A 56,511-nucleotide genomic window follows, 5' to 3' on the forward strand; every position below is an offset into this window, starting at 1 on the left:
GGGGAGAACCGTCCGCCGATCCTCCACAAGGAGGACCTCGTCTACAAGGACATCGAGCTCAAGCAGCGGAGTTACAAGTGAACATCAAGCTCAAGATCTGGCGCCAGAAGAACAAGGACTCGAAGGGCCACTTCGAGGAGTACGCCATGAGCGGGATCGAGGAGCACATGAGCTTCCTCGAGGTCCTCGACCTGCTCAACGAGCAGCTCTTCGCCGAGGGCAAGGAACCCGTCGCCTTCGACTCCGACTGCCGCGAGGGCATCTGCGGTCAGTGCGGTGTGGTCATCAACGGGCAGGCCCACGGGCCGATCCGCTCCACCACCTGCCAGCTGCACATGCGCCACCTGGCGGAGGACCCCTCCTTCAAGGATGGCTCCACCATCACGATCGAACCGTGGCGCTCCACCGGATTCCCGGTACTGCGCGACCTCATCGTGGACCGCTCTGCCCTGGACCGCATCGTCCAGGCCGGCGGCTACATCTCGGTCAACACCGGGGGCGCCCCCGAGGCCCACTCGGTGCCCGTGCAGAAGGAGAAGGCCGACGCCGCCTTCGAGGCCGCCGCCTGCATCGGCTGCGGTGCTTGCGTCGCCGCCTGCCCCAACGCCTCGGCCATGCTGTTCACAGGTGCGAAGATCTCGCACCTGGGCCTGCTGCCGCAGGGCCAGCCCGAGCGTCTCGCCCGCGTGGTGAGCATGCTCAACCAGCACGACGCCGAGGGCTTCGGCGGCTGCACGAACATCGGAGAGTGCGCGGCCGTGTGCCCCAAGTCGGTGCCGCTCGAGGTCATCTCGCGCCTCAACCGGGACCTGGGCCACGCCCTGTGGAAGGGCCAGCACGCCCACTGACCTCCTCCCATCTCCCATACGCCGAGCCGGGCATTTTTCGCGTAGTCCTACGCGAAAAATACCCGACTCGACGTGAGGGGCTAGTGGATGGTGAAGGTGACCCCGGTGAAGTCCGGGATCCGGAGAGTCCCTGGATCGGCCTCAGGAACGCCGTTGCCCACGAGGAGGACCTGGGCACCGGCCCGCCGGGCCGCGGTGTAGCCGGAGGCGGCATCCTCCAACACCAGGCAGGAGGCGATCGGTACCCCCAGGAGCTCGGCGGCCTTGAGGTACGCATCAGGATCGGGCTTGCCGCGCTCGACGTCGTCGGCGGAGACGACAATAGAGGGGATGGGCACCCCGGCCTCCTCCATACGCACCCGCATGAGCTCCATTGGGGCGGAGGTGACCAGGGCCAGCGGAACATCGGCCTCGAGCAGCGCGGTCACCAGAGCCGCGGCCCCGGGGATATCCGCCATACGCCCCGCCGTGCGCACGATCTCCTCGCGGGCGAAGCGCTCGTGGATCGCGTCGTGCTCCTCCGCCGTCAGGTCCGGCAGGAACCGGCGGATCGTGTCGATGCCGGTACGGCCTGGGGAATAGGCCATGATCTCGTCGAATCGCTCACTCATGCCGTGATCTCGGGCGAAGGAGCTCCACATCGACTCCACGACCGCCGAGGAGTCCACCAGGGTGCCGTCCATATCGCACAGGATCGCCTCGGCTCGGGCAAGGGGGACCAGCTCTTCGGCGGAGCCGTCCGACGACAGAAGCTGAACGGACATGGTGCCTCCTGGAAAGCTCGAGCCGAATAATGGTGCGAGTCTCAGTCTACTCCGACCGCGTTCGACAGGAGCAAGGGGAACCTACGACAGTTTCTTTGCGGCTTCATAGATCTCTCGAGTTTTTCCAGTGGAGTGCTCGCTGTCGGTGTCGAAGGAGCCGTTCTTCTTGGAGTAGACGATGCAATTGTCCATGGAAGAACCTTTCTTGGATGACGGGCACAGCCTTATCTTTGATATCTTTGGTTGTTTCATGGCGATAGCAAGGACCGGCGCGGCGGCATCGGTGTCCGGGCCGACGAGCGGGGCGCCGCCCAGACCTCCAACTGTGATTTCAGATTCAGAACTTTCTCCCTGATATCCTCCGAGTTGAAAGAAGATTAAAAGCTTGGAGCGATCACTCGGACCGGGCGTTTGGGTGATCTCCGTAAGCAGTTTCTTGGTTGCCGGCTCTGATACGGCAGTGGTCGAAGATGCAGTCACGGTAGTATCCCAGTCATTGAGTTTGAAAGAGTCCCATGATTCTGTTCCCACTTCTTTGTCCGGGCTGGGGGCTCGGGTGAATAGGTTGTCTGGAACTTTATCGACGTCTCCGCGGTTGATTTCCAGTCGACCTGAGGAGGTGCTGATCTTGTCCACCTCCTCTCCAGTATATTCGGCTGCGGTGTTCAGCATCTCACATTCTTGTGAGGGGTTCTTCTCCGTGCTGGCCGTGTTCGCGATGGGGGTTTCGTGGTCTTCAAGCGTCAGTTCTGTTCCGTGATACTGCCATGTGAAGGTAAGGGTGGCGCTGTAACTGTCAATGCGTTTCTTCTTGGGTAGCTCTTTATCCGCTTTCTGCGCCAGGGAGCATACGGCATCTGGGTTCGTGTTCGGAGAAAGGCTGATTGTGGCAACAGTGTTGCAGTCATCGTCTCCGTCAAGAAAAGTGCAATTCGAATGAGTTACATCGACCTTCTCAACACCGTCCTGCTTCAGGAGCCAAGAGCGGATGATACTGCCCCCGCCGTCGGAGCACGCCGAGAGCGGCAGGACCGCCAGGGTGACGGCGATGACGGCAATGAAGGATGCCGCCGGCCGTTTCTCGCGCCGGGTGTGGAGGCTGCGCCCGGGGCCGTCGAGGTGGCGGAGAGGAGCGTGCTGCCTGGGCCTGTTCATGGCAGGAGCGTAGGGGTGCGTGCGGGTAAGAGGTAGGGGTATTGATCCCCGCCGTGAGCCAGGCGACGTCGGGCTCGCGCACTGGCCTCGGAGCGCCCGGGATCCCTAGCTCCAGACCCCGGAGGAGCCACGGCGGTGGGAGCCGACCAGGTGGGTATCGATGATTCCGATCGCCTCCATGAGGGCGTACATCGTCGTCGGGCCGACGAAGCGGAAACCGCGGCGCTTGAGGTCACCGGCCAGGGCGACCGACTGCTCCGACTGCGTGGGGATGTCCGCGAACCGATGCGGTCGCGGAGTCGACTCTGGCCGGTAGGACCACACCAGGCCCGCCAGGCCGCCGTCGACGGTATCCCTGAGGTGCACCGTCGCGCGGGCGTTGGTGATGGTGGCCAGGACCTTGGCCCGGTTACGTACGATCCGAGCATCGGCCAGCAGTCGGTCCACGTCCGCCTCCCCGAAGCCGGCTACGGCGTCGGGGTCGAATCCGGCGAAGGCGTCGCGGAAGGCTGGGCGCTTGCGCAGGATCGTCGCCCAGGACAGGCCCGACTGGAAGGCCTCCAGGCTCACCCGCTCGAAGACTCCCCTCTCGTCGCGCACCGGCATGCCCCACTCGGTGTCGTAGTACTCGCGCAGCAAAGGATCGGTGGCGGCCCAGGCCGGCCGGGCCAGGCCGTCATCGCCCATCACCAGGTCCGGGTTGTCAGGCTCGGTCATCGCAGTACCTCCTCGTCTATTGCGCCCGTATCGCAGCTCGGTCGGCTCGCTTCAACGGTAGTCCGGGCTGAACCTGCTGGCCCGCCCCACAGGGGCCCGGTGAGGGGCTGTCCTCCGTTCGCGTCGGCAGGCGATAGGCTGAGGGCTTGTGAGCGACCCCCTCATCCTCGGCATCGAGTCCACCTGCGACGAGACCGGTGTGGCCCTCGTGCGCGGCCGCGAGCTCCTCGCCGACGTCACCGCCACCTCCATGGACCAGTACGCGCGCTTCGGTGGAATCATCCCCGAGATCGCCTCGCGAGCCCACCTGGAGTCCTTCCTGCCCACCCTCGATGCCGCGCTGGAGAGAGCGGGCGTCGAGCTGGGCGAGATCGACGCCGTCGCCGTGTGCGCCGGTCCCGGACTCATCGGCTCTCTGACCGTCGGCATCTCCGCCGCCAAGGCCCTGGCCGCGAGCCTGGGCAGGCCGATCTACGGTGTCAACCACGTCATCGGGCATTTGGCAGTTGACGAACTGGTCGACGGCCCACTGCCCGAGCAGTTCATCGGCCTCATCGTCTCCGGCGGACATTCCAACCTCCTGAGCATCCGCGACATCGCCACCGACGTCGTTGAGCTCGGCGGCACACTCGACGACGCCGCCGGAGAGGCCTTCGACAAGGTCGGCCGACTCCTGGGGCTTCCCTACCCCGGCGGTCCGCACGTGGATCGTCTCTCCCAGGAGGGCGACCGCAGTGCCATCCGTTTCCCCCGCGGTCTGGCCGCCGGCAAGGACAAGGAGCGTCACCGCTACGACTTCTCCTTCTCCGGGCTCAAGACAGCGGTGGCCCGTTACGTCGAGTCCCTGGAGGACGCCGGCCAGGAGGTGCCCAGTGCCGACGTGTGCGCCGCCTTCTCCGAGGCCGTCAACGACTCCCTGACGGCCAAGGCGGTCCAGGCTTGCCTGGATACCGGCTGCGATACGCTCGTCGTCGGAGGCGGCTACTCCGCCAACTCCCGTCTGCGCTCCCTGGCGGCCGAACGCTGCGAAGCCACAGGCATTACCCTGCGCCTGCCGCCGCTGCGCTTCTGCACCGACAACGGAGCCCAGATCGCCGCCCTGGGATCGGCCGCCACGCGCGCCGGCGTCGCCCCCAGCCCCATGGACTTCGCCCCGGACTCAGGGATGCCGCTGGACATCAGCGTCGCTCACTGACGTCCGCCGGCGTGCTGGACGGCGGCTTGTCCACCGCACCGTCGCCGCCGGCAGGGAGGCCGGCGGCAACGCCCCGGATGATGATCTCGATCTTGCGGTCCAATCCGCCCCGGTCCAACCAACTCTCGTTCGGGGTCAGTGCCTCGGGCAGATCTGGCGCCCGAGTTGCGGTGGCGAACCGGCTCGCCTCCTCCAGCCCCGTGGAGGCGCCCCGCCCGGCGCGGGCGACGGGCGAGCGCATGACCTCGATCTGCGCGTGCGTGGAAATGACGGTGTCGCCCACGAAGTCCAGGACCACGCCAGCCTCCTCCGCCCCCAGTCCGCCGTTGACCAGGCACTGGCAGGCCCTGACCACGGGGCCTGCGAAGAGCTGGTGTGCCCACGGCACACCCATGATGACTCCGGCCAGGCCCGGGTAGCGCTCCAGCATCCCCCAGACGGCCTCGACATGCGCCCTGACCGCATCGGGCCAACTCTCCCCAGCGGACGGGACATCGGCCTCGGCGGCGATCCTCTCCAGGCAGGCGGCCAGCAGATCCTCGCGCGAGGAGATCGTGCGATACAGCCCGGAGGCCGCCACCCCCATCCGCTTGGCCACTGCGGTGAGCGTGAAGTCCGCGATGCCGAGCTCAAGAGCGGCGTCGACGACGTCGTCGCGCGAGAAACCGGGTCTCGGTCCGGTCGGTCTGCCCAGTCGTGCTGGTGATGCCATGACAGTACCGTAGTGCGCTGCGACGGCGGTTGCCCCTGCTTCAGCGGTAAGAGTAAGGTGTGCCTTATCGAGTTCTGAAAGCCATTCAGAATTAGGGTCGACGGAAGGATGGAACCTGATGAGCACGCAGGTGCAGCGGTCGGCGCCAGGGGCGTTGTCGCAGTCGTCGTCACAGGTATCGCCACAGTCGCAGGTCTCGGAAGGCGCCGGTGGGGCGGAGGACCCCGGCAAGCAGGCCCGTCGGAGCAATACCCAACGCTCCCGCCAGGGGCAGGCCGCCATCGCCCGCCTCGGATCCCCCGTGCGCACCCGCCTGCGGATCGGCCAGGTTCTTGTCCTGCTCTCCGCGGTCCTGGCGGTGGCGCCCTATATCGCACTGGTCCAGCTCGGCGATATCCTCCTGCGCGCCTACCGGGCGGGCGTGAGTCCGGACCCGCAGCAGGTGCGCTCGGCCGTCATGATGCTCGTGAGCGCCTACTCCGCCCGCCTGTTCCTGTACTTCCTGGCGCTGCTCATCACCCACCTGGCCGACCTGTCCCTGCGAGACCGTCTGCGCCGCGACATCGTCGAGCGCATCTCCCAGGCTCCACTGGCCTGGTTCACCGCCTCCACCTCCGGGCGCATCCGCAAGGCGGTCCAGGACGACACGACCCTCGTTCACACCGTCATCGCCCACGGCCCCGTCGAGCGCCTCAACGCCGTCGTCACTCCGCTGGCGCTGCTGGTGTGCGCCATCTGGATCGACTGGCGCCTGGCTCTGCTGGCGGTCTCCACGCTCGTCCTCTACGTACTCACCTACTCGGTGTCCATGCGCGGTATGAACGAGAAGACCGTCGAGATGGACCGCAAGCTGGCGGCCATCTCCTCCACTATGGTCGAGTTCGTCTCCGGTATCGGCGTGGTCAAGGCCTTCGGGCGTGTGGGGCGCGCCCACTCGGCCTACCTCGCCGCAGCCGACGAGTTCTCCGCCTTCTACCGCGCCTGGGCGATGCCCCTGGTGACCGTCACCTGCCTGTCCTTCACCTGGGTCTCGATCCCCGTGCTACTCCTGGTCAACCTCGGTGGCGGGGCGCTGCTCATCCACGCCGGCGCCGTCACCCTGCCCCAGGTCCTGGCCACGACTCTCATCGCCCTGGTCCTGCCCGCTGCGCTCATCACCATCGCCTCGATCTCCTGGTCCTACCAGCTGGCCGGCGCCGCGGCCCTGCGCCTGTGCGAGGTCCTCGACACCCCCGTTCTGCCCGCCGCCGAGCGGCCCGAGCGGCCCCGCACGGCGCTCGTCGAGATCAGTCGTGTCTCCTTCTCCTACGGGGACACCCTCGCGGTCGATAACGCCTCCCTCACTCTGGAGCCCGGCACCGTCACCGCTCTGCTGGGCCCCTCCGGCTCGGGCAAGTCGACACTGGCCACTCTCATCGCCCGCTTCGCCGACCCCGACGCCGGCGCCGTTCGCATCGGCGGCGTGGACCTGCGGGACATGGACGAGGCCACCCTGTACTCCACCGTCTCCTTCGTCCTCCAGGACGCCCAGCTGCTCGGCACCACCGTGCGGGAGAACATCGCGCTCGGGCGTCCCGACGCCGATCTGGACCAGGTGCGCGCCGCCGCCCGCGTGGCCCGCATCGACGAGGAGATCATGGCCCTGCCGGGTGGCTATGACACCGTTCTGGGGCAGGACACGGCTCTGTCCGGCGGCCAGGAGCAGCGCATCGCCATTGCCCGTGCCATCCTGCTGAACACCCCCGTCATCCTGCTCGACGAGGCCACCGCCATGGCCGACCCCGAGTCCGAGGCCGAGATCCAGGAAGCGCTCAGTGCCCTGGTCAAGGACCGAACCGTTCTGGTCATCGCCCATCGCCCGGCGGCCGTGCGCGGCGCCGACCGCATCGCCGTCATGGAGCACGGGCGCATCGTCGCCTCCGGCAGCCACGACGACCTCGTGGACGAGCCCCACTACCGCGCCCTTCTGCGCCAGACCGGCGAGCTCTACGAGGCCACCGCTCCTTCCGGCCAGGAACCCGTCGCCGTGCCGAACGGACTCACCCGAGCAGATATCGGGGCAGAGAAGGAGACTCCCACCGCTGTCAGTCCGAAAGCCGTCGACGAAGCCGATCGTCCACGGCCTGTTCCTTCGGTTCCGACGCCGGCTGCCGACGCCCCCCGGGCCGTGAGCTCCCTGCTGTCCCGCTTCCGCAGGCTCATGCTGGACTCCTCCTGGCATCAGACGCGCAGCTGTCTCATTCTGGCAGCGGCCAACGGCATCGCCTCTGGGGCCGCACTGGTTTCACTCCTGCCCGCCTCGGTTGCCCTTGGCGCCGGTGCGCCCCGATGGGGGCTGTCCTTCGGCGGCTGGCTCATCGTCTTCGTCATCTGCGGCGTCGTCGCCGCCGTCACGGAGTTCCAGGGGCAGCGCCGAGGAATGTCCGGAGCCCTCGGCTTCATGCACGATGTTCATCATGCGGTCGGTGACCGGATTGCGCGCCTGCCTCTGCGCTGGTTCGACGCCGATTCCGCCGGAATCCTGTCGCGGGCCGTCAGCCAGGAGATGGTGGCCCTGGGGGAGTCCGCCGCCCATTTCATGTACATGCTCACCTCCACGACCGCTGCCTGTGTGATCGTCTGGGCCGGAGCCTGGGCCTGGGACTGGCGCCTGGGCCTGCTACTGACCGTGGCTGCGCCCCTGTTCGCGGGTCTGGTACGTGCCGCGCGCCGCCTCCTGGACCGCGGCAAGTCCATCTCCGAGCCCGCCGAGCGCGAGCTGGCCACCCGCGTCGTCGAGATCGCCCGCTGCCAGGGCGCTCTGCGCTCGTGCAGGGCCGCCACCGGCTACAGCCGCCTGACCTCCGCTTTCGATGACGGGAACCGCGCCTCGAGGCGCGCCCTGTGGTGGGAGACCGCCGGCAACCTCGTCAACGGGGCACTGAGCCAGGTCATCGTCGTCACCATGATCGCCCTGACCGCCTCCTTCGCGGTATCCGGCACCATGGAGCCCCTCGTGGCCGTCGCCATCATCGGCATGTGCCTGCGCTTCACCACCATGCTCGACGACATTGGCGCATCCGTCATGGGCTTGGAGGAACGGCGTCAGATGATGAACCACCTCGACGCCGTCATGGACGCCGAGCTCATGGCCGAGCCACAGGCCCGTGCCGAGCTACCCGACCCGGGCGCCGTCGAGCTCGACGACGTCGTCTTCGGTTACCGCGCCGACGAACCCGTCCTAGACGGAGTATCGATGAGCGTGCCCGCACGCGCCATGTGCGCCATCGTGGGCCCCTCCGGCAGTGGTAAGACGACCATCGCCCGCCTCATCGCCCGCTTCTGGGACACCGGCTCCGGCAGCGTACGCGTGGGCGGCACCGACGTGCGCGACATGCCGACCGCCCAGCTCATGGAGCAGCTCTCGATGGTCTTCCAGGACGTCTACCTCTTCGACGACACCCTGAACGCCAACATCCGCATCGGCAACCCCGCGGCCGACGACGAGCAGGTGCGCTGGGCAGCGAACCTCGCCGGTGTCACCGAGATCGTCAACCGTCTGCCCCACGGTTGGGACACGCGTGTAGGCGAGGGAGGACGGGCACTGTCCGGCGGCGAGCGCCAGCGCGTCTCCATCGCCCGAGCTCTGCTCAAGCGCGCACCGATCGTGCTGCTCGACGAGGCCACCAGCGCCCTGGACGCGGAGAACGAGGCCAATATCGTCGCCGCGATGCAGGAGCTGCGGCGCACCTCGACACTCATCGTCATCGCCCACAAGCTCGAGACGATCGCAGCGGCCGACCAGGTGATCGTCCTCGACGACGCCGGGCACGTCGCCCAGTGCGGGTGCCACGAGGACCTCGTGAAGGTCGACGGTCCCTACCGGGGCTTCTGGGAGCAGCGCACCCGGGCCCGCGGATGGGCGCTCGTGTAGGACACAAGACATGTGCGGCGAGCCGCGCGTCGCGGGCCGGACGGCGGCTACTACCCGAACGAGTGGTATCCGGGGTACCCGTTGTAGATGACGGTCGCTTGGGGCGCCTGAGGCGCGAAAGCATTCGTGGACTCCATGAGAGGCTCGCGCTGCCCCCAGGGGTCGTAGGCCAGAATCCGCATCGCAGTGGTGTACGACTGCTGGACCGCGCTGCTCGAACCGTTTGCGGTCACAACGGTTCCGGGAAGCACCAGCTCCTCCTGATCCAACTTGAGGCACACGAGACTCATCGTTGTGGGCCCGGGGGATCCGGGGGTGTACTGATTGACCGTCTTGATGGTGACTCGCCCGCTGGCGTTATCCCAGGGGATGAAACGGCCCGAGGATTTCATCTGTTGAAGCCACAGGCCGCGCCCGTCGACGACGGTTCGCACTGCCGTGACATTGCGATACCTCCAGATCACGAACCAGGTGAGGAATCCGAGCGTGGCGAGAAGGAGCAGGCCGACAACTGTGTACGGCCCAGGAAAAAGGAGAAACGGCAGGGAGATGGGAAGAGCAACCAAAGCCAGCATAATGATGGCGATGGCGGCAGGAATGAACTGCCTGTCGATATTGCGGGAGCGAACCTCGAGAGGCTGTGGTGGGAGAAGAGGCGAGACGTAGGGGGAGGACATATCTCGAGTGTAGGGAGATCCCCAAGGCCCCGCAAAGGGGTGTGCTCCCCAATGAGACTACGGGTTGAGAGGAAATGAGTGACGGACCAAAGGGGTGAGCGCGTTCTCCGTCTCGACAAGGGGCTCTGTTTGCCCCCAAGGATCGTGCGACAGAATCCGCACGGCAGTCCGATAGTTCTGTTGAGCGATGCCGCTGGGGCCGTCGCTTCGTAGTAGAGTCTCTGGAATCTCAACCTGCTCGTGATCAAGGTTGATCACAATCAGGCTGATCGTGGTGGAACGTTTGCTGGTGTGCTGCGTAGTGGTCTTGACCATGACGCGCCCGTGAGCCTGCTGCCAGGGGATGAGCCGGTGCGCCTGCCGCGTCTGCCGTAGCTCGATACCACGTTCGTCAACGATGGTGCGCATACCGATTGCCATAGCCCCGAGTGAGAAGAACGCCCCGATGAAGCAGATCAGTAGAATTCCGAAGAATATCTGAAACAGGATGATGCCGTTTCCGGAGGATGTGAACACGACGATGTTCAAGGGGATTGCTAACGGGGACAAGAGGGCTGATGTGATAAGGAAGGCGTAGAACTTTGCCATGGTCGCACGTGAACGTAGTACGAGCCTCTTAGTCGATGGGGAGTCAGCGGATGCTGCTGCGGGGATCATGTCCTCAGTGTAGGGATCGCGCCGATGAGCGTCCACGGGATGGTCTACCCATGCGCCGCATTGGTTCCTCGGCCTGGATCGTTGATGGGCCATGGGAACCTTGCTTATCTGCGCACGGTGGTGGATTGTATACTCCTGGAGACCTGTTTAGATGATGTTCTGGGGTGCCTGCATGAAGGTGTTCTCAGAGTCTATGAGAGGCTTGTGCTGGCCCCAAGGGTCATAGGCAAGGATACGTATCGCGGTCGCATATGACGTCGCTGTGGCGGCGTACGATCTGTTCGAGTTCAGAAGGGTCCCGGGAAGAACCAGTTCCTCATGATCCATTTTGAGGAATATGAGGCTCATGATCGCCATGTTGGCGCCAGGTGTGTACTGGCTCACCGTCTTGACGGCGATGCGCCCGTGCGCGTCCTCCCAGGGAATGAAGCGCTCGAACTGTTTTGACTGTTGCAATCGCAGGCCCTGGCTGTTGACAACTGTGCAGGCCCTGTGCACTTCGACGATCTTCCATAGGTAGAAGGACGGAACGGCAATGTTTAAAGGTATCGCGATCAGCAGCAGAGGCGAGATGGCTACCGCAGGCCCCTTCAATCCCAGGACGGTAAACAACAGGACGATGAGCAGATCAAGGAGCAGGCTTATTATAAGGGAGAATACGAAGCAGATGATGAGCCTTGTTTCGGTGTCTCGGGACCGCAGGACCAGTGTGTTGGGAAGCGATGAGCTCGGATACTGTGCTGCAGGGAGTGTCATAGAGGGAGTTTAGCGTTGAGCGTCCTCAATGAGAATGGGGACTTCTTTCTTCTTTCAGGAGGTGGAGGGCGCCGGCAAGAAGGGGAAACGGCAAAGCGGGCGTCGTCGTCACCGGATGAGGTACTGAACTTCCGGTCTCCTCAGGGTCTGGACGCCGGCGAGAGGAGCTCGATTGGGGCGCAGGGGACTGCCGGCAAGGGCCTCAGTCAGAGCGATCTGATGGCTGACTTTCTCCGCCCTCCATAGATCTCGACGGCGGCGACCTGGCGTTGGTGAGCATTCACAGAGGGTAATTCACAGACGTAGAAAGCCCTGCGTTTTACCCGCGTCAGAGACCGTTCTTCTTACCCTGTGAATAAGCCTCATGGTCGCGTGCGTCATCGGCCTGCCGTTGAGTCTGGTGGATCTGTGGCGCTATCTCTCCGGCCCCAGGCCGACCCTGGTCATCGACGCCGCGGGCGTGCACGATCACTTGATCCGCGACTCGGTGGGTCTTATCCGGTGGGAGGAGATCGAGGAATTCAATGTGCGCACGCTCAACGGCTGGCTCAAGGTCGGCAACAACGACTGCGTCCTGGTCTACTTGCGCGCGCCGCAGGCGACCCTGGAGCGCCTGCGCCCCGCGCTGCCGCCGCGGGTGACGCGCCGGATGGAGAGGAGCTTCTCCCACGGCCACACGACGATTCCGCTTCCCGCCCTGCTGGGGAGCCCCGTCACCAGCATGACCAGTCTCCTGCGCGACGAGATAGGGAAGCGGACGGGCCGCTCCTGAAAGGGGAGCGGCGCCCGTGCGTCGTCAGGATTTGGCCGCCAGCGAGAGCACCTCGGTGGGGCGCAGGGGCCTGCCGGCGCGGGCCTCGGCCAGCAGCAGCCTGACAGCCGCCTCTCTCTGCCCCCCGTAGGCCCCGACGGCGGCGATCTGACGCTGGTAGGAGGCTCCCGTCTCCAGGGTGGCGCGCACGGAGTCCAGCTCAGTGGCGCAGCCGAGATCCTCGGCGACGGGAGCGAGCTCAGTGAGCATCCGCTCAACCGTGTCGCCAACCAGCTCCTCCTCGCCGGCGGAGTTGACGATGAGGATCGCGTCCATGCCGTAGCGCGCCGAGCGCCACTTGTTCTCGGCGACGTACCAGTCGGGCATCGCGTCGAGTTCCTCGCCGCGGTCCAGGGTGCGGGAGAAGGATTCCACAAGGCACTGGGTCAGCGCCGCGATCCCGGCCAGCTCGGTCAGGTTCGTGGCGGCGTCGCAGGCCCGGATCTCGATGGTCCCCAGTCGTGGGGAGGGGCGCACGTCCCAGCGGATTTCGGTGAAATCCTCGATGACGCCGGTGTGGACCAGGTCTCCGGTGTAGCTCTCCAGCTGTTCCCAGGTGTTGAACTGCTCGGGTGCGCCGGCGGTGGGCAGCTGCTGGAACATCATGGCCCGGTTGTCCGCGTATCCCGTGTCCGCACCCGCCCAGAAGGGCGAGGAGGCGCTCAGGCACTGCAGATGGGCGGTGCGCGTGAGCAGGGCCTTGAGAATCGGTAGGACCTTAGCCCGGTCCTCGACCCCGACGTGCACGTGGGTGCCGAAGATGAGCATCTGGTGGCCCCACAGCCGGGTGCGGTCCACCAGGCGGGCGTAGCGCTCGGCGTTGGTCACCTTCTGCACCAGCGGGTCTGCGAAGGGGTGGGTGCCGGCCGAGGCCAGGTCCACGCGCAGGGGGTCGGTGACTGGAAGGACACGGTCGAAAGCGAGGGCGATGTCCTCCACGCACTCTGCGACGGTTCGGCGCGCCCCGGAGACCAGCTCGATGGTGTTGAGCATCATCTCGCCGTGCACGTGCGGATCCGGGCCCACCTTCTGGAGGATCTCCTCGGCGCACTGGCGCAGGTCGAGGCTGTCGCGGTCGATGAGCGCCAGCTCCCACTCCACTCCCAGCGTGGATCGCTCCGATCTGGTGAAGGGCAGGGACTGGGGCCGGCGGGCCGGCGGCAGGTCCGTTGTCGTTCCGGCGGCGGATGCGGTGCTCTGGTTCGTGTCCTGCATGTCCTGGTCGTCTCCTCGGGTCCCTGACGGGTGCTGGCAGGTGGTGCGGTGGCTAGTCGCAGGAAAGGGCGTCGTCTTCCCGGCGCATCGGCGAGTCGGTTGATGAGCCGGCGGCGATGGGCTCGACGACGAGGACGGCGCCCTTGGCCTTGCTCCCGACGCGAGTCAGGATCCAGGTCTCCGACTCCTGGCCGCTGAGCCTCAGCGAGGCGCGCAGTGCGTCGGGGGAGACATCGACTCCGCGCTTGAGGATTTCCAGGCTTCCCACTCCCAGCTCGCGGGTTCGGGCACGCAGGGTCTTGAGCCTCAGCGGCAGGATCTCGGTGAGCCGGAAGGATCGCACGAAGGGCGCGGTCGCCTCGTCGGGGAGGCTCTCCGATGTGAGGTAGCCGATTCTCGGGCCTACTGGCCGGGCTGTCATTGCCTCGCAGAGGTGGGCGACGACCCCGGCGCGGATGGCGGCGCCGTCAGGCACGTGGATGATGCTGCCCAGATCGTCGGGCGATGAGATCGGGTCGACCTGAACCGGTGGCTCGGAAGGATCGGTGACGCTGGAATCGGTCAGCGTATGGGCGCTCGCCCCGTCGACCCCGGAGCGCAGGACCAGCGCGGAGCGTCCGGGGCCCTCCGGGGCCAGAGGACCGCACCAGATGGCGGCCTCGACGACGTCGCCGTCCACGCTCACCCACTGGGTGTGGGAGTCGGAGGGCAGAGCGGTGTGGTCGATGCCGGGGGCGACCTTGACGCCGAGAGCGGGTACTGACTCGCGCAGCGAGAGCACGCGCGACAGGGCCGGCGACCACTGCTCGGGATCGGTGATGCGCCTCCCCTGGGCCCGACGGGCCGGATCTGCGAAGATGGCGTCCACCCCTCGCTCGGTCAGGTTGATCTCCATGGCGTCGGTGCACTCGACGCTCGCATGGGGGAAGGGCATGAGGTTGATGGTGGCCAATGCGGCCGTGGCCTCATCGCGGTCGACGGCGAGCACCGGAAGATCGAGCCCGGCCAGTGCGACGGCATCACCGCCGATCCCGCAGCCCAGATCAGCGACCTTCGAGATGCCCGCAGCCGCGTATCGAGCGGCGTGGTGGGCCGAGACCGCCAATCGGGTGGCCTGCTCCAGGCCATCGGCGGTGAAGAGCATCTGCTGGGCGAAGGGTCCGAATTTGGCTGCGGCCCGGGCGCGCAGACGCTGCTGAGTCAGGGCGGCCGCCACCAGAGCGGGGGAGTGCCCCTCCTCGCGCAGGGAGCGTCCCAGCGACAGGGCCTCGGCCGGGTCGTAAGGGGGCAGGGAGGACAGAAGCTCCCAGCCCTCGGGCGTCAGGAGGAGCGCTACGTGGTTCTCAGCCATCACGACAGATCATTCCACGGCGAACCTGCCGATGCGCATGATGTCCGCTGGGTGGAGTGCGAGGAGGCCCCGGAGAGCCGGCGGGCACCCGGGTGGGTAGTGTTGTGCGTAACGCCCCGCGCTCCGGTGGGGTCGCACGACGGTGGACGGAAGGACGGGTGGGGAGGCGATGGCTGATGAGGAGCCGCGGATCGGCGCTACCGGCGCGTTTGACGCCGCCGCGGACCGCGGTGATGATCGCGGTGCTCATGGCAGGGGGGATCCGGAGCCGACTTCTCGTCCCGGAGGTGGTCGTAGAGCTCTTCTGCGGCGGCTGACACTGGTCCTTCTCTTCCTGGCCGGCGTTCTGGCCGTCGTCACGGCCGGGGCCGGCATCTGGGCCTGGACTGTCAGTTCCGGGCATATCGAGGTCGCCGGTGAAAGCGATGATGACGGCGCGGCACGGGCTCCGGTGGCGATCGTGCTGGGAGCCGCCGTGCACGCCGACGGGCGGCCCTCGCCCTGGCTGGCCTACCGGCTCGATGTCGCCGCCGACCTCTACACCAGCGGCAGGGTCGAGGCGATTCTGGTATCCGGGGACAATCGGCGCGTCGGCTACGACGAGCCTACCGCCATGCGCGACTACCTCGTCTCCAAGGGAATTCCCCACCAGGCGATCGCCCTGGACTACGCGGGCTTCGACACCTACGACACCTGCGTACGGGCCCGCAGGATCTTCGGGATCGAACGCGCCCTGCTCGTGACCCAGGACTTCCACGAGCCGCGTGCGGTCGCCATCTGCCGCACGGTCGGCGTCAGCGTCGACGGCGTCGGCGACTCGCGGGCCCGTGGCGACCGCACCACCTGGGCAGTCAGCTGGGTGCGTGAGCGTCCGGCCACGATCAAGGCCGTGGCCGACGTTGTCTCCCGGCGCGAGCCGACCCTGGGGCGCCGGGAGACGAGCGTGAAGGAGGCCATCACCTGGACCCGCGAGCACCGTCGCTGACGAGGGCTGACGCCCACGGCGAAACCGGCGCCGCGCTTTGGCACTCGCGTTGACTGAGTGCTAACGCCGTCGTAGATTCTCCGTCAGGCGCAGCGGAGTGCTCGCACTGGTCCTGGGACGCAGGCGGGTGCCTTCTGCGACTCGCACTCCTGCTTCGTGCCGGACCGGCACCCGCGACGGCGGTCGGGCGCGCCTCGGGAGGGCGATCAAGCCGATCTACTGCACGTTGAAGAGAAGGAGGAGGTCTCCGATGTCGATCTCCATCAAGCCGCTCGAGGACCGCATCGTCGTCCAGACCCTCGAGGCCGAGCAGACCACCGCATCCGGCCTGGTCATCCCCGACACCGCCAAGGAGAAGCCCCAGGAGGGCAAGGTCGTGGCCGTGGGCCCCGGCCGCGTCGACGACTCCGGCAAGCGCGTCCCGGTCGACGTCGCCGAGGGCGATGTCGTCATCTACTCCAAGTACGGGGGCACCGAGGTCAACTACGCCGGTGAGGACTACCTGATCCTGTCGGCCCGCGACGTCCTGGCGGTCGTTGCCAAGTGACCCGCTGAAATTGCTCGCGCCGCACGGCGCCGCAACGTGTTGAGGGGGAGGCACCGCATGGTGCCTCCCCCTCAACACATATGCGCAATATGCCTGCTGCATGTGTGCGCCGCGTCCGGAAGAATGTCCGGACGTGAACTGGGAACGTCTGTGCTGTCGATTCCCTGAAACAGGGCGGAGCGTCAGGCCGGTTCATTGGCGAAACGGCGTGCCTGCTGCTCGTAGTAAGCGCGCCGCTCCTCCTCGCTCATGCCTCCCCAGACGCCATAGGGCTCGCGAGTGCTTAGAGCGTGCTCCCGGCACTCTTCCAGGACGGGGCAGTCCTGACAAATGGCCTTTGCTCGTTCGTCCCGTCGTCGACGGGAACCGCCTCTCTCTCCTTCGGGGTGGAAGAAAACCGAGGAATCCATGCCGAGACAGGCCCCCCGGTACTGCCACTCCCAGAGGGTGGAGATCGGGCCGGGCAGACGCGATGAGTCGTGCATTGCCTCCCTCCCCTCCTTTGGATACGGCGGTTGGGCACACCGAACTTGATGCGCTATACGTAACGATAAGATCGCACGCGGCGTTAATCAAGAAGAATCATTCTATCTCACAACGAAATTATCTTCAGATTTGCCGAGTATCCGTGTTTTGGTTATCTGGAAACGTGCGTCATATTGTGGCGCTCGAATAGCAGAAACGTTTTGTGAATGATGTATGCATGTGGAACATCTTTTTTCTGAAACTTTCCGCGTTCATTGTTGCTTGATGTTTGGGGTGGAGGTCACGTCGTCGCCGTGGTCTCGGAGGCGGCCCGGAATCCCTCTCGGTCCTGCCCCGGCGCCCGGTACCGGGCGGGCGACGGATGAACGGGCGGGGGATATGCACGGGGCGCTCGGGTCGTCTTACGATGTCCCCGTGAGCGACTCGATCACCAGCCCTGACGCCTTTGCCCCTACCGGACTCACCTACGACGACGTGCTCCTGCTGCCCAGGCTGACCGACGTCATCCCCTCCGAGGTCGATACGACCTCCAGACTGACGCCGCGGATCAACCTGGCCACTCCGTTGCTCTCAGCCGCTATGGACACCGTCACCGAGTCGGACATGGCCATCGCCATGGCCCGTCAGGGCGGCATCGGTATCCTTCACCGCAATCTGTCCATCGAGGAGCAGGCCCAGCAGGTCAGGCGCGTCAAGCGCTCGGAGTCCGGCATGGTCTCCGACCCGGTGACCGTCGGGCCCGAGGCCACCATCGCCCAGCTCGACGAGCTCTGCGGCCACTACAAGGTCTCGGGACTGCCGGTCGTCGACGCGGCAGGCAACCTTCAGGGCATCATCACCAACCGCGATCTGCGTTTCGTCCCACCTGAGCGCTGGGCGCGCCTGACCGTACGCGAGTGCATGACGCCGCGCGAGCGCCTCATCACCGGAGCCACCGGAATCTCGCGGGAGGACGCCAAGGCTCTCCTGGCCGAGCACCGCATCGAGAAGCTCCCCCTTGTCGACCCTGAGGGGCGCCTGACCGGCCTCATCACCGTCAAGGACTTCGTCAAGACCGAGCAGTACCCCAATGCCACCAAGGACGCTGAGGGGCGCCTCGTGGTGGGCGCCGCAGTCGGTTACTGGGGGGACACCTGGGACCGTGCCGGAGCCCTGGCCGAGGCCGGTGCGGACGTCCTCATCGTCGACACCGCCAACGGCGGCGCCAAGCTGGCGCTGGAGATGATCTCCCGCCTCAAGTCCGACTCCGCCTTCAGCGGCATCGAGGTCATCGGCGGCAACGTCGCCACCCGCGAGGGTGCCCAGGCGCTCATCGACGCCGGGGTCGACGCCGTCAAGGTGGGGGTGGGGCCCGGTTCCATCTGCACCACCCGCGTCGTGGCCGGCGTGGGCGTGCCCCAGGTGACGGCCATCTACGAGGCCGCTCACGCCTGCAACCCCGCCGGCATCCCGCTCATCGCTGACGGCGGCCTGCAGTACTCCGGGGACATCGCCAAGGCCCTCGTGGCCGGTGCGGAGACGGTTATGCTCGGCTCCCTCCTGGCCGGCTGCACGGAGTCTCCCGGGGACCTCGTCTTCGTCAACGGCAAGCAGTGGAAGCGCTATCGCGGTATGGGGTCGCTGGGCGCCATGAGCTCGCGCGGGCGCACCTCCTACTCCAAGGACCGCTACTTCCAGGCCGATGTCTCCTCCGACTCCAAGATCGTCCCTGAGGGCATCGAAGGCCAGGTCCCCTACTCCGGGGCGCTGGGCGACGTCGTCTACCAGCTCATGGGCGGGCTGCACCAGTCCATGTTCTATGTGGGTGCGCGCACGATCCCCGAGCTCAAGGAGCGCGGGCAGTTCGTGCGCATCACGAGCGCCGGGCTCAAGGAGTCCCACCCCCACGACGTCAAGATGACCGTCGAGGCCCCCAACTACACCGGGCGCGACAGCGCCTGAGCCCGTGGGCCGTTCCTCCGCGAGCTCTGCGGCTCAGCACGCGGGGGAGTCCGGCAGGGGCCAGGCGATCTGGGCCGGGGCGCGCGAGGGGTTCTTGCGCGCCAGCCACTCGTTGAAGGACTCGGCCCAGCGACGGTGGGCCCGGGCCTGGAAGGCCACGAGCTCCTCCGGCCCGAGATCCGCTACCTGCGGGTGCGCGATGGCCAGGGCCTCGAGCACGTCGAGGGTGGCGGCCACGTCCACATCCGCGCTGTGCAGGGCCTCATCGAGCTGAATGCCGTAGACCTCGCAGAGGTCGCCCAGGCGGCGCTTACCCCGGCGGTAACGGTCCACGGCCCGGTCCAGGACCAGGGGATCGGCGATGGGACCCGGCTCGCGATTCAGGCGCTCGCGGATCGTGGGCAGGCCGTGGCGGGCGAGCTCGGACTCCATGAGCGTCAGGTCGTAGGAGGCGTTGAAGATGACCACCGGGGTGCCTGCTGCCATCGCGGACACCAGAAGATCGCTCACCTCCGCCAGCACTTCGGTCACCGGCCTCCCCTCTGCCCGGGCCCGTTCGGTGGTCACGCCGTGGACCGCGGAGGCCGCTTCGGGGATCTCTACACCGGGGTCGGCGAGCCAGGTGGTCACCGACTGCCGCCTGTCCCCGCCGGACGACCGCTCGCCGCGCCAGACCAGTGCCGCCGTGACGAGGCGGTCCTGGCCGGGGTCCACGCCGGTGGTCTCGGTGTCGAAACCGAGCAGGGGACCGAAGGGCCAGGCGGGGAAAGCGGCGGGGGCGGCGTCGGATGCGGGGGCGGGCCGGTGGGTGCTCATGCCCCCAGCATGCCACCGGGGTATGACGCCTATGTAAGTCGCCAAGTTGCCCCTGCCTGTTGTTCGCTGTCGCGCCTCTCTGCTGCGGGGCCGGTCGCTCCGGTAGATGTGGGCTGGGCCCACTAGGATCGGGCCATGAGCACAGAGGTCGAGATCGGACGCTCCAAGCGCGCCCTGCGCGCCTACTCCTTCGATGACATCGCTCTGGTGCCGGCTCGTCGCACCCGCGACACCTCCGAGGTGCGCGTGGGCTGGCAGATCGATGCTTACCACGTGGACCTACCGGTCATGGCATCGCCCATGGACTCGGTCATGAGCCCCGAGACCGCCATCATGGTCGGACGCCTGGGCGGGATCGGCGTGCTGGATCTGGAGGGCCTGTGGACCCGCTACGAGGATCCCTCCGAGGCCCTCGAACGCATCCGTCAGGCGGACCCGTCCCGGGCCACCAGCGTCCTGCAGGAGGTCTACCGCGCACCCGTGAGCCCCGAGCTCATCACCGAGCGGCTCATGCAGATCCGCGCCGCCGGCGTCGTCGTCGCCGGGCGGCTCAGCCCCGCCCAGACGCAACGGCACTGGCGCACCGTCGTCGAGGCGGGCGTGGACCTCATGGTCATCCGCGGCTCCTTCGTGTCGGCCGAGCACGTCTCCGGAGCCGTCGAGCCCCTCAACCTCAAGCGCTTCATCTACGAGCTCGACGTGCCCGTGGTCGTCGGCGGGGTGACCACCTACACCGCCGCCCTCCACCTCATGCGCACCGGCGCGGCCGGGGTCCTCGTGGGGCAGGGCGGTGGTGCCTCCTCGTCGGTGCGCCAGGTCCTGGGCCTGCACATGCCCATGGCCACCGCCGTGGCCGATGTCGCCGGGGCCCGGCGCGACTACCTCGATGAGTCCGGGGGACGCTATGTCCACGTCATCGCCGACGGCTCGGTGGGAAACTCCGGCGACGTCGTCAAGGCCATCGCCTGCGGCGCCGACGCCGTCATGCTCGGCGCCGCCCTCGCCCGGGCCGAGGAGGCTCCCGGCGGCGGTTACCACTGGGGTGCCGAGGCCCGCCACGAGCGCCTGCCACGGGGCTTCCGCAGCCATGTGGGCACGGTTGGCACTATGGCGGAGATCCTCAACGGTCCTTCCGACCGCGCCGACGGTACCCTCAACATCATGGGTGCCCTGCGTCGCACCTTGGCCACCACCGGCTACGCCGACGTCAAGGAGCTCCAGAGGGTCGAGGTCGTTCTGGCCCCCTATGCGGGTTCCTGAGCGGACCCCGCCATGCCCGGCGGTGTTTCTGAGGGTCGGAACAGTGCAACTGAGCCATGATCTCGGGTAGTCTCGGCCGAGACGGCAGCCGTCGCGCTGCTCACACCGGTGCGGGGCCATGTCCGGTTCCCGTGCCGTTAGCCCCCACATGTCATAAGGAGCTTCACATGGCCCAGGTCACCGCCACCATCGCTTCCAAGGTCGGTCTGCACGCCCGTCCCGCCGCCACCTTCGTCAAGGCCGTCGCCGAGAAGGGCGTCCCGGTCACCATCGCCAAGGAAGGCGGCGCTGCGGTCGACGCCTCCTCCATCCTCGGCGTGATGACTCTGGGCGCCGGCTTCGGCGACGTCGTCACCCTGGCTTCTGACGCCGACGGCGCCGACGCCGCCCTCGAGGAGCTCAAGGCTCTCCTGGAGACCGACCTGGACGCCTGAGAACAGTCCCAGCCTGACGGGGCGCGCTCCACTGCGGAGCGCGCCCCGTTCATGTTGGGACGCTCAGGAGCACCCGTGACGGACAGTGCCGTGGACATCGGGACGTCGCAGTGGGGATCGTGGCGGCCGCCGTCGCCCTGGAACTGACGGGACTGGTGTCGCAGGCCTGGACGAACCGGCTGGTCAGTGACGGCGAGAAGCCCCGCCGCACCACCCAGCCGCGCACGAGCAGGACCCTGTGGATCGTGTCCGGGGAACTCGATCAGCCGGGACTGTTGGTTCAGCTGCCGGCCCTGACGGAGAAGTTTCGCCCCGAGCCCGTGGGGCCCTTCCCGGGCTGGGCTCCCGTCCTCAGCCCTGCCCCGCTGGGAGCAGCGGGACGTACCACTGGACGCCGGTGAGGAGGATGCGGGTGTCCACGTTTCCCTCCCAGCTGACGCCGATGCCGTGTTCCTGGAGGATCGGGATGACGACGGTCCTCATCAGTTTGACGGTCGTGGCGTCGTAGAGCTCCTTGCGCCGGGAGTTGTTCAGGGCCTTGTACTCCTCCTCGCTAATGTGAGCGGGCCAGAAGATGCCGTAGCTGAGGTAGGTGCTGCCGCTCTCCACGAGGCCCTCGGTGTCCTGCTGGTGGAAGAACACGTACCCCAGGTCGCCCTGGCCGCCCTCGATCTCCGCGTGTCCGCAGGTGTTGCAGCAGGCGAAATCCTGCTCCGCGACGACGTGGGCCCTCCGCAGCGCCTCGAAGGCGCGGTCCAGCCTGGTAGCGGGCACATCCCCGAATCCCGCCTGTTGGGCGCGGCGCGCATCGATCAGGTACTGGGCGATGGCACGGCACTGCTCGTCGGACAGCGTGCCGTCGCCCTCCGCGTCCTCCACCGCGGAGGCGATCTCGAAGGAGTGGTCGTTGATGCAGTCATTCCCGCGCACGAGTTGCATCCAGATGAGGTCGCGGATGTACTCCTCGAGTTCGGGGTCAACCACGCCCCCGAGCAGCTCGTCGGGAATTCTCAGTCCGTCGGGCTGGGCGTTCAGTTCGGTCATGGTCGAGACCCTAACAATCACCACCGACGGAAAGGGGCTTGGTGGCTCTGCCCGGCCCCTAGACGACACCTCTCGCTGCCAGGGGTTCTGGCCCGGATAACCCTGATGGCCGGGCTGACCCTGGACCGGATACGGGACTGGCTCAGCCTGGTTCAGGCGCGCTCATTCCTGCTCGCCCCCAGAGGGGGTCGGCTTGATCCACCACCACAGGCCCATACCCGCAGCGATGGCGAGCAGGCCCAGGCCAGCCCACAGGTTGGCGTTGATGCCTCCGGTCTTGTCCATCTCGTCGGCGCTGTTAAACAGGACCGAGCACACCACCAGGTACAGGCCGATGAGCCCCAGTGCCCCGGTGATGACCGCCCGGATGTCCGTGAGTGAACGATTGCTCATGAGTGTTCTCCTTCGTGTATCCGGGCGGATCTAGTGGAAGATGCTGTTGAGTGTGATGACCAGGGCCCCGGCGATGATCCCCAGCGGGATCGGACGGCGGTACCAGGGCAGCTCGTGCAGGTGCGGGTCGGTGCGCTCGCTCTTGGGGGTCAGGGCGTAGACGAAGCCCTTGAGTTCGGAGTCGGGCTTCGGCTTCGTGGCCAGGGAGACCAGCACCGTGATGACGACGTCGACCGTGAAGGCCACGCCCGCCGCCAGGAAGGCGCCGCCCTGACCCGGCATGACCAGGGTCCCGGTCTTGATGAGGATGTTGACCACCAGGGAGCCCAGGGTTCCGCCGACGAGTCCGGTCCAACCGGCCTGGGACGTGGCCCGCTTCCAGAACATTCCGATGATGAAGGTCGCGAACAGCGGCGCGTTGAACATCGAGAACAGTATCTGGAGGTAGTCCATGAGGTTGGAGTAGCTCGCGGCGATGATCGCGGTGAGGATCGCGACCACGGAGGCCGTCAGGGTCGAGAGCTTGCCGACCTTGAGGTAGTGGGCGTCGTCGGCGTCCTTCTTGAGGTAGTGCTGATAGATGTCTACGCCCCACACTGTGTTGAAGGCGGAGATGTTCGCGGCCATACCGGCCATGAAGGAGGCCAGCAGACCCGTGATCGCCAGGCCCAGCAGACCGTTGGGCAGTAGGTCGCGCATGAGGTAGAGGACCGCGTCGTTGTACTGGTAGTTCGTGTTGGCCCCGGATTTGAGCTGCTGGACCTCGGTGACCAGGACGCCTGCGACCATGCCCGGGATGATGACGAGGAAGGGCACGAACATCTTGACGAAGGTGCCGATGATCGGGGTCGACTGGGCCGAGGAAATCGAGTCCGAGGCCATGGCCCGCTGCACCTCGACGAAGTTCGTCGTCCAGTAGCCGAAGGACAGCACGAAGCCCAGGCCGAAGACCAGGCCGATCACCGACATCGCATTGGAGTCGAAGCCGGAGATCGAGTTGCCGGGCCAGGAGTGCAGCTGCTGGGCCGGGTCGGTGCCGGCGAGCTTGGCGGCGGCGGTGATCTTGTCAGTCAGGCCGTGCCAGCCGCCCACGCGGTGCAGGCCGATGAGGGTCAGGGGCAGCAGCGCGGCCACAATGACGAAGAACTGGAGGACCTCGTTGTAGATCGCCGCGGAGAGCCCACCCATGGTGATGTAGGAGAAGACGATGACGGCGGCCACGATGAGTCCCACCCACAGGGGCCAGCCCAGCAGCCAGTTCATGATCTTGCCCAGCAGGTACAGGTTGATGCCGGCGATGAGCAGCTGGGCCAGGGCGAAGCTGAGCGCGTTGACCAGGTGAGCGGCGGTGCCGTAGCGCTTGAGCATGAACTCGGGTACCGAGCGCACCTTGGAGCCGTAGTAGAAGGGCATCATGACCAGTCCCAGGAAGATCATGGCCGGGACCGCGCCGATCCAGAAGTAGTGGAAGGTCGGCATACCATACTGGGCGCCGTTGGCGGACATTCCCATGATCTCGACCGCGCCAAGGTTCGCCGACACGAAGGCGATACCGGTCACCCAGGCTGGCAGGGAACGGCCAGAGGTGAGGAAGCCGTCCGCCGTGGCAGCCTTGGATCGGGCGATGAGTCCGACGCCGATGACGAAGGCGAAGTAGATGGCGATGGGGATGTAGTCGTACCAGCGCGCGGCAATGAGTGTGCCGGATGACGCTGACGAGGCTGACAGAGCGTGCAGCGTGGAGGACATCTGTGTACCTCTCGAGGATCTGTTTCAGGTGAGCAAGCTCATTCTTGCTGCTTGGCAGACTAGCACGGCGACGACATCGGCATAGATGATTGTGCCTGCCCGGGGCCATCGGCGTCGCTGGGTAGAGTGCCTTCCATGACTCTGACTGCTGCTGCCGACGGCTCCTCCCTGGGCAACCCGGGACCGGCCGGCTGGGCCTGGTACGTGGACGATGACTGTTGGGCCGCCGGAGGCTGGGAGAGCTCGACCAACAACCGCGGCGAGCTCACCGCCGTCCTGGAGCTCCTGCGGGCCACCGAGGCCGCTGGACTCGCTGGCGAGGAGCTCCTCATCCAGTGCGACTCCCAGTACGTCATCAACTCCCTGACCAAGTGGCGCCACGGGTGGAAGAAACGCGGCTGGCGCAAGGCCGACGGCAAGCCGGTCCTCAACGCCGACCTCGTCAAGGACCTCGACGCCGCGCTCGCGGGCCGCACGGTGCGCTTCGAGTGGGTGCGCGGGCACGTCGGCCATCCCATGAACGAGGCCGCTGACTCTCGGGCCCGCGGCGCCGCGACCGCCTACCAGCAGGGCCGCCCGGTGCCCTCCGGACCCGGCTGGACCCGGGCAGGCCGTGCACAGGAAGCGGCACCCGACGTGGTCTTGGACGCGGCGCCGTCGAGCGCTCCTGGCGGCGCGCCGCGGACCGACGCCCTGTTCTGAGTCGCGGCTCCGGAGGCCTCTTCCCCGTTCCCCGGAACCATCACCGCACGCCCTCACAGGAACAGCACAGGCACGTCAAACAGGTGGCATAAGGCCTGCAGCCAGGCTTATCGCCATGACGACGACGAGCCCCGTCCTCCCCGCATCGGCCAATCTTCTCCTCTCCCGACCCACCGTCCTGAACCGGTTGGCGAGCCTGCGTTCTCGCATTCCGACGGTCTTCCTCTTCGCCGCCGTGTCCTTCTCCGGCTGGACGATCGACTACGCCCTGGTGCTCATCCTCAACTCGCTGACCGGCTCGGTCCTCTACGCCGTCGTCGGAGCCCGGGTTGTCTCCTGCACCCTGGGATTCCTGCTCAACCGGCGCCTGTTCCGGGCTGCTCCGGAGACTTTCTGGCGCTCGGCCGGCGGCTACGCGGCGGTTCAGGGCGGGGTCGCGGCGACGTCGTACGCCGGTATCGCGGTCCTCACCGGGGCAGGGGCGCCCCTGTGGCTGGCCAAGGTGCTGGTGGACTCCACGCTCTTCATCGTCAACTACCTGGCCCAGTCCCGCCTCGTCTACCGGGCTCCGGCCCCGGCAGAGCGGCCCGTACCGGTGCAGGCTCTGGCGACAGCGGCCTGAGGAGCCGACTACGGCTCAGGACTGGGCGTCGCGCATGAGGATGACGAGCTGGACCCTGTCGCGCAGGTCCAGCTTGGTCAGAATCCGGGTGACGTTCTTCTTGACCGAGTCCGGGGCCAGGACGAGTCGCTGAGCGATCTCCGCGTTCGTCAGTCCCTCGGCCACCAGCTCGGACACCTCTCGTTCACGCGGGCTGAGATGGTTGAGACGTCGCCGCGCCGCGCGCTGTTGGGGTGAGGCGACGGGCCTGAGCATGTGCCGGTTGAGCAGCTCGCGGGTGATGCGTGGGGTGAGGATCGCGTCCCCGGAGTTGACCGCCCGCAGCGCCTGGTGGAGCTGGGCCGTGCGGGTGTCCTTGAGCAGGAAGCCCGAGGCGCCCGCGGACAGCGCCCCGAAGGCGAACTCGTCCTGGTCGTAGGTGGTCAGCACCAGGGTCCGGATCGAGGGGTAGAGCTGGGTGATGCGCGCTGTGGCGTCGATCCCGTTGAGAACCGGCATACGCACATCCATGAGGACGACGTCGGGAAGCGGCCGGTGCTCTTGAAACAGGACGACGAGCTGGTCGAGGGCGTCCTGGCCATGGACCGCCTCGGCCACGACCTTCAGGTCGTCGGCCCGGTTGATGATGAGCGACAGGCCCATGCGGGTCGCCCTCTGGTCATCGACGATCATGACCCCGATTGGGGCAGGACGCTCCAAGGGGAGCGGGGAGGAAGGAGAGCAGACAGGTGTCATGCTCCCTCCTGAATAGGAACGTAGACCGGGACGACAGCGTGCAGCACCCAACCACCGGATCCCGGGGCGATGCTGGGGCCGACGTCGAGCGCGCCGCCGCGCTCGCGGATCACGGAGGCCAGGTTGGTCAGACCGTGACCGGTCGACGGCTCGGAGGAGTCCCGTGAGTAATCGGAGGGGACAGTGACCTGGCCGTCGTCGGACACGGTGATCCGGGTGCATGAGCCGGTGTGGTCCAGGGATACGACGACGCGCGTGGCGCCCTCGGCGTGCCGCATGACATTGGTCAGGGCCTCCCGAACGACGATGTAGACGAGCTCCCCGATCGCCCGGCCCGCCGCCGTGCCACTGGGTCGTCGACCGGTCTCGGTAAGAGCCGCACTGATGCCGGTCGCCCGCATCGTGGCCAGCAGATCCTCCAGCTGTTCCCAGCCCCGTGCGCCCGTGACGACCATCGGGCGCGGGCTGGTCACCGCACCGGAACCGAAGTCGTCGAGGATGCCGGGTGAGGATTGCAACGAGGCGACCGCGTTCCTCGTGTCGGCCAGGCCGTCGCGGGCCAGGGAGTTGACCATGTCGATCGCCTCGTCGACATCCGGGTTGCCACTGGCGCCGTGGAGTCCCTCGGACAGGGCGATGATCGCGGTCAGGGAGTGGCCTACGGAATCGTGGAGCTCAGCAGCAACCCGGGCCTGGTACTGGGCGGCATCGCGTTGCGCCGTGAGCTGCTGCTCGGCCGTCTGGGAGGCGAGCTGGGCATCTCCGTGCTCCAGGGCCTCCCGGCGCGACCGGGTGATCGATGCCACGGTGACCACGGCGATGAGGAGTCCGGCCTCCTCCATGAAGTCTGACAGCGGCACCTTTTCCCGCATGAGACCTGTCACTGGTCCGTTGATCGACATGAGATAGGGTATGGACATGAAGACCAGGGTGGCGGCGATGCCCAGGAGTCGCTCCCGGACGCTCGCGATGGCGATCAGGGTGTAGATCGCCACCAGCAGCGGGAGGAGGAACTCTGCGGAGCCAGTCTTGATCATCTTCATCATCAGGGCCACGTTGTTGATGATGACGACCACCAGTGGCCAGTGCCGTCGCCAGATCAAGGACAGGCTGGTCATCACGCTGAGCACGCACTTGAGCGCTAGCGTGCTCATGCCAAGCGAAGAGGCGTATCCGATGCCGGCGGTCTGGAACAGGGCGTTGATGACGACGACGCTCCACGTCCCCACGGGGCTGGCGCGGTACCACTCGGCGATGCGGTCCAGACGTGTGCGCGGGACCCTGGGCCCGGCTTCGGGGATCTGTTCGATGGACGTGCCGCTCATGACTGGTGTCTCATCTGCGTTTCACCGTCATCTCACCGCCGTCTTCACTGTTCGTAGCAGGGCCAGGGCGAAGAGCGTCACCCAAGCCACGCTGATGAGGCTGTCGGAGGCGGCCGAGTCCGCCGAGGCAATGGCCCCGGGATTCAGGGAGGCGGTTGCCCGGGTCAGCGCGGTCATGGGGTTGAGGACGCTCAGCGGCTGGGCCGTCAGGAACATCGCCGTCCCCGCGATCGTTCCCAGGACCACAGTGGTCATCGTGGTGGTGAAGGACCTCAGGACGGCTCCCAGCCATGTGACGAGGGTGAGGATGACCCACATGCCCAGCGCAACCGCACCGAATCGGGGCAGGTAGGAGGTCAGGTCCGGTAGTTCGAAGCCGGCCATGAGACCGGTGAGAGTGGTGGTCAGGACGAGGATCGCGGTGGTGGCGACCGCGACCTGCAGCCCGTGGAGCAGCTTGCCCGCGACCATGGCCGTCTCCAGACGGTTGGCGCTCATTCGTTGCCAGTTGCGCCCCTGGTGCTCGCCGATGGCGATCTGCGCCGCGAAGCCGCCCAGTGCCAGTGGCAGGAGCCACATGGAGAGCATCAGTGTGGACTGGGACCAGATGATGCCCCAGGTGAGGTCTTGGGACTGGAAATCGCCCTGGTGGGTGCGGTACTGCAGGTAGCCGGACAAGCAGGCCATGGTGCACAGCACGGTGACGGCAGCCCAGTACCACCGGTTGGGGGCCTTGCGGTTCTCCCAGTACCAGGCGGCACGTACCGAGGGTCGGCGAGACTCTGCGGGAGTGGTCTGCGATGCGGAGGCGGGCGGTTGTGACGGCGTCGTGAGGAGACTGGGGGCGCGGAGGTGGGACGACGTGGACTGTAGTGGCTGCATGGGCTGCCTCGTAGCGAGGTGCTTGGACGGTGCGGCGGTGCTCATCGGTAGTCTTCCTTATGGACAATAATGGCGCAGAAGAGGAGGGTCAGCCACCTGCTGCCGGCGCGGCCGGCTCAACCACCTCAACCAACCCGATCAGGGCGGCCAGGCTTCACGGGTGGCCGTGAGCGGCTGGGTGACGGGGGAGGGCGGGTCTGTCAACTCCAGGAAGGCCTCCTCCAGGGTCCTGCGCACGGTCTGGACCCGGTAGACGGTTGTGCCGGAGGTGACGATGCTGGTGATGAGCTCGCCGATGGCGTTGTCGGACATCATGGCGGTGCGCACCACGGCATCGTGGACCTCGTGGGGCACTCCGAGGGAGGTCAGGAGGGTGGAGACCGCCGTGGGTGCGGAAACGGTCATCTCGATGACGCCGTCGTCGTGCAGCCCGGACAGAGGGCCCTGGTAGCGCAGTCGCCCGGCGTGGATGACACCGACGGTGTCTGCCATCTGCCCGATCTCGGACAGGAAACGGGAGGAGACGATGATCGTCTTCCCCTCCTGACGGGCCAGAGTGACGATGAGCCCGCGGATCTCGGCCGCCTCTGCCGGGTCGAGCCCGTTGGTGGGCTCGTCCAGGACGATGAGGGGCGGATCGGCCAGAAGCGCCATGGCCAGCCCGAGGCGCTGCCTCATGCCCGTGGAGTAGTGCTTGACCCGCTTGTTCTCATGCCCGGACAGGTCGACGCCGGCCAGGACGTACGTGACCCGGCTGCTCGGCAGCCCCAGGTAGGAGGCCATCATGGTGAGGTTTTCCCGGCCAGTCAGACCCGTGTAGTAGGAGGGGCCCTCGATGAGGGAACCGATCGCTCCCGGTGGCGGGGGATGGCGGGGGCTGACCGGGTGGCCCAGGATGCTCATGCGGCCCGACGTCGGTCGGGTCAGTCCTACCAGGAGCTTCAGAATGGTGGACTTGCCGGCTCCGCTGGGGCCGAGGAGCCCGTAGATGCCGCCGGTGGGCACCCGCAGGTTCACCCCGTCGACGGCGTTGATGCCGTTGTAGGAGCGGGTCAGGCCGTCGGTGGTTACCGCGATCTCTCTGGTCGGGACCGGGATGGCTTCAGGGGCGGTGAGAGCGACAAGATGCGGGCTCGCAGGAGAAGCGGACGCAGGCACCGGGGGCGAAACACAATGATCGGCGGGGCTCATCACCGGACCGGTAGCGGAGTCGGCCGCAGGGGTGGATACGATCTCCGGCTCGGGAAGGCCGATCGTTGGTGGTGCGGTCGCCGTGGCTGTCATCGAGGAGCTGAACGATGCAGTCGGAGGTGCGGTGCTCATGGGCATCATACAAATGGATGAGCTCCTATGAGCGCATCGGTCTCATCCTATTTGTCCCCCTCGGGGGACGAACGCGGTGCCGCAGTCGTCCCTGAGGGGGCGACTGCGGCACCGCGTGGAGGCGTCCCGGTCCGCGAGGGCCCGAGACGAGCCCTCCCGGTTTCTCGGAAGACAGTTCAGATGAGGGTGAGCGACTGGCGGGCGATGGCGAGTTCCTCGTTGGTGGGCACCACGAGCACCGTGACCTTCGAGTCCGGGGTGGAGATGACGCGCGGCTCGTCGGAGCGGACGGCGTTGAGCTCGGGATCGATCTCCACGCCCATGTAGGCCAGGCGCTCGCCGAGCTCGCGGCGCAGGTTGGCGTCGTTCTCACCGATACCGGCGGTGAAGGTCAGTGCGTCCAGGCCCCCCATGACGGCGGTGTAGGCGCCCACGTACTTCACGAGGCGGTGCAGGTAGATGTCCATGGCCTCGCGGGCCTCCTGCTCGCCGGCGCCGATACGCTTCCACACCTCTCGCATGTCATTGTCCCCGGCCAGGCCCTTCATGCCCGAGCCGCGGTTGAACAGGTGGTCGATCTCGTCGATCGACATGCCGGCCACGCGAGCCAGGTGGAAGACGGCGGCCGGGTCGATGTCTCCGGTGCGCCCGCCCATGACCAGGCCTTCCAGCGGGGTCAGGCCCATGGAGGTGTCCACGGCGCGCCCGGCCACGACCGCCGAGGCCGAGGCTCCGTTGCCCAGGTGCAGGACGACCTGCTTGAGGTCGTCGCGTCCCAGGAGCTCGGAGACCGCCCCTGAGACGAACTGGTGGCTGGTGCCGTGAGCCCCGTAGCGGCGGATGGAGTAGGTGTCGGCGACCTCTCGGTCCAGGGCGTAGCGGGCGGCCTCCTCGGGCAGATTCTGGAAGAAGGCGGTGTCGAAGACGGCCACGTGCGGTACGTCGGACAGGAGGCGGCGGCCCACCTCGATGCCCTTGAGGTGGGCGGGGTTGTGTAGCGGGCCCAGCGGCACGAGCTGCTCGATGCGGGCCACGACCTCATCGTCGATGAGGGCCGGGCCGGAGAAGTAGCGCCCGCCCTGGACGACGCGGTGCCCCACGGCAACGATGTGGGCGTCGGCCAGCGAGGGACCCTGCTGCTCGAACAGGCGTAGCACCTCGGACAGGCCGTAGCCGTGGTCGGGGATCGGCTCGGTGATCTCGGTGCGCTCCTCGCCGTGCTTGTGCGTGATGGCGCCGGTTTCCTCGCCGATGCGCTCCACCAGGCCGGAGGCGAGCGAGGCTCCAGAGTCGGGGTCCACCAGCTGATACTTGATGGAGGAGGAGCCGGAGTTGATAACGAGGACGGTGCGCTGAGTCACGGGGTGCCTTTCAAGAACGGTCGGGGATGACTGGATGGCTGATGAGGATCCTGGGCGAGTGAGCCTCAGCGGCGCGGGGACCGGGACCCTGTCCCGCGCCGCTGAAGGGCTCAGCCCTGGGCCTGGACGGCGGTGATGGCGACGGTGTTGATGATGTCCTCCACCAGGGCGCCGCGCGAGAGGTCGTTGACCGGCTTGTTGAGGCCCTGGAGGACCGGGCCGATGGCGATGGCGCCCGAGGAGCGCTGGACCGCCTTGTAGCCGATGTTGCCGCTGGACAGGTCCGGGAAGATGAAGACGTTGGCTCGCCCGGCCACGAGCGAGTCGGGGGCCTTCTTGGCGGCCACGGTCGGGTCGATGGCGGCGTCGTACTGGATGGGGCCCTCGACGGCGAGCTCGGGCTCCTTGGCGCGCACCAGCTCGGTGGCCTCACGGACCTTGTCGACATCCGCGCCCTTGCCGGAGGTCCCGGTGGAGAAGGACAACATCGCCACGCGAGGCTCGACGCCGAACTGACGGGCCGTGGCGGCCGAGGAGATCGCGATGTCGGCCAGCTCGGCGGCGTTGGGCTCGGGGTTGACGGCGCAGTCGCCGTAGACGAGCACCCGGTCCTGCAGCAGCATGAGGAAGACCGAGGAGACGATCGAGGTCCCCGGCTTGGTCTTGATGATCTGGAAGGAGGGGACGATCGTGTGGGCGGTGGTGTGGGCTGCGCCCGAGACCATGCCGTCGGCGTCGCCCATATGGACCATCATCGTGCCGAAGTAGGACACGTCCTGGACCTTCTCGCGGGCCTGCTCCAGGGTGACGCCCTTCTTGGCGCGCAGGCGGGCGAACTCCTCGGCGTACTTCTCCAGCAGCTCGGGGTCGTTGGTGGCGATGACCCGGGCGGCGGCAATGTCCAGGCCCAGCTCGGTGGCGCGGGCGCGCACCGTGGTCTCGTCGCCCAGCAGTACCAGGTCGGCGATGCCGCGGCGCAGGATGGCGTCGGCAGCCCGCAGGACCCGGTCGTCGTCGGGCTCGGGCAGGACGATCGTCCTGCGGTTGGTGCGTGAGCGCTCCACCAGTTCGGCCTGGAACATGATGGGGGTGACGACCTCGGAGGGCTCGACCTCCAGGGCGGACAGGAGGGCGTCGACGTCGGCCTCCTGCTCGAAAGTGGTCACGGCGACGTCAATCTTGCGCTCCGAGCCGTGGGCGAGCAGGCCCTGGAGGGAGCCGGCTGCCGAGGCCGCGGTGAAGGTGTCCAGCGGGGAGGTCATGACCGGGATGTTGACGTCCAGGCCCTCCAGGAGGCGCAGCGCGTGGGGCGCCACCTCGAAGCCGCCGTTAAGGACGAGGCCGGACAGGATCGGGAAGCTGGAGGAGGCCTGGGCCGCCATGAGCGAGATGAGCATGGCGGAGCGGTCGGCCGGCACGATGGCGAGCTGGCCTGCGGTCAGGCGCTCCAGGACGTGGGACACGTCCATGGCGCACACGAGAACGGACTCGGCCTCGCGGTCCAGGAGGGTCTCGTCACCGGCGATGAGAGTGCCCTCGACGGCGTCGAGCACCTCGTGCACCGCCGGGGCGGCCAGCAGCGGCACCTCGGGCAGTGTGGTGGAGGTAATGCCTTCGATCGCGGCCAGGGCCTCGGTGATGGGCCGGCGATTCTCGGGGTGGCACTTGTTGGCCACGACCGCGACGGTGCGGGCGTGGTTGTCGGCGATCTCGGCCATGGAGACCTCCACGGAGCCGACGACGTCCTCCACGTCGTGCTGGCCGGAGACCACCAGCAGGACCGGCACACCGATGTTGGCGGCCACCCGGGCGTTGAGGGCCAGCTCGGGGTTGCCGGCGACATCGGTGAAGTCCGAGCCGTCGATGATGACGACGTCGTGCTCGCGCGCCAGGGCCCGGTAGGCGTCGACGATGCGGGCCAGAGCCTCCTCGGGGTCGGCGTGGAACTCGTCCCAGGTCGCACCGACGCACTGTTCAGCGGGCGTGGTGGAGCCGGCACGGTTCAGCAGGAGGGTGAGGAAGGCGTCGCCCTCACGGCTCTCCACGAAGGGACGGAAGACGCCGACCTTGGCGACCACCTTGGTCAGGCAGGAGACCAGCCCGAGGGCCACAGTTGACTTCCCGGTTCCGGCGTTGGGTGAGGCGATGTAGATACTGCGCGCCACGTTGGGTCCTTCTCGCGTTGTCTTGGAGTCAGGGGCGCCGGCTCATTCCGGTGCCGTACGGGTCCGATTGTGCCCCCACCTGCGGGTTGTCTGCGACCAAAGGCCCGGTCTCAGTGTGTCTTGTGATGTGGGACCGGGCACATGCGGGGTCTCGCGGCGGGGCCACGGGCGGGCGCTATCCGGCTCGAGCGCTCGGCTCCCGGCCGGGTGCGGAGGGGACTGCGGTCCGCCCTGTGTCGGGGTCGATGCTCACCGAGATGTCGCCCAGGGCCCGCCCGTAGGTGCCAGGCGCGCCTTGGGAGAGCCAGACCGTGTAGGTGGACGACGGATCGCCTGGCTCGGGGAGGAACAGGGCGATCGGTTCGCCCCCGTGCGCCTCCTGCGCTGCGGCAACGGCGCGGCGCGGACCGATATCCCGGTCCTGTCCGGTCCCTGACCGCCCGGGCAGGGCCTCGGGCGCCGTGACGGAGGTGGGGGGAGTCTGCCGGATGGGGTGAAGACCAAAGGCGCTGGCGTAGTACCCCCACAGGAACAACAGGGGCAGCATGACCAGCCCGGCGGCCTTGAACAGGTCGGTGTTCCTCGACAGGCGCCTGCTGCGCCAACTGGGGGACAGGGCGGTGCGCCGGTAGCGTTGCAACGGCCACCACACCCTGAGACCACTGACGGTGAGGACCAGCAGGATCACGCTCGAGGCGGCGACGACGAGGCCGCCGACGCTCAGGCCCCTGTGCGCTCCCCACCAGCGGGTGTGAGGGATCTCCCGGGACATCCAGCGGACGTGACCGGGTCCCTGACAGGACAGGAGACAGCGGTGCAGGTTGTCCAGGGCGGCGAGCCACGATCGGGGACCGGCCACCTGGGCGATCTCCTCTCCGGAGGAAGGGTCGACCGTGTAAGCGGTCTGCTTGGTCTTGACCTCGATCACGTCGTCGATCCGGGACGCGGAGACAACGGACTCTCCGGGGTGGTCGATCTCGATCGTTTCGATGGCCTGGGGCAGCGAGACCCGATCAGGAACGGGAGCGCGGGAATGGGCGGCCGGTTTCAATGAACGCATGACCTCGCCCTGGTAGGGCGAGACGGCGCCACTGAGCGTCATGGCCAGCAGGATCAGGCCTGCCGCCGCCGACAACCATCGGCGGGCGAGAGCCATCGCCCGGGAGACTCGGGAGGGTTGGGAGGGGAGGGAATCGGTCGTGGGCTGCATGACGGAGTTACATGATTAGAACCCGGCGGGAGCCAGCAGGGCGGCAAGGGTGCACAGGCAGGTGAGAACTGCGATAAAGGCATAGGCGCGGCGTCCCCGATCGCGCCGCATCCACAGTGAGCGGGCGCCGCTGACGCAGACCGCGGCCCCCGCGACCTGGATGACCGTGGCCGCGCCGACGGTCAAAGGCCCGACGGCACCGATGGCGGGGGCCAGGGCGTGGACGATGACGTACCGCAGGCCCGAGGCCCACAGTCCCAGCATGACGGCGTGGACGTCGCCACTGACCAGGAGGGAGGCATCGGGGGCGACCTCAGAAGAATCGGAAGCGTCGGCGGGCGCGTCGTCGAGGCCGTCGCCGGCATCTCCGCCCGGCGAGGCATCAACATAATCAATACCGGCCATACTCTTCATATTGATGAATACGGTAACGTTCAGGATAAAACGCGTCAATGCTCCGGTGCGAGGCGAAGATGTGATGTCAGGCGGGCTGTCTTGAAGGAAATACTTGTTGATGGGCCCCCATCCCGAGCGCCGGAGAAATAGGGTCCCCTGATGGTGCGCTCCTGATGGCTACCGCAGCAGGGGGAGTGCGGAGACGATGGTCAGTGCGATGATGATCGGCTCGAAGACTCGCTGATCCATGCGTTCGGCAAGCCTGCGGCCGGCCAGCGCCGAGGCGATGACGGCCGGAGCGGCGATCCCGGTCAGGGACAGTGTCGTGGCGTTGACCAGGCCGGCCGAGACGGAGAAGGGCAGCTTGACCAGGTTGACCAGGAAGAAGAACCAGGCGGTCGTCCCCAGGAAGGCCTTGACCGGGTAGCGGCAGGCCAGGAAGTACATGGAGGTCACCGGGCCGCCGGCATTAGCGACCATCGTGGTGAAACCGGCCAGACTGCCGTAGACCAAGCGGGCGGCCCGGCCGCCGGTCGCGGGGGCTGCGGATGCTTCGAGCGCTTCGGGCGCCCCACTCGCCCCAGATGCCGGAGGCGCCATGGGCGGGACCGGGGACCGGGTGGGGACTCTGCTCCTGCCGGCGGCGCGACGCTGGAGGAGGGTAATGGCTACCAGGAGCAGCAGCACGATGCCGATGAGGCGCCGGGTGGAGCTGTCGGAAGCCAGGTGCAGGAACAGGGCACCGGCGCCGACTCCCGCCAGGACCGCCGGAACGAGTCGGCGCAACATGCGGAAGTCGGCGTCTCGGCGGTAACTCCATACGGCCAGCAGGTCGCCGGTCATGAGCATGAGCAGGATGGCACCGGTGGACTCCTTGGCGGGCAGTACCGCGGTGCACAGGGCGACGGCGATCGTGGCCGCCCCGGGCAGGGCGGTCTTGGCGATGCCGCACAGCGCCGCCACGACCATGAGGAGGATCCAGGAGGTTGCGGTCAAAGTGGGGGGCACGGGGCTGCCTCTCGGCGGTGAGAAGGACGGGAAAGGAGAGGGGGCGGACTTTGTCCGGACTTTTGTCCAGCCTAGCGGATGAATGTCGACGGCGAGGACCGATTGGTCGGGGTCCTCGCCGTCGATGTGGTCGGGGTCGCGGTTTCCGGAGTCCGCTCAGAGTCTGGTGGCGGCCTCCAGGAGGTTGCGTGCGGAGATCTGGAGCCCCTCGACGTTGCCGTACTCGGCGTCTTCGTGCTCGATGTTGACGTTCATCTCCGGGTCGACCTCGGTGATGGCGGTCAGGAATTCGGCCCAGTAGTCGGTGTCGTGGCCCAGCCCGAAGGCGACGAATCGCCAGGCCGGGTCCTGGGGCCAGGAGTTGCACCAGTAGCCGTAGGCCACCGGGACCTTGCCCTCGGCCTCGGCGGGCACGTGGCCGAAGTCGGTGTCCAGGACCCCGCGGTAGGCGGCGCCGGGGAAGATCCTGGTGTCCTTGGCGTGGACGTGACCCACGAGGCGGCCCAGGCGCCTGGTGGCGGCGATCGGGTCCATCTGCTGCCAGAACAGGTGGGAGGGGTCCATGTTGACCTTGATGTTGGTCGCCCCGGTCTCCTCGACGAGCCGTTCGAAGGAGGGGACGTTGAAGACCAGGTTTCGCGGGTGCAGCTCCAGGCAGACCTGGACGTCGTTGTCGCGGGCCAGGGCGTCGATCTCCTTGAAGAAGGGGACGACGACGCTCCACTGGTAGTCCAGGATCTCCATGTCGATCCCGTTCCACGGGTTGACGACCCAGGTGGGGTACTTCGCGCTCGGGTCGGTGCCCGGGGTACCGGACATGGTGACGATCTCCTTAACCCCGAGCAGGCCCGCCAGGCGGATGGCCGCTCGGATGTCCTCGGCGTGCTTGAGGCCCTCGTTGGGCAGCGGCGAGGTGGGGTTGCCCGAGGTGTTGAGGCCCGAGAGCGTCATTCCCTTGTCCTGGAAGAGGCCCAGGTACTCGTCGCGGGCGGTGGGTGAGGCCAGGAGGGCGTCGACGGGGCAGTGCGGGGAGGGGATGAATCCTCCGACGTTGACCTCCGCTCCGGTCAGGCCAGCGTCCTTGAGGACGTCGAGGGCCTCGGGCAGGGAGCGGTCCTGGAGGCAGGCGGTGTAGGCGCCGTAGGTCAATGGCATGAGAGGTCTCCTTGTGCGTCTTTGCGTTGTTGCTTGTCTGAACGTGTCGGCCCAATGGGCCGACTGGCGATGAATGGGCCTTACAGGCTCGCGAGCTCGGGCAGGTCCGCGACGTCGACGGCGGCGCCCCCGGTGGCGGCCGAACGGGCCACGGCGTCGGCTAGGAGCATCTCGCGGTAGCCGTCGGCGAAGCTGGCGCAGGGCGGCAGTGCCCCTTGCTCGGGAGTGATACCGGCGATCTGCTGGAGGAAGGCGTGGGCCTGGTAGGTGAACTGCTCGATCTGGGTCAGGCCGACCCCGCCGAAGGCCATGGAGGAGCCCCGCGCGAAGTAGGGGAAGTCGGGACCCACCAGGACCCGGCGGGCGCCTCCCAACCCGGCGGGGGAGTTGACGTCGTCGATCTTGATCTCGCCGCAGCGGGCCAGGTCCCAGGAGGCGCGGCCCTTGGTACCCAGTACGTCGACCATGAGGGAATTGGGCAGTCCCCAGGCCACGCGCGAGCAGGAGAAGGTGCCCACGGCGCCGCTGGCGAAGTGTGCGGTGAAGGTGGCGACGTCGTCGTTCTCCACCGGCTCATAGGTGACATTGGCGGAGTCGCCGGTGTCGAGGGCGGTGCCGCGGGTGACGTGGCCGGTGGCCACGGGGCGCTCCTTGATGGAGGTCATCATGGCGGCGCCCGAAACCGAGACGATGGGGCCGCAGATGACCTCGGCGGTATCGATGAGGTGGCTGCCGACGTCGCCCAGGGCCCCCGAGCCCATGGGGCCCTTGTAGCGCCAGGCCATGGGGGTGGCCGGGTCCACGCCGTAGTCGCACCAGTAGCGGCCGTCGAAGTGGTTGATCTCGCCCAGGTGGCCCTCGGCGACGAGCTTGGCGAGCTCGGCCACGGCGGCGTTGCGGCGGTAGGTGAAGCCCACGCCGGTGACGACGCCGGCCTCCTTCTCGACCTGCGCCATGGCGCGGGCGCTCTCAAGCGTGTCCGCCAGGGGCTTCTCGCACAGGACGTGTTTGCCGGCCTTGATGAGGGTCTCGGCGATCTCGCGGTGCAGGGCGTTACCCACCACGATGGAGACGATGTCGATGTCCGGATCCTCAGCCACTGCCCGCCAGTCGTCCACGGCGCGCTCGTAGCCGTAGCGCTGGGCGGCGTCCTCGGCGAAGGGGAGGTAGGCATCGGCGATGGTGTGCAGACGGACTTGCGGCAGGCCCAGATCGAAGACGGTGCCGACCTGGCGCCAGGCGTTGGCGTGAGTGGTGCCGGCCATTCCAGCACCGATGACGGCGACTGACAGGGGAGTGGTGTTCATGGTTGCCTCTGGTGTCCTCATCGATGAGCGGGTAACTGATTGAAGTCCTGTGCTGACATGAATTCACGCGCGTGAACTCATGACCTCAGTCTGTGATTCCGGCGGTGGTGATGTCAACCGGTGAGGAGAACTTCATCCTGACAAAGGAGGTCGTTCCGAGGGACTGGCGAAGAGACTGGGACCGTGGTCCCCGGCCGGGAAGATGGCGCAAGGTGCCGTTGCTGTCCGAGGGTGGTCGGTGCGTGAGCCGGCTCGGTGCCGGACGTATCGCTCGTCAGCGTCCCAGGGAGGAGGCTCGGGTGACGAGCTGTGGCTTCAGGACCACACTGCGGGCCTGGGGTCCGGCGAGCGCCCCGGCCTGTAGTCCGTCGTCGGGCGCCAGCCCTGCGCGTCGGCACACCAGGTCCACGGCCTGCTCGCCCAGGAGATCCTCGGGCTGGTCGATGCTGGTCAGTGAGAACTCCTTGCGCAGGGCCAGGTAGGTGTTGTCGTAGGAGACCAGGGCGACGTCGCCCCCGGGCTTGCGGCGGCGCTCTCGCAGGACGGGCACGGCGTCGATGGCCAGGACGTCGTTGTGAATGACCAGGCCCAGCGGCTCGGAGTGGTCCTGCAGGGCCGCGCGGGTGGCGGGGCCCGCGTCCTCGCCGCAGCTGCGCACCTCGAAGTCCAGTCCGGTTGCCTGAGCGGCTTGAGCCAAAGAGCGTTCTCTGTCCTGGCGGGAAGCAGCGTCGGTCATTCGCGGGCCGATATAGCAGATCGTGCGCATGCTTAAGGCCGCCAGATGGTCGACGACGAGCCGGGCGGCGGCCTCCTCATCGACCCGCACGGAGTCGACCCGCCCACCGGGACTGCACCGCCCGATGACGCAGGTCGGCACCTCCTCGCCGATGGCGAGCAGGTCCTCGCCGGGCAGCCAGGGTGAGACGAAGATGATGCCAGCGACCCGCACCCCCAGCAGGCTCTCGACGGCCTGGTGCAGGACTTCGGGCTGATCGGAGCCGACCGTGACGAACAGGGTGAGGCCGCGCTGGGCGGCCGCCCGTCCCAGGCAGGCCGCGATCTGCTCGAAGAAGGCGTTGCGCAGGTTGGGCAGCACCAGACCGATGATGGTCGAGCGCTTGCGGGCCAGCGAGGAGGCTGAGACGTTGACCCGGTAACCGAGAGAGGCGGCCACTTCCTCGATGCGCTCGCGGGTGCTGGCGGCGACCTTGGGTGAGCCGCTCAGGGCCAGTGAGACCAGGCTGCGCGAGACCCCGGCGACGCGAGCGACGTCGCTCTGGGTGGCGGCATGAGCCTTGGTCACCGTCTCTCCTGGTCCTCTCGCGACGGGGTGCCGTCTTTAGGGGTGCGATCGCACTGCCCGGTTGCCAAGAAGGCTACAGGCAGACAAGGGGACTGTGGCAGTAGTGGATCGACATGCTCGGGTGTCGGCGGGGAGCACAACGACGCTCCCGACCGGTGGTGGTCGGGAGCGTCGAAGTGAGGCGTCAGCCGGTGGGGTCCGCCCGGAGGGGGAGTCCGTGCGAGCCCCGCGACGCCTCAGGCTTTGAAGAGCGTGCCCTCGAGGTAGGCGCGCGCCTTGCGGGCGTACTCCAGGGGGTTGGCGATGGCCGGGTCCTGCTCGGCCTCCACCAGGATCCAGTTGCGGTAGCCGTGGTCCACCAGGAACTTGTAAGGCACGGTGAAGTCGATCGTGCCGTCGCCGGGAACGGTGAACATGCCGGCCAGGAAGGAGTCGAGGAAGGAGCGCTCGGCGGCCTTGGACTCCGCCATCTTCTCGGGGCGCACGTCCTTGAAGTGGACGTGCTTGACGCGGTCGATGGTGGCCTCCAGCAGGCCCATGACGTCGCCGTCGCCCACGTAGGCGTGGCCGGTGTCGAACAGGAGGGAGACCTTGGCCGGGTCGGTCAGCTCCATGAGGCGGATGGTCTCCTCCTTGGTCTGGATGACCGTGCCCAGGTGGTGGTGGTAGACGAGCTCGAGGTCGTGGGCGTGGGCGACGTCTCCCAGGCGGTCCAGGCCCTCGGCCAGGACCGGCCACTGCTCCTCGGTGAGCACCGGCTTGTTGGTGAAGATGCAGACGTCGCGGATGCCCTGGACCGAGCCGGTCTGCTCGGAGACGACGACGCGGGTGGCGCCCAGGTACTCCAGGTAGGCGCAGGTGGCCTCGAACTCGGGGATGACGGCCTCGACGCCGTCGCGCAGGATGAAGGAGGAGAACCACTGGGCGACGATCTTGATGCCGCGGGCCTCGGCGGCAGCCTTGACCTCCTCCTTGGGTGGGAAGAAACCGGCGCACTCGGTGCCGGCGAAGCCGGTGTCGGCCAGGTCGAGGAGCATGTCCTCCAGGGTGTTGAAGGCGCCGACCTCGGGGATGTCGTCATTGCGCCAGGTGATGGGGTGCATGCCCCAGGAGATGCCGTGGGGGTCGGAGATTGCGGTTGCGGGGTCGAGTGAGAAGGACATCGTTGCTCCGTGTCTGGTTGGGGGTCTAGCTGGTGTGGTGGTCTGTGGGTGAATGGTGAGCCATGAGCCGGTGGCTGGTACGCCGTCGGCCTGTGGCCGCGGTCGGGTGCTCCCGGGAGGCGGGTGCCGGCGTCGGTGCCGGGCGATGGGCCCGTGCAACGAACCTAGCAACAGGACTTTGTCCTGACAAGCCTCAAAGTTGCCTCCCGGGAGCGCGTGCCGCTGGGACGGGGTCAGGAGTAGAGCTTCTCCATCTCGACCTCGATCTCCTCCAGGGACTTGTCCTTGGTCTCCGGCATGATCTTGAACAGGATGACGGCCACGACCAGGTTGAGCACACCGTAGATGGTGTAGGTGACGCCGCCGCCCAGGGTCTCCATCATGGGCGGGAAGGTCCAGGTGATGATGGCGTTGGCGGTCCACATGCAGAAGATCGCCGTGCCGTTCATGATGCCGCGGACGTTGGCCGGGAAGATCTCACCCATCATCGTCCACACGATCGTGCCGTTGGAGGACTGCACGATGAGCATGAAGACGGACATGAGCCCCAGGATGAGATAGGCGGCCCAAGCGGGCGGGGTGGTGTGGCTGGCCATGTGAGGGGCGATGAAGAACTGGAAGGTCGCGGCGATACCCAGCAGGGTGACGCCCACGCCGATGACGTCGCCGATGAGCACCTGGCGACGGCGGAACTTCAGGATGAGCCAGATGCCGATGGCCGAGCCGATGACCGACATGACGCCGTTGGCCACCTGGGCGGTGATGGACGCGGAGGTGGACATGCCGGCGTACTCCAGCACCTTGGGGGCGTAGTACATGACGGTGTTGACGCCGGTGGTCTGGTTGACCACGGCCAGGAAGATGCCGACCAGGAGCAGCTTGCGCAGCCAGGGTGTGGCCATGACATGGCTGAAGCCCTTGCGCTGGGACTCCTCCTGCTTCTCGTGCTGACGAGCCTCGACCATCTCCATGATCTCGTCCTCGATGGAGCCGTCCTTCTCCGGGACGCGCACGCGCTTGAGGGAGCCGATGGCGTCGTAGAGGCGCTCCTTGGCCAGGTACCAGCGCGAGGACTCGGGCATGAGTCGGATCCCGATCCACAGGGCCACGGCCGGGATGGAGCACAGGACCAGCATGTAGCGCCAGGCCTCGCCGTTACCGGCGCTGATGCTGAGCTGGTCGAGGAAGGCGTGGTACTCGGCCCCGCTCATTGAACCGCCCTTGGAGGCCTGGAGCTTGGTGATCTCATCGAAGACGTAGGTGCCTGGGGAGAAGTGCCCGCTGGGGTCGTTGGCGATGGTGATCTTCGGGCCGCCCTGGAGGGAGTTGATGATGGCGTTCATCGAGAAGGCGAGCAGCTGACCGGTGACGATCATGAGCTGGTCGATGGCCACGATGGAGCCGCGAATGCGTTTGGGCGCCGTCTCCGCCAGGTAGACGGGGACCGTTGCGGAGGCGGCGCCGACGGCGAAGCCTAGGATGACGCGGAAGGGGTACATGACCCACACGTTGGGGGCGATGGTGGTTCCGATCGCGCCGATGAAGAACAGGGCGGCCAGGACCGTGATGTTGTGCCGCCGGCCCCAGCGGTCCGACATGAGCCCGCCCAGCAGCGCGCCCAGCGCGGCGCCGACCAGCAGGGTGCCGCCGATGGCGCCTTCCTCAAAGGAGGTCAGCTGAAGGCCCTTGGCGTCGAAGGGCATGTACATGTACGGCAGGGCGCCGGAGATGACGCCGGTGTCGTAGCCGAAGAGCAGTGAGCCGAGTGTGGCCACGGCGGCGATGGCGACGACGCCGCGGTGCTTGCCCGATGGCGGGGTGTCGGCCACCGCCTTGCTGAGCTCTTCTCTGGTGAGTCCGCGCAGGGACGTCGTGACTCCCTGTGACATAGGGGGTCTCCTCTCAGCCCTGCGGCGACAGTGCCGCAGGGGGTTGTAGTGATAGGTAGTGATGGTGGGAAAGATGGGGTGAGCCGGCTTGGCTCGGAGCACTCGGCGCGTCTCAGGCGTCGAAGGTGGTCCGGCCCTCGACGCGGGGCACCTTGTGCCACTGGCCGTCGGCGGCCGAGGCGACGACAGCCTCGTCGACCTCTGCGGCGCACCAGGCGTCGGCGGCCGAGGGGGCGACCTGCTTGCCGGTGATGATCGACTCGATGAACTGAGCGGCCTCGATGGCCTTCATGTCGTCGAAGCCCATGGAGGTGCCGATGGCTGGTTGGAAGCGCTGCCACTGGCCCCACTGGGGGCCGGCCATGGCGCGGGTGTAGCCGTGGGAGGCGCCGCCGTCGAGCACGGGGCAGATCTCCAGCTCGTTGAGGCGCTCGAAGTTCCAGCGGGCCGAGCCCTTCGTGCCGTAGACCTCGACGACGTACTCGGCGCGCGGGCCCACGCTGACGCGGGAGGACTCCATGGTGCCGACGGTGCCGTTCTCGAAGCGCACCAGCATGGAGACGTAGTCTTCGTTCTCCACCGGGCCCACTTCATCGCCGATCTCGAAGCCGGAGTGGCCGATGCCCATCTTGGTGGGAATGGGGCGCTCGGTGATGAAGGTGTCGGTGACCGCGGTGACCGAGGCGATACGCCCCACGATGTACTGGGCCAGATCCGCGCCGTGGCTCATGAGATCGGGCACGACGCCGGCCCCGGCCTTCTCCTTTGAGGCCCGCCAGGTCAGGGGGCCCAGGGGGGAGGAATTGTAGTCAGCGATGAACCACACGCGAACGTTGGTGATGCGGCCGAGCTCGCCGCCGCGCACCAGGGAGCGCAGGTACTCGATCGCCGGGGTGTGGCGGTAGTTGAAGCCGACGGCGGTGACGAGGTCCGCCTTCTCGGCGGCCTGGGCGATCTCGCGGGACTGTGCGGCACTGACCCCCATGGGCTTTTCGATCCAGAAGGGCTTGCCGGCCTTGACGGCCGCAAGGGCCATCTCATGGTGGAGGAAGTTGGGGGCGCAGATGGAGACGGCCTCCACCTCGGGGTCGGCCAGCAGATCGTGGTAGTCGGCGTAGGCGCGCTCGAAGCCCAGATTGTCCACCGCCTCCTGACGCACCTGGTCCACCGGATCGGCGGCCGCAACCAGACGCGGGACCACGCCCAGCTCGGGGAAGCGCTCGGCGATGGCGCGGTAGCTGCGGGCATGGAGCCGCCCCATCCATCCCAGGGAGATGACTCCGAGGCTCAATATTCTCTTGTCGGTCATAACGTTCCTTTCCGACAACACTGTCGGCTGCTGCGTGTGTGGAAGTACGTCCGGAAGACCCGGGAAGCACCCGTCGTTAATGACGTCACAGGAACATATCAGAGTGACTTTGTCCTGACAAGATGAAAGTTGGATGAAAGTTCATCCAATGTGACCCGGGATGTTGGTCGGACCTGCCCGAGTGGCCTTCATCCGCCTGCCGGTGCAGGGTGCGCGCTGCTCGACCGTATTGCGGGTGCGGTCCGGGCGGGCTGATTGCGGGCCTACGAGTGGCCATCTACCTGCTGAAACGGCGTCGTCGGATAGGATGGGGCGAACGGTGCCCGAGGTCGGGTGCCGGGTCTCGCGCAACATGCGGGATCGGTAGGCACAACGGTGTGGGAAGGGAGGCATTTGCGGTGAAGGAACTTCGAGGGCGCGGTGGCAGGGTCACGATCAGGACCGTGGCCGAGCACGCCGGCCGTTCCATCTCCACCGTCTCGGCGGCACTCAACGGCTCCGACGGCGTCGCCGAGAAGACCCGCGAGGAGATCCTGCGCATCGCCGCCGAGCTCGGTTACCAGGCGGACCCGCGCGCCCAGTTCCTGCGCCGTAGCCACACCGGGCTCATCGGGGCCAGTTTCGCCATCGGGCAGGCCTATCAGGGACTCGTTGTGGACGGGCTCTACCAGGCGGCCTCCAACCTGGGGCACGGTCTGGTCCTGGCTACCTCCACCCCGCACCGGGACGTGGCCGATGGACTGCGCGCCCTGCTGCTGGAGCGCTGCGAGGGGCTCGCCCTCGTCGACCCCGATATCCCGGTGGATGCCCTGGCCCGCATCGTGGGTCGTACTCCGGCGGTCGTCATCGGTACCACCACCGAGTTGAGTGACGTCGACGAGATCCACTCCCGCGACGACGTCGGCATCCAGCTGCTCGTCGATCATCTCGCAGGTACCGGGCGGCGTCGTATCACCCATGTGGACGGTGGGGAAGAGACCTCGGCGAAGCGACGGGTCGAGCGCTTCGGCCAGGCCATGGAGCAGCGCGGACTGGGGGGCACCATCCGGGTGGTGCCCGGGGGAGGCGATGAGAACAGTGGTGCCAGAGCGGTCCACCACCTCATCGAGTCCGGTGAGCTGCCCGAGGCCTTGCTGTGCTTCAACGACCATTGCGCCGTCGGGGCTCTCATGGAATTGCGCCGTCAAGGCGTACGCGTCCCGCAGGACGTGGCTGTCACCGGCTATGACGGCATCCCGGTGACAGCGGCTACGGCCTTCTCTTTGACCACAGTGCGTCAGAATGCCGGTCTCATCGCCGAGGTGGCGGTGCGGGCGCTGCTGACCCGCATGCACCCGGATCAGGATGGCCGGATCCCCGCGGAGGTGGCCTGCGAGGACCGGCGCCTGGGCGGCCGCCTCTATCGGGTGGTGCCCGACCTGGTCGTCCGGGACACGACGGCCCGCGCCGCGTGAACCGTGGGAGTCGAAGTGTGAGCGCCGGAGCAAGCCGCGTACCGCTGGCCGCATCTGAGGCCGCAGGTCGGAGCGTGAGTGGCGTACGGTGATGCCAACCATCATGCCAATACCGTGGGGCGCAGGCCCCCGCACACTGGGACAGGAACCATGATCAACGGAGAACTCATCGACCTGGTTGCCGGCGACTACGAGGCGCGCATCGCCTCATCGGGCGCCATGCTCGTTCATCTGCGACGGCAGGGACGCGACCTCATCATGCCCTTCGACGCTGAGGCCACGTTGCCCGCCGGCTGGCAGGGCAAGACCCTGCTGCCGTGGGCCAATCGCATCGCCGGGGCCCGCTACGACTACGGCGGAACCGAGTTCCTCGTGGCCTGCAACGAGCCTGCCAGCGGCTCTGCCCTCCACGGCCTGGCCGGTTGGATGGACTGGCAGGTCGTCGACGACGATCCCTCCGGGCCTGATGACGGCGCGCCCCGCAGCCGGGTGGTTCTTGAGCTGAGCCTGCTCGCCTCCTACGGCTACCCGTGGAGCCTGGAGGCCAGCGCTCGCTTCCAGCTCGATGGCGAGCGGGGCCTGAGCGTCACGGTGACGGCCACCAACGTCGGTGCGGCGCGTCCGGCCCCTCCGGTCCCCGGCGCCCCGGAGGCCGACGGCGACCTCGCCCCCGCCCCCTACGGCGTCTCCTGCCACCCCTATCTGACTCGCTCGGTGCCCCTGGATGACTGCGTCCTGACCATTCCGGCGGCCGAGGTCCTCGATGTCGACGAGCGCATGGCGCCTACCCGGCGGCGCAGCGTGGAGGGCACCGACTGGGACTGGCGCCAGGGCCGGCTCGTCGGCGCCACCCAGACGGACAACGCCTACACCGCCCTGCCCGAGGGTACCTGGCAGGTGAGCCTGCGCGGCGGGCAGGGAAACCGTGCCGTCGTCATGAGCTCGGACGCCCCCTGGGTGCAGGCCTACACCGCTGACGAGCTTTCCCGGCCCGGCGTGGCCATCGAGCCCATGACCTGCCCGCCCAACGCCTTCAACAGCGGGGAGGGCCTCGTCGCCCTGGCGGTGGGGCAGTCCCACTCCTTCACCTATCGACTGCACGAGGAGGATTGAGCGGGCAACGGGCTGCCGGGCCCGGCTACATTGGGAATGCACGGTGGGCGTCGTCGAGATGGATCGCTCGACGACGCCCACCGGCGTCTACAGGCGCGCGCTTCGCCCGAGTGTCAGTTCAGGCGCACGGGCTGGCCGGAGTGAGCAGACTCCGTGGCGGCCTCGGCCAGGCGCAGGGCGGCGATGGCGTCGCCGATGCCGGTGGGAGGCGTGGTGCCGGCCTCGACGGCCTCGATGAAGGCGCTCAGCTCGATGCGGTAGGCGTCGGCGTAGCGCTCTAGGAAGAAGTCGAGGTAGGGCTCCTGGGCGTCGGTGACCTCGCCGTTGGACAGGCGCACTGTGGTGGCGCGAATGTTCTCGGCGAACAGGGCGCCCTCGCGCCCGGAGGCCTCCAGGCGCTGGTCGTAGCCAGAGGAGCAGTGGCGGTTGTTGATGATGGTGGCCACGGCGCCCGAGGCGGCCTTGAGGGTGACGACGGCGGCGTCGAAGTCGCCGGTGTCCTTCAGTGCCGGGTCGAGGTTCTGGCCGGCGGCGTAGACCTCCTCGATCTCGCCCAGGAAGAAGCGGGCGGTGTCGAAGTCGTGGATGGTCATGTCGCGGAAGATGCCGCCGGAGACCTTGATGTACTCCGCTGGCGGGGCGGCCGGGTCGCGGCTGATGATGGTCAGCTGCTCGATGTCGCCGATCTTGCCGGCCTCGACCGCGGCGCGGGCGGCGGCGAAGCTGGGGTCGAAGCGGCGGTTGAAGCCGAACATGACGGGCACCTCGACGGCGTCGAGCTCGGCCTGGGCGGCCTCGACGTCCTTCATGTCCAGGGCGATCGGCTTCTCGCACAGCACCGCCTTGCCCGCCTTGGCGGCGGCCAGCAGGTGGGGGATGTGCAGCGGTGTGGGTGAGCCGACGATGACGGCGTCGATCTCGGGGTCGGCGAAGACCTCCTCGGCGTCCTTGCAGGACCGAGCCCCGTAGTCGGCGGCGAGCTTCTCGGCGGCGTCCCCGAAGGGGTCGCAGACCAGCGCGAGACGGGCCTGGGGGTGGGCGGCGATGGTCTTGGCGTGGACGTGGCCGATGCGGCCGGCGCCGATGACGGCGATGGAGAGCATCCTTGCTCCTTCTGCGTGTGAGTGCGTGTCTGGGTTGGTGTCTGAACTGCGGTCAGTGGCGGGATGGGCGGGTCGACGACGCGCGGAACGTGTCTGAGCGCGCCGCGGCCCGCTCCGGTGCGGCGGATGTCGCCGGTGGCCGCCCGGGTTCCCACCGGGACCCGGGTCGGCCGGATCGGGTCCGATCAGGGCTGGGGCATGATGACGTCGCGCACCAGGGCGTCCAGGTCGGCGTCGGCCTGGAGGAATCCGCGCAGGGTGCGGCGAGTGGCGCCGAAGGAGTCGAACTCCTCGGGGGTCATGCCATCGGGCTCGTAGGCGCGCACGAACTCGGGAATCGACAGGAGCGTCTCCATGATCTCGGGAGCCACGGGCTCGTCGATGCGCTCGACGACCTTGTAACCGGAGTCGTTGATGAGCTTCTGCCAGGCGAAGGGCGGGGAGACGACCAGATCGCCGCCGACCAGCTCGGACCACTGCAGCACGTTGCGGAAGGCGGCCGACAGCACGCGGGCGCGCAGGCCGCGGGCCTGGAACTCCTGGTAGGCGCGCTTGAGGGCGGCCACGCCGCCCCACTCCAGGTGGCCGGGGTCGAGGAAGAGCTTGTCCCGCTTGGCCACGATCTTGAGCCAGTCGTCCAGGCGACCGCCCATGAGGGTGACGACCGGGCCCATGGTGGAGACGTCCTTGCCCTCGGCCTCGCGGCGCTTGAGACCGCGCTCGATGGCCTCACCGGTGGCCACGGCCTGGGGCACCGAGAAGGAGACCGTCACGTTGACGGACACGCCGCGGTAGGTGGCGTCCTCGATGGCCTTGACGCCCACGGAGGTGGCGGGAATCTTGACGATGATGTTCTTGGCGAGGTTCGAGAACTCCTCGGCCTGGTCGGCCAGGGCCTTGGCGCTGCGGGCCAGGCGCGGGTCGGTCTGCATGGACAGACGGCCGTTGCGCCCCTTGTGCTCTTCGAAGACGGGCTCGAGCAGCTTGGCCGCCTCGATGCTCATCTCGCGCACGACCTGCCAGCCGATCTCGGACTCGGTGGCCTCGGGCATCTCCTCGGCGAGCTCGGCGATGCGGGGGAGCCACACGTCCTTGCGCTGGTTGATGCAGGTGTAGGCGATGGTGGGGTTGCAGGTGGCGCCCACGCCGCCGAAGGAGATGGACTGGCGCAGCTCGTCGGGGTCGGCCGAGTCGTTCCACAGTGCGGTGGGCGTGTTGCGGGCGGCGTCGAGAAGGGGGCCGGGGGTGTATTCGATACTCATCTGTTCTGTGCTCTCTTTCGGGTTCATCCGCGCAGGCGTCCTTGCAGCCGCGGTCCGGTAGCCCTATTGAAGTGTGCTCAGCGCCATCTGTCAACAAATTGTCAGGACAAAGTTTCCTGAGAATGGCGACGGCGCCTGCGCCGGCGTGAGAGCTAGCTCGAAAACAGGGACGTCTCGAAGGTGTAGCGCGAGGCGCGGTAGATGTGCTGTCCGTACTCGATGACGCGACCCGACTGGTCGTAGGTGATACGGGTGGCGGTCAGTAGAGCGGTACGGCGGCGTTCGTGGAGCAGTTCGGCCTCGCGGGTGGTGGCGTTGCGGGCCCCGATGGTCTGCTTGGCGGTGGTGGGGACGATGTCCTTGGCGCGCAGAAGGTCGTAGAGGCCGCCGGCCTCCAGCTCTTCGAGGGTGGGGGCGACGGCTGCCGGCATGAGGTTGGACAGGACGGCGATCGGCTCGCCGTCGGCGCAGCGGATGCGGGTGCAGGACACGACGGCGGTGCCCTCCTCGACCTCGAGGTGCTCGGCGTCATCGGCATCGGCTTCGTGTTCGGTGTAGTCCAGCACGTTAGTGGAGGTCTCGTGGCCGGCTGCGGACAGATCCGCCAGCAGACTGGTCAGCTGCATCGGCCGGTGGACGTGCATGGGGGAGACGATCGTGCCCACGCCCCGACGGCGCTTGACCAGGCCGCGGTCCACCAGGTGCTGGAGGGCCTGGCGCGCCGTGGGACGGGAGACCTCTAGGCGCTTGGCCATCGACAGCTCGTCCTCGAGTCGGGCGCCGGCCGGCAGTGTGCCGTCGAGGATGAGGGAGGCCAAAGGCTCGGAAATTTGCGTGTGCAGCGGCGTCTTGGAGCCGCGGTCGATTGTGATGTTGAGGGCGAAAGGGGATGCTGAGTCGGACATGAGATAAGCCTGTGCGTCAGACGTGATAATGACTTGAGCATACGGACGGCGCGCGCCGATGTCACGCACCGTCGCCATCACGGCCATGACGACGGCGGCTGTGGTCTCCGTCGCCGCGCCTGCCGGTGCGGGCCTCGTGCTGTCTGTGGAGTCCGGTTGGCCTCAGAGTCGTCTGACGTCAAATGTTCTGACAAATGCTTGACCTGGAGCCTGACTGTGAGGCAGGCTTCGCAGTGACGCCCGGCGCAGACCCCATCCCTGGAGGCCTGCGGGCCCCAAGGATGTGGAGACGCGATCACCGTGACGACAGCAACGACTGCAACCAGCGAGACGACCGAGGCGGCTACGCCCGGCAGAAGGTCCGACAACCACAAGCCGCTTGACGTCCTGACTATCGGACGTTGCGGCATCGACATCTACCCCCTCCAGGTCGGCGTCGGGCTGGAGGACGTGGAGAGCTTCGGCAAGTTCCTGGGCGGTAGCCCCACCAACGTGGCCGTCGCCGCCGCCCGCTACGGGCACGGCTCCGCCGTGCTCACCGGAGTGGGCAACGACCCCTTCGGGCGCTTCGTGCGCACCGAGATGCGCCGCCTGGGGGTCGACGACCGTCATGTCGTCACCAAGGCCGCCTACAACACCCCGGTCACCTTCTGTGAGATCTTCCCGCCGGACAACTTCCCCCTCTACTTCTACCGCGAGCCCTCGGCCCCCGACCTGGAGCTGACCTGGGAGGACCTGCCACTGGACGCCATTCGCGATGCCTCCATCTTCTGGATCTCGGCGACCGGGCTGAGCAAGGAGCCCTCGCGCTCGTCCCACCACGCGGCCCTGGGCGCCCGCGACCGGCGGCGCTTCACCATCGCCGACCTCGACTACCGCCCCATGTTCTGGAAGGACAAGGAGACGGCTCACCGCGAGGTCTCCAAGATTCTGCCCAAGATCACCGTCGCCATCGGTAACCGCGAGGAGTGCGAAGTCGCTGTCGGCGAGCGCGACCCCGAGCGCGCCGCCGACGCCCTCCTGGATGCCGGTGTCGAGCTGGCCATCGTCAAGCAGGGCCTTGAGGGGACGCTGGCCAAGACCCGCACCGAGCGGGTGGAGATGCCCGTGACCTCGGTGACCACGAAGAACGGCCTGGGTGCTGGTGACGCCTTCGGTGGGGCTATCTGTCACGGTCTGCTGTCGGGGTGGTCCCTGGAGAAGACCATCTTCGCCGCCTCCACAGCCGGAGCCATCGTCTCCTCCCGCCTGGAGTGCTCCACCGCCATGCCCACCGAGTCCGAGCTGCTCGAGCTCATGCGCGCCCGCCGCGACGAGGTCGCCCCGGGCCTGACGGACCTGTGAGGAGACCCCCGATGAGCACGACACCCACTCCCGCCGCCGGCTCCGTCTCCGCCAGCGGTCCCAGGCCGTTGACCGACGTCGTCACCGAGGTCCGGGCGACCGACCCCGCCCGCATCGGCCGGGTGCTGGCCCAGCGCCCCCGCGCCGACCTGTCGGGGGCCGGCCGCCTCATGGTCATCGCCTGCGACCACCCCGCCCGCGGGGCTCTGGGCGCCGGCGAGCGGCCTCTGGCGATGGCCGACCGTGAGGACCTCCTCCAGCGCTGCGTGACGGCGCTGTCCCGCCCCGGCGTCAATGGCTTCCTCGGAACCGCCGAGATCATCGAGGACCTGGCGCTCCTGGGCGCCCTGGACGGAAAGCTCGTGTGGGGCTCGATGAACCGGATCGGCCTCCAGGGGGCCTCCTTCGAGATGGACGACCGCTTCGGCGCCTACGACGCCGAGGGCATCGAAGCCTCCCACCTCGACGGCGGCAAGATGCTCACCCGCATCAACTACGCCGACCCCGCCAGCGCCGCGACCCTGAAGGCCAGTGCCGAGGCCATCGACTCCCTGTCCGAGCGCGGGCTGAACGCCATGATCGAGCCCTTCATCTCCCGGTGGGAGGACGGGCGCATCATCAACGACCTCAGCGAGGATGCGGTCATCCGCTCCATCTGCATCGCCCAGGCACTGGGCCGCAGCTCAGCCCGCACCTGGCTCAAGCTGCCCTGCGTGAGCGAGCCCGCCTCGATGCGACGGGTCATGGCCTCCACCTCTCTGCCCAGCCTTATCCTGGGCGGCGAGGTCTCCGCCGACCCCGAGGCCACCCGGGCCTCCTGGGCGGCCGCTCTCGAGCTGCCGGGCGTCAGGGGCCTGGTCGTGGGCCGATCCCTGCTCTACCCCCGCAACGACGACGTCGAAGCGGCTGTCGACGCCGCCGTCGCCCTGCTGTGAGCGCCTGACGCACTCGGAGGATAGACGCCCCGCGCTTCGCCGATCGGCCCCGGCCGGGCCGCACATACGAGACAATCCGCACCAGTACCAGGAGCCGAAGGAGCACCACCATGGGTCACACTGACCACCCCGCCCAGCCCGAGACGTCGGGCCAGTCCCGCTACGTCATCCGCGCCGGCGAGCTCGCCCACGACACCTACGAGCTGGACCTGACCCCCGAGCGGGCCGGCTGGGAATGGTCCTCCCTGCGGGTGGTGGCACTCGCCCCCGGGGGCAGTCTGACCGTGCCCGCCGGAGAGCACGAGTACCTCGTCCTGCCCCTGTCCGGGGGCTGCGGCGTCCAGGCCGGTGGCGAGCGCTTCGAGATCGCCGGGCGCGACTCGGTCTTCACCGACATCACCGACTACGTCTACGTCCCCCGCCGTACCGAGGTGACCCTCACCAGCGCCGGGGGCGCCCGCATTGCCCTGCCCGGGGCCAAGGCCACCGCTGACAAGCCGCTGCGCTACTGCCCGCGCTCCGAGGTCGGCACCGGCCTGCGCGGCGCCGGCCCCTCCTCGCGCCAGGTCAACAACTACGCCCTGGGCAACGAGGTGGAGACCTCCCACCTGCTGGCCTGCGAGGTCCTCACCCCGGGGGGTAACTGGTCCTCCTACCCGCCCCACAAGCACGACGAGCACACCGAGGTCGAGCGGGTCCTGGAGGAGATCTACTACTACGAGGTCCGCTCCGGCGAGGGCGACGCCGAGGGCTTCGCTCTCCAGCGCATCTACCCCTCGCCCGGCCACGACATCGACGTGTGCACCGAGGTGCGCGGCGGCGACGTCGTCGTCATGCCCTACGGCTACCACGGGCCCTCCGTGGCCGCCCCCGGCTACGACCTCTACTACCTCAATGTCATGGCCGGTCCCGCCGAGGACTCCGTGTGGCTCATGACCGACGACCCCCACCACACCTGGGTGCGCCAGACCTGGGAGGGTCAGGAAGTCGACCCGCGCCTGCCCATGACCCCCATGAACGACGAGAAGAACGACTAGTCGCCCGCCTTTCGATCCCGCTACCCGAGCACCCGAGAAGAGCAGAGAAGAACCACGATGAGCAACGAAGCCTACGCCGGCACGATCCGCCTGACGGTCGCCCAGGCCACCATCCGTTTCCTGTCCAATCAATACTCCGAGCGCGACGGCGTCGAGCAGCGCCTCATCGCCGGCGCCTTCGGCATCTTCGGCCACGGCAACGTGGCCGGCATCGGCCAGGCCCTCCTGCAGAATGAGATCGCCCGCGCCGACGACGAACAGGAGATGCCCTACATCATGCCCCGCAACGAGCAGGGGCAGGTGCACGCGGCCGCCGCCTTCGCCAAGACCACCAACCGCCTCCAGACCTACATGTGCACGGCCTCCATCGGCCCGGGCTCCCTCAACATGGTCACCGGTGCCGCCCTGGCCACCACCAACCGCCTGCCGGTGCTGCTGTTCCCCTCCGACCAGTTCGCCACCCGCGTCCCCGACCCCGTGCTCCAGCAGCTGGAGGACCCCACCAGTCTGGACGTGAGCGTCAACGACGCCTTCCGGCCGGTCTCGCGCTTCTTCGACCGCATCAACCGCCCCGAGCAGCTCATCCCCTCGCTGCTGAGCGCCATGCGCGTCCTCACCGACCCCGCCGAGACCGGCGCGGTCACCATCGCCATGCCCCAGGACGTCCAGGCCGAGGCCTTCGACTGGCCCGTGGAGTTCTTCCGCAAGCGCGTGTGGCACGTGCGCCGCCCGGTGCCCGAACCCGCTGCCCTTCAGCGCGCCGTCGCCCTCATCAAGTCCGCCAAGCGGCCCCTCATCATCGCCGGCGGAGGCACCATCTACGCCGGCGCCAGTGACGAGCTGCGTGCCCTGGCCACCGCCACCGGCATTCCGGTGGGCGACACCCAGGCCGGCAAGGGCGCCATCAACTTCGACCACCCCGGCGCCGTGGGCGGCGTGGGATCCACCGGCTGCGACTCCGGCAACCACATCGCCGACAAGGCCGACCTCATCATCGGCGTGGGCACCCGCTACTCCGACTTCACCACGGCCTCCAAGACCCAGTTCAAGAACCCCGACGTGAAGTTCGTGAACATCAACGTCGCCCCCTTCGACGCCGCCAAGGAGAGCGCCGAGATGGTCGTGGCCGACGCCCGCGAGGCTCTGGCCGCCCTCACCGAGGCGCTCGCGGACTACCACGTCGATGAGGCCTACTCCGCCGAGATTGCCGCAGAGAAGGAGGCCTGGCTCAAGGCCACCGAGCGCTGCTACCACCTGAACCACGGGCCCCTGCCCGCCCAGACCGAGGTCTTCGGCGCCCTCAACGAGCTCATGGGGGAGGAGGACGTCGTCATCAACGCCGCCGGCTCCATGCCCGGCGACCTCCAGGCCCTGTGGCAGGCCCGCAGCCCACTGCAGTACCACGTGGAGTACGCCTTCTCCTGCATGGGCTACGAGGTTCCCGCCGCGATGGGCGTCAAACTCGCCCGACCCGAGGCCGAGGTGGTCTCCATCGTGGGCGACGGCACCTACCAGATGCTCCCCATGGAGCTGGCCACCGTGGTCCAGGAGAACATCAAGGTCATCTACGTCCTGCTGCAGAACTACGGCTTCTGCTCCATCGGCGCCCTGTCGGAGTCCCGCGGCTCCCAGCGCTTCGGCACCAAGTACCGCCAGCGCGGCGAGGGCAGCCACCTGGCCGACGAGCAGGTCATCGACGGCGTCAACATCGCCGTCAACGCCCGCTCCTGGGGATTGGACGTCCTCGAGGTCCACACCATCGAGGAGTTCAAGGAGGCCTACCGCCAGGCCGAGGCCTCCGACCGTCCCACAATGATCCACATCGAGACCGACCTCTACGGCCCCAACCCGCCCGGGTCGAGCTGGTGGGACGTCCCGGTCTCGGGCGTCTCCGCCCTGGAGTCCACCCAGCGCGCCTACGAGGACTACCAGCGCGACCGCAAGCCCCAGCGTCACTACCTGTAAGGGCACTTACTACCTGGCTACCTGGAGGGATCGCAGGTAGGACGCGGAAAGGCGTGCAGCTCCAGCGCCAACCGCAACGGCGGGGTCCACGGCAATCAAAGTCGTGGACCCCGCCGTCCGCCTCGGTACGCGTACGTAAGCTTCTGGCTGGGGCCTCGGGGTGTCGCCGGGGGGCGCAGGGGAGACCCGGGAAGATCACGATGTGGCCAACACCCCCATTATGTTCTGACAAAATGACGATTTCTGCCGCCTAGGACGTTAGGCTGGGGGCACATGCAAGGCGCTGGGCGCCCGACCGGCCCTCCACTGAGACCTTGGTCGGGGTTGTGCCCGGTTAACCCCATAGGCGGGGACGGGCCCGCGAAACCGACAATCAGGAGTCGATAACGATGAGAACGATTGCGCACTGGATCGACGGAAAGCCCTATGAGGGCACTCCGATCGGCCGTTTCGCCGTCGAGAACCCGGGAACCGGTGAGGTTGAGGCCGAGCTGCTCCAGGCCTCCGACGCCGACCTTGACCACGCCGTCGAGGTGGCTCGCCGCGCACAGAAGGAGTGGGCCAAGGTCTCCCTGGCCAAGCGCACGGAGATCATGTTCCGCATGCGCCAGCTGGTCCTGGACCACCAGGACGAGATGGCCAAGCTGATCGTGGCCGAGCACGGCAAGAATTACTCCGACGCCGTCGGCGAGATCCAGCGCGGCCGCGAGACCCTCGACTTCGCCACCGCCATCAACGTGGCCCTCAAGGGCGAGTTCTCCTCCGGCATCTCCACCGGCGTAGACATCCACACCCTGCGCCAGCCGGTCGGCGTCGTCGCCGGCATCTGCCCCTTCAACTTCCCGGCGATGGTGCCCATGTGGATGCACCCCATCGCCATCGCTACCGGTAACGCCTTCGTGCTCAAGCCGGCCTCGGCCACCCCCTCGGCGGCGCTGCTGACGGCCGAGCTCTACAAGGAGGCCGGCTTGCCCGACGGCGTCTTCAACGTCGTTTCCGGCAACCGCACCATGGTCTCCAAGGTCCTCGAGCACCCCGGCATCGACGCGATTTCCTTCGTGGGCTCCACCCCGGTGGCCCACATCGTCCAGAACACCGGCGTCACCCACGGC

52 protein-coding genes (2 of these 52 running past the window's edge) are annotated in these 56,511 nt (G+C 67.6%); 20 read left to right on the top strand and 32 right to left on the bottom strand.

What is annotated here, in order from left to right; translation table 11 throughout:
- On the top strand, nt 1-81 hold the final stretch of the coding sequence (locus FK256_RS11300; RefSeq protein ID WP_021605794.1) for a fumarate reductase/succinate dehydrogenase flavoprotein subunit. The gene continues 1,920 nt to the left of window position 1, outside the view; 81 of the gene's 2,001 nt are visible here — the last part of the coding sequence; its start codon lies beyond the left edge, outside the window; it ends in the stop codon at nt 79-81.
- Nucleotides 78-848: a succinate dehydrogenase/fumarate reductase iron-sulfur subunit gene (locus FK256_RS11305; RefSeq protein WP_003785183.1), complete on the top strand. Its 771-nt coding sequence runs from the start codon at nt 78-80 to the stop codon at nt 846-848. Before FK256_RS11300 ends, FK256_RS11305 begins: the two co-directional genes overlap by 4 nt.
- Nucleotides 849-928: 80 nt before the next feature.
- Here the strand turns inward: FK256_RS11305 and FK256_RS11310 are convergent, their stop codons facing one another.
- The 3 genes from FK256_RS11310 to FK256_RS11320 form a co-directional block, all read right to left on the bottom strand.
- Complete coding sequence (locus tag FK256_RS11310; RefSeq protein ID WP_021605795.1) at nt 929-1,612, bottom strand: HAD-IA family hydrolase; 684 nt, start codon at nt 1,610-1,612, stop codon at nt 929-931.
- A gap of 81 nt (nt 1,613-1,693) precedes the next feature.
- A complete protein-coding gene (locus tag FK256_RS11315; RefSeq protein WP_141424812.1) occupies nt 1,694-2,767 on the bottom strand; it encodes a hypothetical protein in 1,074 nt (357 codons plus the stop codon).
- A 105-nt stretch (nt 2,768-2,872) separates the two neighbouring features.
- Complete coding sequence (locus FK256_RS11320) at nt 2,873-3,484, bottom strand: DNA-3-methyladenine glycosylase I (protein WP_141424813.1); 612 nt, start codon at nt 3,482-3,484, stop codon at nt 2,873-2,875.
- 148 nt (nt 3,485-3,632) lie between these two features.
- Between FK256_RS11320 and tsaD the strand changes: the two genes are divergently transcribed.
- On the top strand, nt 3,633-4,679 hold the full coding sequence (tsaD, locus tag FK256_RS11325; protein WP_141424814.1) for a tRNA (adenosine(37)-N6)-threonylcarbamoyltransferase complex transferase subunit TsaD: 1,047 nt from the start codon (nt 3,633-3,635) through the stop codon (nt 4,677-4,679).
- On the opposite strand, the gene FK256_RS11330 is transcribed toward tsaD, so the two are convergent.
- Complete coding sequence (locus FK256_RS11330) at nt 4,663-5,391, bottom strand: TetR/AcrR family transcriptional regulator (RefSeq protein ID WP_141424815.1); 729 nt, start codon at nt 5,389-5,391, stop codon at nt 4,663-4,665. The two genes, tsaD and FK256_RS11330, sit on opposite strands and share 17 nt — an antisense overlap.
- Nucleotides 5,392-5,509: 118 nt before the next feature.
- Between FK256_RS11330 and FK256_RS11335 the strand changes: the two genes are divergently transcribed.
- Nucleotides 5,510-9,304, top strand: coding sequence for an ABC transporter ATP-binding protein (locus FK256_RS11335; protein ID WP_141424816.1), 3,795 nt, complete (start codon nt 5,510-5,512; stop codon nt 9,302-9,304).
- A 50-nt stretch (nt 9,305-9,354) separates the two neighbouring features.
- On the opposite strand, the gene FK256_RS11340 is transcribed toward FK256_RS11335, so the two are convergent.
- The 3 genes from FK256_RS11340 to FK256_RS11350 form a co-directional block, all read right to left on the bottom strand.
- Nucleotides 9,355-9,981: a hypothetical protein gene (locus tag FK256_RS11340; protein ID WP_141424817.1), complete on the bottom strand. Its 627-nt coding sequence runs from the start codon at nt 9,979-9,981 to the stop codon at nt 9,355-9,357.
- Between the two features lie 57 nt (nt 9,982-10,038).
- Nucleotides 10,039-10,569, bottom strand: coding sequence for a hypothetical protein (locus tag FK256_RS11345; protein WP_009233317.1), 531 nt, complete (start codon nt 10,567-10,569; stop codon nt 10,039-10,041).
- 216 nt (nt 10,570-10,785) lie between these two features.
- Nucleotides 10,786-11,394, bottom strand: a complete 609-nt coding sequence (locus tag FK256_RS11350) for a hypothetical protein (RefSeq protein WP_141424818.1) — start codon at nt 11,392-11,394, stop codon at nt 10,786-10,788.
- 364 nt (nt 11,395-11,758) lie between these two features.
- Between FK256_RS11350 and FK256_RS11355 the strand changes: the two genes are divergently transcribed.
- Nucleotides 11,759-12,166 carry a hypothetical protein gene (locus tag FK256_RS11355; protein ID WP_141424819.1) on the top strand — a complete coding sequence of 136 codons (408 nt, stop codon included), beginning with the start codon at nt 11,759-11,761 and terminating at the stop codon, nt 12,164-12,166.
- 24 nt (nt 12,167-12,190) lie between these two features.
- Here FK256_RS11355 and FK256_RS11360 read toward each other — a convergent pair whose 3' ends face one another.
- On the bottom strand, nt 12,191-13,420 hold the full coding sequence (locus tag FK256_RS11360) for a glutamate--cysteine ligase (protein ID WP_021605806.1): 1,230 nt from the start codon (nt 13,418-13,420) through the stop codon (nt 12,191-12,193).
- A 52-nt stretch (nt 13,421-13,472) separates the two neighbouring features.
- Entirely contained in the window at nt 13,473-14,771 is a 1,299-nt protein-coding gene (locus FK256_RS11365; RefSeq protein WP_141424820.1) for a class I SAM-dependent methyltransferase, read from the bottom strand.
- A 169-nt stretch (nt 14,772-14,940) separates the two neighbouring features.
- Between FK256_RS11365 and FK256_RS11370 the strand changes: the two genes are divergently transcribed.
- Entirely contained in the window at nt 14,941-15,756 is an 816-nt protein-coding gene (locus FK256_RS11370) for a SanA/YdcF family protein (protein ID WP_141424821.1), read from the top strand.
- A gap of 250 nt (nt 15,757-16,006) precedes the next feature.
- Nucleotides 16,007-16,303: a co-chaperone GroES gene (gene groES / locus FK256_RS11375; RefSeq protein ID WP_009233324.1), complete on the top strand. Its 297-nt coding sequence runs from the start codon at nt 16,007-16,009 to the stop codon at nt 16,301-16,303.
- A 182-nt stretch (nt 16,304-16,485) separates the two neighbouring features.
- On the opposite strand, the gene FK256_RS11380 is transcribed toward groES, so the two are convergent.
- The gene (locus tag FK256_RS11380) at nt 16,486-16,788 is read right to left on the bottom strand and encodes a WhiB family transcriptional regulator (RefSeq protein ID WP_003781130.1); all 303 of its coding nucleotides are present in this window, start codon (nt 16,786-16,788) and stop codon (nt 16,486-16,488) included.
- A gap of 379 nt (nt 16,789-17,167) precedes the next feature.
- On the opposite strand from FK256_RS11380, the gene guaB reads away from it, so the two are divergent.
- Nucleotides 17,168-18,730 carry an IMP dehydrogenase gene (gene guaB / locus FK256_RS11385; RefSeq protein WP_244936391.1) on the top strand — a complete coding sequence of 521 codons (1,563 nt, stop codon included), beginning with the start codon at nt 17,168-17,170 and terminating at the stop codon, nt 18,728-18,730.
- A gap of 33 nt (nt 18,731-18,763) precedes the next feature.
- On the opposite strand, the gene FK256_RS11390 is transcribed toward guaB, so the two are convergent.
- Entirely contained in the window at nt 18,764-19,546 is a 783-nt protein-coding gene (locus FK256_RS11390; RefSeq protein WP_141424823.1) for an exonuclease domain-containing protein, read from the bottom strand.
- A gap of 135 nt (nt 19,547-19,681) precedes the next feature.
- Here FK256_RS11390 and FK256_RS11395 point away from each other — a divergent pair, with 135 nt between their 5' ends.
- From FK256_RS11395 to FK256_RS11405, 3 genes are all read left to right on the top strand, one after another.
- A complete protein-coding gene (locus tag FK256_RS11395; RefSeq protein WP_021605812.1) occupies nt 19,682-20,806 on the top strand; it encodes a GuaB3 family IMP dehydrogenase-related protein in 1,125 nt (374 codons plus the stop codon).
- A gap of 167 nt (nt 20,807-20,973) precedes the next feature.
- Nucleotides 20,974-21,240, top strand: coding sequence for an HPr family phosphocarrier protein (locus FK256_RS11400; protein ID WP_009233328.1), 267 nt, complete (start codon nt 20,974-20,976; stop codon nt 21,238-21,240).
- A 119-nt stretch (nt 21,241-21,359) separates the two neighbouring features.
- Nucleotides 21,360-21,641: a hypothetical protein gene (locus FK256_RS11405; protein ID WP_141424824.1), complete on the top strand. Its 282-nt coding sequence runs from the start codon at nt 21,360-21,362 to the stop codon at nt 21,639-21,641.
- On the opposite strand, the gene FK256_RS11410 is transcribed toward FK256_RS11405, so the two are convergent.
- The 3 genes from FK256_RS11410 to FK256_RS11420 form a co-directional block, all read right to left on the bottom strand.
- Nucleotides 21,592-22,284 carry a DUF6891 domain-containing protein gene (locus FK256_RS11410; RefSeq protein WP_141424825.1) on the bottom strand — a complete coding sequence of 231 codons (693 nt, stop codon included), beginning with the start codon at nt 22,282-22,284 and terminating at the stop codon, nt 21,592-21,594. The genes FK256_RS11405 and FK256_RS11410 overlap by 50 nt on opposite strands.
- A gap of 162 nt (nt 22,285-22,446) precedes the next feature.
- Nucleotides 22,447-22,677: a hypothetical protein gene (locus FK256_RS11415; protein ID WP_021605814.1), complete on the bottom strand. Its 231-nt coding sequence runs from the start codon at nt 22,675-22,677 to the stop codon at nt 22,447-22,449.
- A 30-nt stretch (nt 22,678-22,707) separates the two neighbouring features.
- On the bottom strand, nt 22,708-24,426 hold the full coding sequence (locus tag FK256_RS11420) for a sodium:solute symporter family protein (RefSeq protein ID WP_141424826.1): 1,719 nt from the start codon (nt 24,424-24,426) through the stop codon (nt 22,708-22,710).
- Between the two features lie 135 nt (nt 24,427-24,561).
- On the opposite strand from FK256_RS11420, the gene FK256_RS11425 reads away from it, so the two are divergent.
- Both FK256_RS11425 and FK256_RS11430 read left to right on the top strand, forming a co-directional pair.
- Nucleotides 24,562-25,128 (top strand): ribonuclease H family protein, encoded by a 567-nt coding sequence (locus FK256_RS11425; protein ID WP_021605816.1) that lies wholly within the window; start codon nt 24,562-24,564, stop codon nt 25,126-25,128.
- Between the two features lie 115 nt (nt 25,129-25,243).
- Nucleotides 25,244-25,750, top strand: a complete 507-nt coding sequence (locus FK256_RS11430) for a GtrA family protein (RefSeq protein ID WP_141424827.1) — start codon at nt 25,244-25,246, stop codon at nt 25,748-25,750.
- Between the two features lie 15 nt (nt 25,751-25,765).
- Here the strand turns inward: FK256_RS11430 and FK256_RS11435 are convergent, their stop codons facing one another.
- The 15 genes from FK256_RS11435 to FK256_RS11505 all read right to left on the bottom strand — a co-directional run bounded on the left by FK256_RS11435 (nt 25,766) and on the right by FK256_RS11505 (nt 44,281).
- Nucleotides 25,766-26,485: a response regulator transcription factor gene (locus FK256_RS11435; RefSeq protein WP_141424828.1), complete on the bottom strand. Its 720-nt coding sequence runs from the start codon at nt 26,483-26,485 to the stop codon at nt 25,766-25,768.
- Entirely contained in the window at nt 26,482-27,810 is a 1,329-nt protein-coding gene (locus tag FK256_RS11440) for a sensor histidine kinase (RefSeq protein WP_141424829.1), read from the bottom strand. The genes FK256_RS11435 and FK256_RS11440 overlap by 4 nt, the downstream gene beginning before the upstream one ends.
- A 27-nt stretch (nt 27,811-27,837) precedes the next feature.
- Nucleotides 27,838-28,737, bottom strand: coding sequence for an ABC transporter permease (locus FK256_RS11445; RefSeq protein ID WP_141424830.1), 900 nt, complete (start codon nt 28,735-28,737; stop codon nt 27,838-27,840).
- A gap of 93 nt (nt 28,738-28,830) precedes the next feature.
- The gene (locus FK256_RS11450) at nt 28,831-30,015 is read right to left on the bottom strand and encodes an ATP-binding cassette domain-containing protein (RefSeq protein ID WP_244936393.1); all 1,185 of its coding nucleotides are present in this window, start codon (nt 30,013-30,015) and stop codon (nt 28,831-28,833) included.
- A gap of 176 nt (nt 30,016-30,191) precedes the next feature.
- A complete protein-coding gene (locus FK256_RS11455; RefSeq protein WP_021605824.1) occupies nt 30,192-31,376 on the bottom strand; it encodes an acetate/propionate family kinase in 1,185 nt (394 codons plus the stop codon).
- Nucleotides 31,377-31,486: 110 nt separating this feature from the next.
- Complete coding sequence (pta, locus tag FK256_RS11460; protein ID WP_034473935.1) at nt 31,487-33,541, bottom strand: phosphate acetyltransferase; 2,055 nt, start codon at nt 33,539-33,541, stop codon at nt 31,487-31,489.
- A 175-nt stretch (nt 33,542-33,716) separates the two neighbouring features.
- A complete protein-coding gene (locus FK256_RS11465) occupies nt 33,717-34,751 on the bottom strand; it encodes a PepSY-associated TM helix domain-containing protein (protein WP_141424831.1) in 1,035 nt (344 codons plus the stop codon).
- A gap of 15 nt (nt 34,752-34,766) precedes the next feature.
- On the bottom strand, nt 34,767-35,165 hold the full coding sequence (locus tag FK256_RS11470) for a hypothetical protein (RefSeq protein WP_141424832.1): 399 nt from the start codon (nt 35,163-35,165) through the stop codon (nt 34,767-34,769).
- 159 nt (nt 35,166-35,324) lie between these two features.
- Nucleotides 35,325-36,155 (bottom strand): sulfite exporter TauE/SafE family protein, encoded by an 831-nt coding sequence (locus tag FK256_RS11475; RefSeq protein WP_141424833.1) that lies wholly within the window; start codon nt 36,153-36,155, stop codon nt 35,325-35,327.
- 156 nt (nt 36,156-36,311) lie between these two features.
- Entirely contained in the window at nt 36,312-37,310 is a 999-nt protein-coding gene (locus tag FK256_RS11480; RefSeq protein ID WP_021609984.1) for a sugar phosphate isomerase/epimerase family protein, read from the bottom strand.
- 80 nt (nt 37,311-37,390) lie between these two features.
- Nucleotides 37,391-38,617 carry a Gfo/Idh/MocA family protein gene (locus tag FK256_RS11485; RefSeq protein WP_141424834.1) on the bottom strand — a complete coding sequence of 409 codons (1,227 nt, stop codon included), beginning with the start codon at nt 38,615-38,617 and terminating at the stop codon, nt 37,391-37,393.
- A 274-nt stretch (nt 38,618-38,891) separates the two neighbouring features.
- Nucleotides 38,892-39,920, bottom strand: coding sequence for a LacI family DNA-binding transcriptional regulator (locus FK256_RS11490; RefSeq protein WP_141424835.1), 1,029 nt, complete (start codon nt 39,918-39,920; stop codon nt 38,892-38,894).
- Between the two features lie 236 nt (nt 39,921-40,156).
- Nucleotides 40,157-41,083 (bottom strand): myo-inosose-2 dehydratase, encoded by a 927-nt coding sequence (gene iolE, locus FK256_RS11495; RefSeq protein ID WP_141424836.1) that lies wholly within the window; start codon nt 41,081-41,083, stop codon nt 40,157-40,159.
- 233 nt (nt 41,084-41,316) lie between these two features.
- A complete protein-coding gene (locus FK256_RS11500) occupies nt 41,317-42,972 on the bottom strand; it encodes an MFS transporter (protein WP_141424837.1) in 1,656 nt (551 codons plus the stop codon).
- Nucleotides 42,973-43,084: 112 nt separating this feature from the next.
- A complete protein-coding gene (locus FK256_RS11505) occupies nt 43,085-44,281 on the bottom strand; it encodes a Gfo/Idh/MocA family protein (protein ID WP_141424838.1) in 1,197 nt (398 codons plus the stop codon).
- A gap of 398 nt (nt 44,282-44,679) precedes the next feature.
- Here FK256_RS11505 and FK256_RS11510 point away from each other — a divergent pair, with 398 nt between their 5' ends.
- Nucleotides 44,680-45,735: a LacI family DNA-binding transcriptional regulator gene (locus tag FK256_RS11510; protein ID WP_141424839.1), complete on the top strand. Its 1,056-nt coding sequence runs from the start codon at nt 44,680-44,682 to the stop codon at nt 45,733-45,735.
- 150 nt (nt 45,736-45,885) lie between these two features.
- Complete coding sequence (locus FK256_RS11515; protein ID WP_141424840.1) at nt 45,886-46,848, top strand: aldose 1-epimerase family protein; 963 nt, start codon at nt 45,886-45,888, stop codon at nt 46,846-46,848.
- Nucleotides 46,849-46,961: 113 nt separating this feature from the next.
- On the opposite strand, the gene iolG is transcribed toward FK256_RS11515, so the two are convergent.
- The 3 genes from iolG to FK256_RS11530 all read right to left on the bottom strand — a co-directional run bounded on the left by iolG (nt 46,962) and on the right by FK256_RS11530 (nt 50,118).
- Nucleotides 46,962-47,951 (bottom strand): inositol 2-dehydrogenase, encoded by a 990-nt coding sequence (gene iolG / locus FK256_RS11520; protein WP_141424841.1) that lies wholly within the window; start codon nt 47,949-47,951, stop codon nt 46,962-46,964.
- Between the two features lie 185 nt (nt 47,952-48,136).
- Nucleotides 48,137-49,213 (bottom strand): transaldolase family protein, encoded by a 1,077-nt coding sequence (locus tag FK256_RS11525; RefSeq protein WP_039893406.1) that lies wholly within the window; start codon nt 49,211-49,213, stop codon nt 48,137-48,139.
- Nucleotides 49,214-49,365: 152 nt separating this feature from the next.
- Nucleotides 49,366-50,118 carry a GntR family transcriptional regulator gene (locus FK256_RS11530; RefSeq protein ID WP_076137264.1) on the bottom strand — a complete coding sequence of 251 codons (753 nt, stop codon included), beginning with the start codon at nt 50,116-50,118 and terminating at the stop codon, nt 49,366-49,368.
- Between the two features lie 300 nt (nt 50,119-50,418).
- Here FK256_RS11530 and iolC point away from each other — a divergent pair, with 300 nt between their 5' ends.
- From iolC to FK256_RS11555, 5 genes are all read left to right on the top strand, one after another.
- Nucleotides 50,419-51,462, top strand: coding sequence for a 5-dehydro-2-deoxygluconokinase (gene iolC / locus FK256_RS11535; protein WP_141424842.1), 1,044 nt, complete (start codon nt 50,419-50,421; stop codon nt 51,460-51,462).
- 11 nt (nt 51,463-51,473) lie between these two features.
- Nucleotides 51,474-52,397, top strand: coding sequence for a Cgl0159 family (beta/alpha)8-fold protein (locus tag FK256_RS11540; protein ID WP_141424843.1), 924 nt, complete (start codon nt 51,474-51,476; stop codon nt 52,395-52,397).
- 110 nt (nt 52,398-52,507) lie between these two features.
- Nucleotides 52,508-53,434 (top strand): 5-deoxy-glucuronate isomerase, encoded by a 927-nt coding sequence (gene iolB, locus FK256_RS11545; protein ID WP_141424844.1) that lies wholly within the window; start codon nt 52,508-52,510, stop codon nt 53,432-53,434.
- 57 nt (nt 53,435-53,491) lie between these two features.
- Complete coding sequence (iolD, locus tag FK256_RS11550; RefSeq protein ID WP_141424845.1) at nt 53,492-55,399, top strand: 3D-(3,5/4)-trihydroxycyclohexane-1,2-dione acylhydrolase (decyclizing); 1,908 nt, start codon at nt 53,492-53,494, stop codon at nt 55,397-55,399.
- Nucleotides 55,400-55,788: 389 nt separating this feature from the next.
- Nucleotides 55,789-56,511: the 5' end (the start) of a CoA-acylating methylmalonate-semialdehyde dehydrogenase gene (locus FK256_RS11555; protein WP_021609679.1), read on the top strand. It continues 771 nt past the right edge of the window; 723 of the gene's 1,494 nt are visible here — the first part of the coding sequence; it begins with the start codon at nt 55,789-55,791; the stop codon falls past the right edge of the window.

It is taken from the genome of Actinomyces johnsonii, assembly GCF_006546835.1.
Lineage (GTDB): Bacteria > Actinomycetota > Actinomycetes > Actinomycetales > Actinomycetaceae > Actinomyces > Actinomyces johnsonii.

What these genes read in the sequence shown, in the direction of transcription:
- FK256_RS11310 (WP_021605795.1), bottom strand. Translation starts at nt 1,612, where the DNA reads ATGTCCGTTCAGCTTCTGTCGTCGGACGGCTCCGCCGAAGAGCTGGTC.
- FK256_RS11315 (WP_141424812.1), bottom strand. Translation starts at nt 2,767, where the DNA reads ATGAACAGGCCCAGGCAGCACGCTCCTCTCCGCCACCTCGACGGCCCC.
- FK256_RS11320 (WP_141424813.1), bottom strand. Translation starts at nt 3,484, where the DNA reads ATGACCGAGCCTGACAACCCGGACCTGGTGATGGGCGATGACGGCCTG.
- FK256_RS11330 (WP_141424815.1), bottom strand. Translation starts at nt 5,391, where the DNA reads ATGGCATCACCAGCACGACTGGGCAGACCGACCGGACCGAGACCCGGT.
- FK256_RS11335 (WP_141424816.1), top strand. Translation starts at nt 5,510, where the DNA reads ATGAGCACGCAGGTGCAGCGGTCGGCGCCAGGGGCGTTGTCGCAGTCG.
- FK256_RS11340 (WP_141424817.1), bottom strand. Translation starts at nt 9,981, where the DNA reads ATGTCCTCCCCCTACGTCTCGCCTCTTCTCCCACCACAGCCTCTCGAG.
- FK256_RS11345 (WP_009233317.1), bottom strand. Translation starts at nt 10,569, where the DNA reads ATGGCAAAGTTCTACGCCTTCCTTATCACATCAGCCCTCTTGTCCCCG.
- FK256_RS11350 (WP_141424818.1), bottom strand. Translation starts at nt 11,394, where the DNA reads ATGACACTCCCTGCAGCACAGTATCCGAGCTCATCGCTTCCCAACACA.
- FK256_RS11355 (WP_141424819.1), top strand. Translation starts at nt 11,759, where the DNA reads ATGGTCGCGTGCGTCATCGGCCTGCCGTTGAGTCTGGTGGATCTGTGG.
- FK256_RS11360 (WP_021605806.1), bottom strand. Translation starts at nt 13,420, where the DNA reads ATGCAGGACACGAACCAGAGCACCGCATCCGCCGCCGGAACGACAACG.
- FK256_RS11365 (WP_141424820.1), bottom strand. Translation starts at nt 14,771, where the DNA reads ATGGCTGAGAACCACGTAGCGCTCCTCCTGACGCCCGAGGGCTGGGAG.
- FK256_RS11370 (WP_141424821.1), top strand. Translation starts at nt 14,941, where the DNA reads ATGGCTGATGAGGAGCCGCGGATCGGCGCTACCGGCGCGTTTGACGCC.
- groES (WP_009233324.1), top strand. Translation starts at nt 16,007, where the DNA reads ATGTCGATCTCCATCAAGCCGCTCGAGGACCGCATCGTCGTCCAGACC.
- FK256_RS11380 (WP_003781130.1), bottom strand. Translation starts at nt 16,788, where the DNA reads ATGCACGACTCATCGCGTCTGCCCGGCCCGATCTCCACCCTCTGGGAG.
- guaB (WP_244936391.1), top strand. Translation starts at nt 17,168, where the DNA reads ATGCACGGGGCGCTCGGGTCGTCTTACGATGTCCCCGTGAGCGACTCG.
- FK256_RS11390 (WP_141424823.1), bottom strand. Translation starts at nt 19,546, where the DNA reads ATGAGCACCCACCGGCCCGCCCCCGCATCCGACGCCGCCCCCGCCGCT.
- FK256_RS11395 (WP_021605812.1), top strand. Translation starts at nt 19,682, where the DNA reads ATGAGCACAGAGGTCGAGATCGGACGCTCCAAGCGCGCCCTGCGCGCC.
- FK256_RS11400 (WP_009233328.1), top strand. Translation starts at nt 20,974, where the DNA reads ATGGCCCAGGTCACCGCCACCATCGCTTCCAAGGTCGGTCTGCACGCC.
- FK256_RS11410 (WP_141424825.1), bottom strand. Translation starts at nt 22,284, where the DNA reads ATGACCGAACTGAACGCCCAGCCCGACGGACTGAGAATTCCCGACGAG.
- FK256_RS11415 (WP_021605814.1), bottom strand. Translation starts at nt 22,677, where the DNA reads ATGAGCAATCGTTCACTCACGGACATCCGGGCGGTCATCACCGGGGCA.
- FK256_RS11420 (WP_141424826.1), bottom strand. Translation starts at nt 24,426, where the DNA reads ATGTCCTCCACGCTGCACGCTCTGTCAGCCTCGTCAGCGTCATCCGGC.
- FK256_RS11425 (WP_021605816.1), top strand. Translation starts at nt 24,562, where the DNA reads ATGACTCTGACTGCTGCTGCCGACGGCTCCTCCCTGGGCAACCCGGGA.
- FK256_RS11430 (WP_141424827.1), top strand. Translation starts at nt 25,244, where the DNA reads ATGACGACGACGAGCCCCGTCCTCCCCGCATCGGCCAATCTTCTCCTC.
- FK256_RS11435 (WP_141424828.1), bottom strand. Translation starts at nt 26,485, where the DNA reads ATGACACCTGTCTGCTCTCCTTCCTCCCCGCTCCCCTTGGAGCGTCCT.
- FK256_RS11440 (WP_141424829.1), bottom strand. Translation starts at nt 27,810, where the DNA reads ATGAGCGGCACGTCCATCGAACAGATCCCCGAAGCCGGGCCCAGGGTC.
- FK256_RS11445 (WP_141424830.1), bottom strand. Translation starts at nt 28,737, where the DNA reads ATGAGCACCGCCGCACCGTCCAAGCACCTCGCTACGAGGCAGCCCATG.
- FK256_RS11450 (WP_244936393.1), bottom strand. Translation starts at nt 30,015, where the DNA reads ATGAGCACCGCACCTCCGACTGCATCGTTCAGCTCCTCGATGACAGCC.
- FK256_RS11465 (WP_141424831.1), bottom strand. Translation starts at nt 34,751, where the DNA reads ATGCAGCCCACGACCGATTCCCTCCCCTCCCAACCCTCCCGAGTCTCC.
- FK256_RS11470 (WP_141424832.1), bottom strand. Translation starts at nt 35,165, where the DNA reads ATGAAGAGTATGGCCGGTATTGATTATGTTGATGCCTCGCCGGGCGGA.
- FK256_RS11480 (WP_021609984.1), bottom strand. Translation starts at nt 37,310, where the DNA reads ATGCCATTGACCTACGGCGCCTACACCGCCTGCCTCCAGGACCGCTCC.
- FK256_RS11485 (WP_141424834.1), bottom strand. Translation starts at nt 38,617, where the DNA reads ATGAACACCACTCCCCTGTCAGTCGCCGTCATCGGTGCTGGAATGGCC.
- iolE (WP_141424836.1), bottom strand. Translation starts at nt 41,083, where the DNA reads ATGTCCTTCTCACTCGACCCCGCAACCGCAATCTCCGACCCCCACGGC.
- FK256_RS11500 (WP_141424837.1), bottom strand. Translation starts at nt 42,972, where the DNA reads ATGTCACAGGGAGTCACGACGTCCCTGCGCGGACTCACCAGAGAAGAG.
- FK256_RS11505 (WP_141424838.1), bottom strand. Translation starts at nt 44,281, where the DNA reads ATGACCGACAAGAGAATATTGAGCCTCGGAGTCATCTCCCTGGGATGG.
- FK256_RS11515 (WP_141424840.1), top strand. Translation starts at nt 45,886, where the DNA reads ATGATCAACGGAGAACTCATCGACCTGGTTGCCGGCGACTACGAGGCG.
- iolG (WP_141424841.1), bottom strand. Translation starts at nt 47,951, where the DNA reads ATGCTCTCCATCGCCGTCATCGGCGCCGGCCGCATCGGCCACGTCCAC.
- FK256_RS11525 (WP_039893406.1), bottom strand. Translation starts at nt 49,213, where the DNA reads ATGAGTATCGAATACACCCCCGGCCCCCTTCTCGACGCCGCCCGCAAC.
- FK256_RS11530 (WP_076137264.1), bottom strand. Translation starts at nt 50,118, where the DNA reads ATGTCCGACTCAGCATCCCCTTTCGCCCTCAACATCACAATCGACCGC.
- FK256_RS11540 (WP_141424843.1), top strand. Translation starts at nt 51,474, where the DNA reads ATGAGCACGACACCCACTCCCGCCGCCGGCTCCGTCTCCGCCAGCGGT.
- iolB (WP_141424844.1), top strand. Translation starts at nt 52,508, where the DNA reads ATGGGTCACACTGACCACCCCGCCCAGCCCGAGACGTCGGGCCAGTCC.
- iolD (WP_141424845.1), top strand. Translation starts at nt 53,492, where the DNA reads ATGAGCAACGAAGCCTACGCCGGCACGATCCGCCTGACGGTCGCCCAG.